Here is a 57671-nt window from a genome sequence, read left to right as displayed (position 1 = left end):
GTGGCCGTTTCGCCACTTCCGACCTGAACGACCTGTACCGCCGCGTAATCAACCGTAACAACCGACTGAAAAGGTTGTTGGAGCTGAACGCCCCGGACATTATCGTGCGCAACGAAAAGCGTATGTTGCAGGAATCCGTGGACGCACTGCTGGACAACGGTCGTCGCGGCCGCGCCATCACTGGCTCCAACAAGCGCCCGCTGAAGTCCCTGGCCGACATGATCAAAGGCAAGCAGGGTCGCTTCCGTCAGAACCTGCTGGGTAAGCGTGTGGACTACTCCGGTCGTTCCGTGATCGTAGTTGGCCCCACCCTGCGTTTGCACCAGTGCGGTCTGCCAAAGCGTATGGCCCTGGAACTGTTCAAGCCGTTTATCTTCGCCAAGCTGGAAGGTCGTGGCCTGGCCACCACCATCAAAGCCTCCAAGAAAATGGTGGAGCGGGAAGAACCGGTGGTTTGGGACATTCTCGACGAAGTGATCCGCGAACACCCGGTACTGCTGAACCGTGCGCCAACATTGCACCGTCTGGGTATCCAGGCGTTTGAGCCGGTACTGATTGAAGGCAAAGCCATCCAGCTGCACCCGCTGGTGTGTGCCGCCTATAACGCCGACTTCGACGGCGACCAGATGGCGGTACACGTACCGCTGACCCTGGAAGCCCAGCTGGAAGCCCGCGCGCTGATGATGTCTACCAACAACATCCTGTCGCCCGCCAACGGTGAGCCCATTATCGTACCGTCGCAAGACGTGGTACTGGGCCTGTACTACATGACTCGCGAGCGCATTAACGCCAAGGGTGAAGGCACTCTGTTCACCGATGTGAAAGAAGTGTCCCGCGCTTTCTACAGCAAGCAGGCTGACCTGCAAGCCCGTGTAAAAGTGCGTATCGACGAAGTGACCTTCGACGAAGACGGCGAGCGCCAGGAGCGCACCTTTGTGGCGGACACCACCGTGGGCCGCGCCCTGCTGTGGGACATCGTGCCCCAAGGACTGCCTTTTGAATTGGTGAACCGGGCGATGGTGAAGAAAGCCATCTCCAGCATCATCAACGAGTGCTACCGTCGTGTCGGCCTGAAAGACACCGTGATCTTTGCCGACCAACTGATGTATACCGGTTTCGACTTCTCCACCAAGTCTGGCGCTTCCATCGGCGTAAACGACTTTATGATTCCCGGCGCCAAGTCTGAAATCATCGGTCGTGCGGAAGACGAAGTGAAAGAGATCGAAGCCCAGTTTGCTTCCGGTCTGGTAACCCAGGGCGAGAAGTACAACAAAGTGGTGGACATCTGGTCTCGCGCCAACGACCTGGTTGCCAAGGCGATGATGGAAGGTATTTCTTCCGAAACCGTCACCAACCGCGATGGCGACGACGAAGATCAGGATTCCTTCAACTCCGTATTTATGATGGCGGACTCCGGTGCTCGTGGCTCCCCCGCACAGATTCGTCAGCTGGCGGGTATGCGTGGCCTGATGGCCCGTCCGGACGGCTCGATTATCGAGACGCCGATTACCGCCAACTTCCGTGAAGGCTTGAACGTACTGCAGTACTTCATCTCCACTCACGGTGCTCGTAAAGGTTTGGCGGATACCGCCCTGAAAACCGCCAACTCCGGTTACCTGACCCGCCGCCTGGTGGATGTGGCTCAGGACGTGGTTGTGGTGGAAGACGACTGCGGCACCAACAAAGGTCTGCTGATGACGCCGGTGATTGAAGGTGGCGACATCATCGAATCTCTGGGTGATCGCATCCTTGGCCGCGTTGTGGCCCAGGACGTGCTCAAGCCCGGCAGCGACGAAATCGCTCTGCCCGCTGGCACCATCATCGACGAGAAATGGGTTGAGCGCATCGAAGCCCTGGGTATTGATGAGGTTCTGGTTCGCTCGCCAATCACCTGTGACACCCGCTACGGCATCTGTGCCGAGTGTTACGGTCGTGACCTGGCCCGTGGCCACAAGGTCAACTCCGGTGAAGCGGTGGGTGTTATCGCCGCCCAGTCCATCGGTGAGCCCGGTACCCAGCTGACCATGCGTACCTTCCACATCGGTGGTGCCGCGTCCCGCGCCTCGGCGGTGGACAGCATTCAGGTTAAGCAGGAAGGTACCGTGCGCCTGGTGAACGCCAAGGTGGTAGAGCGCGAAACCGGCGAGCTGGTTTCCGTATCCCGCTCCGGTGAGCTGGCGCTGGCGGACAAAAACGGTCGTGAGCGCGAGCGTTACAAGCTGCCTTACGGTGCTGTGATCAAGGTAAAAGAGGGGGCATCCGTTGCCGCTGGCGATGTGGTTGCCAACTGGGATCCGCACACCCACCCGATTATTTCCGAGGTGTCCGGTAAGGTGCAGTTCTCCGGTATGGAAGATGGTCTGTCTGTTCGTCGTACCACCGACGACATGACCGGTTTGACCAGTACCGAGGTGCTGGACCCCAACGAGCGCCCGGCGGCAGGTAAAGACCTGAAGCCCTTGGTGACTCTGCTGGACGGCAAAGGCAAAGAGCTGTGCTTCCCCAACTCCACGGTTCCGGCCCACTACGCACTGCCCGCCAAGGCGATTGTGATGTCTACTGACGGTGGCCAGATCGGTGTGGGTGAGGTGATCGCCCGTATTCCGCAGGAGAGTGGCGGTACCAAGGATATCACCGGTGGTCTGCCCCGGGTGGCCGACCTGTTTGAAGCCCGCAAGCCGAAAGACCCGGCTATTCTGGCGGAAATCTCCGGTACTGTTAGCTTCGGTAAAGAGACCAAAGGCAAGAATCGTCTGGTGATCACGCCCACTGACGGCCAGCCTCTGCCCGATGGCAGCACCCATTACGAGGCCCTGATTCCCAAGTGGCGTCAGCTGGGTGTGTTCGAAGGTGAGCATGTGGAGAAGGGCGAGGTGATCTCTGAAGGTCCCGACAACCCCCACGATATTCTGCGCCTGCTGGGTGTAGACGCGCTGGCCAAGTACATTGCCAATGAGGTGCAAGACGTTTACCGCCTGCAAGGTGTGGGCATTAACGACAAGCACATCGAGGTGATTGTGCGCCAGATGCTGCGCAAGGTGGAAATCACCGATATGGGCGACTCTCCGTTCGTGAAAGGCGAGCAGGTGGAGTTCAACCGGGTGATGGAAGTGAACGAGCAGCTGGAGCTGGACGGCAAATTCCCCGCCAAGTTCGAGCGCCTGTTGCTGGGTATCACCAAAGCATCGCTGGCCACTGAATCGTTTATTTCTGCGGCCTCCTTCCAGGAGACCACCCGTGTACTGACCGAAGCCGCCGTAACCGGCAAGCAAGACGGTCTGCGCGGTCTGAAAGAAAACGTGGTTGTGGGTCGCCTGATTCCGGCGGGTACCGGTCTGGCGCACCACAAACAGCGTCGCGCCGAGCGCGAAGCGGAGCAGGCCGAAGGTCTGGCCGTAACTGCCAGCGATGTGGAAGCAGCGCTGAGCGAAGCCCTGAGTTCCAGCGGCGAAGAGTGAGTATAGGTTTGACGTTGGACGTTTGACGTTCGACGAGTGGCTCCGTAGCCAATTTCGTCGAACGTCTAACCTCAAACGTCGAACGATTGTTCGCTTGACGTCCGGTAGCGGTGTCATTAGAATGCCGCTCCCGCATTCAAGTGTGGCGCTTTCGTCGTGCTTGAATGCGCTGAAAAGTTAATTATTTAAGGTTTTGGAGTTTATTTAATGGCAACGATCAACCAGTTGGTTCGTAAGCCGAGAAAACGCAAAGTAGCCAAGAGCGACGTACCGGCCCTGCAGGCCTGCCCGCAGCGCCGCGGTGTGTGCACTCGCGTCTACACCACTACCCCGAAAAAACCAAACTCTGCACTGCGTAAAGTGTGCCGTGTTCGCCTTACCAATGGTTTCGAAGTAACTTCGTACATTGGCGGTGAAGGCCACAACCTGCAGGAGCATAGCGTGGTATTGATTCGCGGTGGTCGTGTGAAAGACTTGCCGGGTGTTCGCTATCACACCGTTCGTGGTGCCCTGGATACCTCCGGTGTCGACGGTCGTCGTCGCGGACGTTCCAAGTACGGTGCCAAGCGTCCTAAGTCTTAAGACTGGGAACTTACATTTGCGTACCTCGCGTACGAATAACTAGTAAGGCCGGGACAGGCAGTACGTTATGTATAAGTTGCCCGGACTAACCTGAAGAGAGCAAAGACATGCCAAGAAGAAGAGTTGTCGCCAAACGCGAAATTCTGCCGGATCCCAAGTTCGGCAACGTTACACTGGCGAAATTTATGAACCACGTAATGGTCAGCGGCAAGAAGTCCCTGGCTGAGCGCATCGTATACGGCGCGCTGGACACCGTGGAAAGCCGTGCCAAGAAAGACCCAATCGAGGTGTTTGAAGAGGCGCTGGAAAACATTGCCCCATCGGTAGAGGTGAAGTCCCGCCGTGTGGGTGGTGCGACCTACCAGGTTCCCGTAGAAGTGCGCCCATCTCGTCGCACGGCACTGGCCATGCGCTGGCTGGTGGACTACGCCCGTAACCGCAGCGAAAAATCCATGGCCCAACGTCTGGCTGGCGAGATTGTAGACGCTTCCCAGAACAAGGGCGCCGCGGTGAAAAAGCGTGAAGACGTGCACCGTATGGCAGAGGCCAACAAAGCCTTCTCCCACTTCCGGTTCTGACGACTGTTATCGAACAGGATTTGGGCTTTTCACAAAAAGGTGGCTATTTAGCTGCCTTTTTGTGGCTTAAGAAATAGAGCTTTTTATAAATTAAACAACGAAAGACGCTGGATTGCTTCGTCGTTCCTCCTCGCAATGACGAACTCCGTCATCGCGAGCGAAGCGCGGCGACCCAGTGACTTAATACTCGGCTTAAAGAGCATTTAAAGTGGCACGTCAAACACCAATCAGTCGGTACCGCAATATCGGTATTTGCGCGCACGTGGATGCGGGCAAAACCACGACGACTGAGCGCGTGTTGTTTTACACCGGCTTGTCTCACAAGATCGGTGAAGTACACGACGGTGCCGCCACCATGGATTGGATGGAGCAGGAGCAAGAGCGGGGTATCACCATTACCTCTGCCGCCACCACCTGTTTCTGGGCTGGCATGCAGCAGCAGTTTGACCAGCACCGTATCAACATTATTGATACCCCGGGGCACGTGGATTTCACCATTGAGGTAGAGCGCTCCCTGCGGGTTCTGGATGGTGCAGTGGTTGTGCTGTGTGGTTCCTCCGGCGTACAGCCGCAGACGGAAACCGTATGGCGCCAGGCCAATAAATATGAAGTGCCGCGCATGGTGTTCGTCAATAAGATGGACCGTGCCGGCGCCGACTTTATGATGGTGGTCGACCAGCTTAAAGAGCGCCTGGGTGCCACCCCCGTGCCATTGCAAATGACTATCGGTGCGGAAGACGAATTTAAAGGTGTCGTTGACCTGATCAAGATGAAAGCCATCTTGTGGAACGAAGACGACATGGGCATGACCTTTGACTATGCGGACGTGCCGGAAGAGCTTGTCAGCCAGTGCGAAGAAATGCGTGAGTATCTGGTGGAGTGCGCCGCTGAGGCCAGCGACGAGCTGATGGACAAGTACCTGGAAGGGGAAGCCCTGACAGAGGAAGAGATCAAATCCGGCATTCGCCAACGCACCTTGGCCAATGAAATTGTGCCGGTACTGGGCGGCTCTGCCTTTAAGAACAAAGGCGTGCAGGCGGTACTGGATGCGGTGATTGAATACCTGCCATCGCCGGAAGAAGTAAAAGCCATTGAAGGCGTGCTGGACGATAAAAACGAGACAGAAGCCACTCGTGAAGCGGATGACAGCGCGCCATTTGCGGCTCTGGCCTTTAAAATCGCCACCGACCCCTTTGTGGGTACGCTGACGTTCTTCCGGGTTTATTCTGGTACTTTGAAGTCCGGCGACACCGTGTACAACCCGGTGAAAGGCAAGAAAGAGCGCATTGGCCGTATGGTGCAGATGCACTCCAACAACCGCGAAGAAATTAAAGAAGTGCTGGCGGGGGATATTGCCGCCGGTATTGGCTTGAAGGACGTGACCACCGGGGATACCCTGTGCACCCCGGAATCGGTGATCACTCTGGAACGTATGGAGTTCCCGGAGCCGGTGATCTCCGTGGCGGTAGAGCCCAGGTCCAAGGCCGATCAGGAAAAAATGGGTATTGCCCTGGGCAAACTGGCTCAGGAAGATCCGTCATTCCGCGTCAAAACCGACGAGGAGACTGGCCAGACCATTATTTCCGGCATGGGCGAATTGCACCTGGATATTCTGGTGGATCGCATGCGCCGGGAATTCAGCGTCGAGGCCAATATCGGTAAGCCGCAAGTGGCCTACCGTGAAATGATTAAGAATACCTGCGAGATTGAAGGCAAGTTTGTGCGTCAATCTGGCGGCCGTGGCCAGTACGGTCACGTATGGGTGAAATTTGAGCCAGGCACCGAAGGTGCCGAAGAGCTGGAGTTCGTCAACGAGATTGTTGGCGGCGTAGTCCCCCGGGAATACATCCCCGCGGTGGAGAAGGGCATCAGCGAACAGATGAAGAACGGCGTACTGGCGGGCTACCCCCTGCTGGGTTTGAAAGCCACTCTGTACGATGGATCCTTTCACGATGTTGACTCCAACGAAATGGCCTTTAAGATCGCTGCATCAATGGCAACCAAGAAGCTGGCCCAGGAAGGTGGTGCTGTGCTGATGGAGCCAATGATGAAAGTGGAAGTCGTTACTCCGGAAGAGAACATGGGCGATGTTGTGGGCGACCTCAACCGCCGCCGTGGTCTGATCCTGGGTATGGACGATGGCACTATGGGCAAAGTAGTAAATGCCGAAGTGCCTCTGGCGGAGATGTTCGGTTACGCGACCGATCTGCGCTCTGCAACTCAGGGTCGTGCGACCTTTACCATGGAGTTTGAGAAGTACGCTGAAGCTCCAAACAATATCGCTGAAGAAGTAATTGCCCGCACCCAGCGCTAGCTGGTCAAGGTAAGCACTTGTGAGGCTGTTTTTTTCAATCCTAAAAATCTGAAGCTAAGAGGATATTACAGTGGCTAAAGAGAAGTTCGAACGGAACAAGCCCCACGTAAACGTGGGCACCATCGGTCACGTTGACCACGGTAAAACCACCCTGACTGCGGCCCTGACTCGCGTTTGTGCTGAAGTATTCGGCGGTGAAATGAAAGACTTCGGCGAGATCGACAACGCGCCGGAAGAACGTGAGCGCGGTATTACCATCGCCACTTCTCACGTTGAGTACGATTCCAACGACCGTCACTACGCACACGTTGACTGCCCAGGACACGCCGACTACGTGAAAAACATGATCACCGGTGCTGCTCAGATGGATGGTGCTATCCTGGTTTGTGGCGCTACTGACGGCCCTATGCCTCAGACTCGCGAGCACATCCTGCTGTCTCGCCAGGTTGGCGTTCCTTACATCGTTGTATTCCTGAATAAAGCTGACCTGCTGGCGGAAGACTGCGGCGGTGTTGACTCTGAAGAATACGCCGAGATGCTGGAACTGGTTGAAATGGAACTGCGCGAGCTGCTGGACACCTACGAGTTCCCAGGCGACGACACTCCGATCATCGCCGGTTCTGCTCTGATGGCTCTGGAAGGCAAAGACGACAACGAGCTGGGCACCACTGCCGTCAAGAAGCTGGTTGAAGCTCTGGACAGCTACATCCCTGAGCCCGAGCGCGCCATCGACCAACCGTTCCTGATGCCTGTGGAAGATGTATTCTCCATCTCTGGTCGTGGTACTGTTGTAACTGGTCGTGTTGAACGCGGTATCGTTACCGTTGGTGACGAAATCGAAATCGTTGGTATCAAAGAAACCACCAAAACCACCTGTACCGGTGTTGAAATGTTCCGCAAGCTGCTGGACGAAGGCCGTGCTGGTGAGAACGTTGGTGTTCTGCTGCGTGGTACCAAGCGTGACGAAGTTGAGCGCGGACAAGTTCTGGCCGTACCTGGCTCCGTAAACCCGCACACCAAGTTCGAAGCGGAAGTTTACGTACTGTCCAAAGACGAAGGCGGCCGTCACACTCCGTTCTTCAAAGGTTACCGCCCTCAGTTCTACTTCCGTACTACTGACGTGACCGGTAACGTTGAACTGCCCGCTGGCACCGAAATGGTAATGCCCGGCGACAATGTTCAAATGACCGTTACTTTGATCGCGCCTATTGCGATGGAAGATGGTCTGCGTTTTGCTATCCGTGAGGGTGGCCGTACTGTAGGTGCTGGCGTTGTTGCTAAAATCATTGAATAATGATTTGAGCAAAACGCCTCAAAAAAGGGTCGCATAGCGGCCCTTTTTCTTTGGATAAGAAAGTGGCCACCAGAAAGGAGATTCGTGACAAATCTGCAGGACAGCAGATTTGAGCGGCCGCAGGCCGACCCGAAGGGTGAAGGACAAGGATGTCCGTAATACAAATCTGCAGGACAGCAGATTTGAGCGGCCGCAGGCGGACCCAAAGGGTGAAGGACAAGGCTGCCACGGAGTAATGTGGCTGCACCGTGGTACTGGTGTTGTTGCAAAGATTATCCAAAGCCGTCATTGCGAGGAGTGCAGCGACGCGGCAATCCAGTGTCTTTTTTAGGAGCCAGTTCTATGGTAATCAAATCAAAAACCCTACATTTACAGATCGCACTTAAATATACCGATCCCGTTATCTGGCGAATCGTTACTGTTCCCGATGGTATCACGTTGGAGCAATTGCACTACGTTATACAATTCGCCATGGGGTGGGATTACAGTCATCTCTACGAATTTGATATTAACGGAGAACGCTATGCTGGCCAGGACCCCTGGAGTAGCAACGCAGATTCCGGGGTTCTCAATAAAAAGCTGATAAATGTGCTGGGAAGCAAGAAAAAATTTCATTACATGTATGATTTTGGCGACTCCTGGCTACATGAATTAACAGTCAAGAAAAGTGTTTCTGTTGATAAAGCCCAAAACCACGCCTTGTGCCTTGAAGGGGAAAATAACTGTCCACCAGAAGATATTGGCGGTGTGCCGGGCTTTGAGTGGTTTGTTGAGGTAATGGCCAATCCGGAACATGGTGACTACAATGAGATGCTGGACTGGTATGGTGAGAGATTTGACTCTGAAAGATTTGATATAGATGCTATCAATAAGCGCCTTAAGGCAATAAAACTGTGATATTAAACCGGCAACCTTATAGGTTGCGTTTAATAATGCGGCACAGGGATGTGCCGCCGCTGGCGCAGCCAGCGCAAGCTCAATAAAATCAAGCACTTCCGCGCAAGTGCGTCACTTTCTTTTATGTGAAAGTTATTGAGCGCGCAATACAAAAGGCAGGACGCCTTTTGTATTACCGGGTTAATAAGTGGCATTCGGTTAAGGGGGCGGTATTGCTGTTTGGTTAAAAAACGGTTGCCATCGCGTAGGGCATTCGACTGTCCGAAACAACCACCCACTCCGTCATTGCGAGCAAAGCGAAGCAACCTCCATCCAGTTAGCACTTCACTTGCGAGGTTCTCTGCCACATTAATGAAGATCGCCGCGCTGTGCTCGCGATGACGGGACGTGACGGTACTCCCGTCATTGCGAGGAGCCGAAGGCGACGTGGCAATCTCCCTTCAGCCATGATGCATTTAACTGAATGCCATTCGGCACTGGTCTACTCGCCCCAAATGGTTTTTACATGTTTGTAATTGAGGATTTTTTTATCTGCCGTCACCAGCGGAGCTGCCAACTTTCGAGCAGTAGCAACAATCATCCGGTCTGCCGGGTCTTTATGGAATTCCCCTGGTAATGTGGTTGAGTGAATGCATATTTCGTTGTCTACGGGTGCAAATCGAACGCCCTCAATTTGAACAACTTCTTCCAGCCAACTGCTTACATCCATACTCAAAATTAGCCGATTCTTTTCCACCAGCATGGCTATTTCCCAGGCAGAAATGGATGAGATGATTACTTCTCCATTATTGGCCAGAGTGTGGTCGATTACTTTTCTTGCGGTAGCTGAAAGTTGCTCAGAATCATTGACCCACCACACAAGCACATGCGTATCAATAATGAGCATTACCCATTTTCCCAGGTGTCGTCATCAACCGGATCCGTTGCTCCCTCATACATAATCACGCTACCTTTTAGCAGCTGCAACGGCGGTGTCTCTTTTTGCCTGAGTTTCCGGATTTCCAAAGTGGGTTTGCCGCGATTCGTTATGACTCTTGGCTTTCCGTTCTTTTCAATATCTCTTAATACTTCCAGAGCGTGGGCTTTAAACTCGGTTTTTGAGATAGGTTCCACAAGCATTACTCCTGATGTAGGCATCAACAGATGTAATGCTAAACCACCAAGTGACTATTGACAATAGTCATTTGGTGGTTTGGTTGGTAGGTGGTGTTTTTGGGGAGTGTGTCAGAGCGTTTTAAAACTGATAAGAAACAGCAACAGACACACTGGTTTCATCAAAATCACCAGGAGTGACTTCTCCACTGCGATCCGTTTGAGTGGCATTCAGGCGTAAAGAAAAATTCTCGGCAATTTGGCGGTTGTAGGCAATTTGAATGCTATTTGAATCGAAACCGGAAAGTGGGGCAGTCGCCGAATCGAAATCGGTATCTCGATAAGTAAAGCTGGCAGACAGGTTAGACGCCCTGGTCAACTGATAGCCCCATCTTATTGAAGCAAGTAGCTGATCATTATCGCTATTGAGGGTGGATTGCTCGCTGTAATCTTCGCTCGACAGGCCGCCGGTTAATGTAACTGTGCAGCGCTTGCAAAGTGATGAGTTGGTCCAGGTGAGCGTGTGAGACTTGCGGTCAAAAGTGCCAGCGATGGTAGTAATACCATTGCCCAGCGACAGTTGGTCTGTACTGCCAAGTAATAACTGATTTTGGTTGCCCCTGGATGGGTCAGTTTGAGCGGCTTCAGACAAAAAACTGAACACATTGGCGCCGCTGTCGTACTGCACAGATATTTCCCAGCGTGGAGAGCTGTCGTCCTCGCCAATATCCGGCTTGCTGACATTGTAGCCGGCGGCAATGGTATAGCTGAGTTGCCGGAGCTGGGTGCTATAACTGAGCAGCGCACTTTGAAGCTGGTAGTCCTGGCCAATCAGATCATCGTATTCAATGTCTTGATGTTGTGCTGTGAGTGTGAGGGTATCTACCTTGCTGATTCTTCGTGCCCACGATAATGAAGCGCCGGTGGTGGTGGTATCAAAAGAAGTCTGTGCAGATTCGTTGCGATCAAAATTAACAATGCTGTAGGTGCCGACAACGGAAAATGTATCTGCTTGGTCTTGGAAGATATTTAAGCGAGGCTCAATTGTCGTGACATCGCGGGTTTGCAGATTGTCTGCAATAGCAGTTTGGCTGGGGTTGCTGAGAACTTGGCGTTTTGAATTATTCAGCGATACGTTGAAGCGGCCTGTTTCACTGCCAAATAAAAAGTCAGCTTGCCCATCCAGTTCCAGGCGATCTTCCTGGGAATCTTTATCAAACAGTAGCTGTGTAGCCCGGTAATTGATATTGGCATTAAGCCAGCTGTTTTGATGACTGATGTCGGTTGACAGAGATAGCCTGTCCTGGCGTTCAGACACATTGCCAGCGCCTATTCGTTGGGCATTGTCGGTATATAGGGATTCCAGATCGACAGAAAAGCTGACATCTGCGGCTATAGGAGTGCTAATAATTGTGGCAATTACTGGCAAGGCAATTCTTTTAGTCATAATAGAGCCTCATTCTCAGTGATGGTGTTAATTGACATGTTCCAGAGGGATCAAAAAGCGTCGTTATTTCGTCCCTTTTGTATCACTCTGAATGCAGCGAAGGATCCCGGTTTTCGATTGGTTGATGAGTTTTTTCGCTGCGCTTAGAATGACAAGAATGCAGATAAAGATTCGTTCAGTGGCTAAGAATCAAGCCCGCAACCTTTTCATTTCCTACGGTTTTTATAGCGTTTTCTATATCACTTTGGGTTGCCTTCTTTGTGGGCAATTCAAGTATCGCCATATCAGCTTTTTCAGCCAATATTGCCGCTTCCGCGTAATGCAATACGGGGGGTGCATGAATAATCACAAAAGCATCGGGCATTGAGCATTTAATGCTATTAACAATAACATCCATTTTGGGGTGGTTGAAATATTCCGCAGCGCTCTCCCGAGTGCCGCCTGTGGGAATAATTTTCAAACGATCGACGCCTGATGGATAGGTAATATCGGCCAGGGAAACGTTGGAACTTGTAAGGTAATCAGTAATACCAAATTGCATGTCGCGAATGGATAATTCTTCGCATTCGTCGGCATAGGGATTGCAGCTAATGAATAGTGCCGTTTTGCTCTCATCCAAAGCCAAGCAGGTAGCAAGATTAAAAGCAGTCAGAACGCTGTGGTCATCTTTTCCGCCCAGCGAAGTGATAACAACAATAGCGCCGCTTCCCTGAGCTTTCTTAATCAACTTGGTGCGAATATCTCTATATGCGTTTATCAGCTCACTTTGTTTCATGCCGGGATAGATAATATTGAGTTGATGACATTGATCTTTGTTCCACAAATTTTTGCGTTCATTGGTGCTGAGCGAGTAGGTCAGGCTGCGAATGACATATTGATTAATTTGATCAATTTTAGAGTCAGAATTGATGCCCACCGCCTTAAGTGCTCTTGGGTGGGGGGTGACAACATTGTTGGAGTTGCTCATCTCAGTTTTCCCTAGCTGATAATCCATATGTAGGCCGTATAGACATAAGCCAATAAAGCCAAGGCACCTATAGCTAACAACAACATATCCGCGCGCGATATTGCACCAGAAGAATCTCTGGTCGTATAGGCGGGTACACTACCTAACAATTCGATGCTTTCTGGTAGTTGTATTCTCAGCGTGTTTTCACTGCGTATTCTTGGGTCGAGAAATACATAAAGTACCAACAGTGCGAGAGGTATTAGCAGGCCGACAACAGGGCCAGCCATAACAAAGTGCAGCGCCCTGAGGCCGGAAGGCGCAGTAGGCACGATAGGCCGTTCCAGTATTTGGTAGATCATCCCCTGGCCTTCCCGATCAATTGATACAGACAAGTCAGCACTTTCCCGTTGCTTTAAAAAGTCCTGATATATGTCGTTGATTGTGTTGTAGTCTCGCGTTAGTTCGGTTAATTCGGCCTCACTTAACGCAATTCTTTTGGCCCGACTTTCTTCGTTTATCAGCAAGCTTTCGGTAGATTTCCGTCTTTGTAACATGCCCTCTAGGCTAACTTCGGCTTCTGATAGCTGACTTCGTAATTCATCAAACAAGGCCACTTCTTCACTGGCATTTTCTCCGCTGTAACTGCCGGGGACAACTGCTTGTAGCTCTGAAATCTGCTGATCAATATCATCAATCTTACTTTTCAAGGAGATGATTTCAGGGTAAGCGTCTTTGTAAGTAAGGCGTAGTTGATCAAGGTTGTCCTGTAGCCCTTTGCGTTGCTCTACAAATATTGCCAGCTTAACTTTTGTTTTTTGGTATTCCTGCTCGTCATTCAGCTTTCGTCTAATAGACCGTACTCTGGTTTTTACTTCGTCGATATCAATTGCCAATACTTCCAGCTGATTGCGCAGGGTGTTAATGCGGCTAACTGCAGCTTGTTCCGTGCCGTCAGTGTTGCGGCTTTGAAACTCTGAAAGCTTACGATCTGCGACTTCCAGCTTACGGCGGTACTCTTGAACTTTTGAATCAATAAACTGGTAAGTTTGTTGGCTATCCAGTTGTTTTTCTTTTGACGAGTTGGCAATAAACACGTCTATCAGAGTGTTCAGCGCAGAGTAAGTATACTCAGGGTCGGTATGTGAAAGCTCTATTTCGAGAACATTGTCTGTTCGTGTACTAATCACAGGTCTGGTGGTAAATAGACCTGAGAAGTTTCCAACTGCTCTATTAACCTCCTCTGGTAGGGTTGAAGATGATATTTCTCCCAAGCCAGTGACAGTTTCAGTAAGAATCAAACGAGTATGAAAAAGTTGTTGTGCTATTCTGGCCGGTGGTGCTTCCTGGACTACGGCCTGGTTTCTTAAAAGGTCGGCGGTGGTACTTTTCCGGTCGGCCTGGATTAGTGCAGTTGCTACATATTTGTCTGGCCAAAACTTTGCAACTCCAAGAAATGTGACAAGGATAACTACAAAAAAAGCAACAAATAGCTTTCGGTACGTTTTAAATTCCTCGTACAGCGCCAAAAGCAACTCGCGAATAAACTGAAAATCCATGTATCTACACTCTCAGGCTTGCTTTAAAAGCGCCTTTCCGGAATTGTGATTTGGTCGGACGGCTGTAGTGGATAATTCTCATCGGTTTTGCCTTTATTAAGCAGACTATCCAAATTAATATCGTAAACTTTAACGCCTTCGGAAGTATTTCTGTATAGCTTGGCTTTTCTCAGTGAGGCAAAATCATTAGGGCCGCCGGCAAGAAGGACCAGGTCGAGAACCGTCATGCCATCTCGATAAGGAATGGATTGTGGGCTGTTAACGGCACCTGTAATTCGTACCCTTCTTTGAAAGTCGGTACTGTCAGCATTGTTAACTATTACGGTGACTTTGGGGTTTTTAAGGACAACATCAAGTGCCTTGGTGATGTTATTTGCTAACTGTTCAGTGGTTAGCCCTGCAGCCTGAATATTGCTTGCCAAAGGAGTCGATACCTTTCCATCGGGTAGTACAGTAACGGCAGCAGATAATTCCGGGCTGCGCCACACATCCACTTGCAATTGGTCGCCAACGCCAATTTTGTATTCTTCCACGACAGGTCGTACAAGATCATTAATTTCTGGGGAGGCTTCCCGTACATTATTGCAGCCCGCCAAAGCAATCATGCTGCCAACTACAAGCAAATGGAAAAAGGCTGCTTTGTACTTCCCAATGCAAAACAATGTCATCTGAATCTCCGATGTGCGTGGCTCGGCAGTTATAACTGTTGGTTCATGCAATAAACTTGCGGTATTGTGCGGCTTTGGTGCGAATCTGTGAGCCAGTTGGCAATTTTAGCCGCTGCGCAGGTGTGATGGAAGCCGACAGAGCTGCGTAGCTGTTGGCCGGTGTATGGATGTGTGCAAACGGCCTGTTTTGGTGATGTGCGGAAGGTCTTTGGATAAATAGAGAATGAAGTAACCATGAATCAACTGAACATCACCGTTTTTGCCTATGGGATAGCGACTGTCGCGATGTTTCTTTTGGCCGCTACCTTTTTGTTGGGCCGGCGGCGTGAGGCTTGGCTCTGTCTTGCTGCCTTGGGTTGTGCAGGCTGGATGTGCGTAACGGGCCTGCTGCACTTTGAAATGCCAGTGCGTTTTTTCCTTCAGGTTGAAGCGGCCCAGTACAGTCTTTGGGTATTGGCCTTAGGCAAGGCGCTAAACGAGGTTACTAATAACCAGGCTACCAAAGGGCAAAAATCGCTACTTCTGGCCTCGATAGCCCTATCTACCTGGGTTTTTCTCGACTTATTTACACCAATTATCTACTCCTCAAGAGTGTTGTTTCTGATATTCCTGCTACAAGCCATTATCGGCCTGTTGTCCGTTGAGCAGCTCTACCGAAACGCCAATGTAAGCCGCTATTTCAAGCTGCTCTGCCTGCTAATGGGGCTTTTCTTCTTTTTTGAGATGATGGCCAACACCCATAGCCTCATTTTCCAAGGCAGAAGTAAAAATGTGATTCAAGCTCGAGCTGCGGTGGTGTTCGCCACTGCTTTTCTGATGATTGTGGGTATCTTGCTGTTTCCCCGTTCAAATGCTCACACCGGCACGCCCAAGATAGCCTTGTCTCGCCCTACTGCACTCTATACGACCTCATTGATCGCCTCTGGAGCATTTATTGTGGTGGCGTCAATTGGGGCGTATTTTATCAACGCTTACGGTGGGAATTGGGGTTGGGTCGCCTTTATTCTGTTTGCATTTTTGGCCAGCGTCGCCCTCTGTTTTGCCTTGTTTTCACGCACTTTTCGCATGAAATTGGCGGTTTTGGTAAACAAGCACCTATATCAGCATAAGTACGATTACCGAGACGAGTGGCTAAAGTTTATCAATCGTCTTTCCCACCCTAAAGACAACCGCAGTGTGCTGCATACGGCTTTCACTGCCATGTCGTCGGTATTTCAAGCTCCGGGTGGGGCAATCTGGCTTAAACGAGGTTACTACTACGCTCCACTTTACCAATCAGGTATGGATGAAAGGGTAGATCTACCCAAAGAGCCAGTAGACACAGATTTTTGCAATATCTTAAAAACCGAGGGATGGGTGTTTATTCCAGGCGCCACCAAGCGGGAGATGCAAAAAAACAACCCGGCAATGCCTCGCTGGTTGGGCGATATACCTAATGCCTGGCTGGTTGTGCCGTTGTTATCAGGGAGTGAGAATCAACTGGTCGGCTTCTTGATGTTAACCAGTCCTGACCATAATGAGCTACCGACTTGGGAGGATCTGGATTTACTCAAGTTAACGGGCAGGGAACTGGCAAACTACCTGAAGCTACACGAGCAGTCGGAACAACTGGCAGAAAATCTGCAATTTGATGCCTATAACAAGCTAACTGCATTTATTATGCACGATATCAACAATGTAATTGCACAGCAGTCGCTGGTGGTGAGTAATGCCGCCAAACATAAGCACAACCCGGAGTTTATTGATGACGCCATAGATACCATCAGTAATTCGGTGGCGCGAATGGACAAATTAATGCGCCGGTTGAAAAGTAGTGATTCTCAAGCTATGGAGCTACTCTCTTTGGCCGATATCATTCAAAGTGTAATTGATGGTTGCTCGGCAAGCAGGCCAGTACCCACCTACACAACGTTGTCCCAAGATGCTTATATCAACGCCGACAGAGACCGCATAGAGCTTGCAATCAGCCACTTGCTCAAAAATGCCCAGGAAGCCACTGACGATAGCGGCACTATCGATGTAGTCTTGAACCGCGATAATGATATGGCGGTTATTGCCATAACTGACAGTGGTGCAGGCATGGACGAATACTTTGTTGAAAATCAACTTTTCAAGCCATTTCAGACCACAAAGTCGGGAAAAGGTATGGGGATAGGAGTTTATCTGACTCGCAGCTATATTAACCAATTGGGCGGTACGCTGGACGTAAATAGCCGCCCAGGGCAAGGAACAACCTTCTCCATACGCCTGAAAATCGCTGCTTCATAGCCTTGACTTGCAATGACGGTGCACAAGGCAGTAGCCCGGGTGCAGCGCAGCGTAACCCGGGAAAATCGTTGGTCGCCTCGCAAACAGAATGTTCCGCGTTGCCTCTGAATAAGCGTCATGCTACCGAACTTATAGACACATAAAAGAACCATACCAAACATATGCCTAAACAAAGTGACAAAGACGTGCTACTGATCGTCGAAGACGATATTGGCCTGCAAAGCCAGCTCAAGTGGCACTTTGAGGAGTACGATGTTGTTATTGCTGCCAATTGTAATGATGCGGTAGCCGCTGTTCGTCTGCACGAGCCAACGGTTATTTTGATGGATCTGGGGCTGCCCCCCGACCCTGAAGGGGTTGAGGAAGGCTTTCGTTGTATTGATGCCGTTGTCGGCCTTTCGCCTTGTAGCAAAATCATTGTAATGACGGGCAAAAATGAAGAAGAAAACGCCCTGCGGGCTGTCGCCAATGGCGCTCATGATTTTTACTATAAGCCCGTTAACGTAGATACGCTGAGCTTGATTGTGGAGCGGGCTTACAAGATGTACCGGCTTGAGCAGCAGAACAAGCGCCTGCAAGAGCAGCAAAAATGCCCATTGGAGGGGGTTATTGCCTCCGACCAGTCTATGCTTAAAGTCTGCCGCATGGTGGAAAAGCTGGCCCCGGCAGATGTTACTTGCACATTATTGGGGGAAAGTGGTACTGGTAAAGAGGTTCTTGCCAAAGCTCTACACGAGCTGAGCGGGCGCAGCGAACGCCGTTTTGTAGCAATCAATTGCGCTGCCGTGCCGGAAAACCTGATGGAAAGCGAACTGTTTGGCTACGAAAAAGGCGCATTTACCGGCGCTAACAAACGCACGGAAGGCAAAATTGAAACTGCCCAAAAAGGTACTCTGTTTCTTGATGAAATAGGCGATATGCCGTTGAACCTGCAAGCCAAGCTGCTGCGATTTTTGCAGGAGCGGGTAATTGAGAGGCTGGGTGGTAGGGAAGAAATACCCGTTGATGTAAGGGTCGTGTGCGCGACTAATAAAAACCTTGAAGCAATGGTGGCTGAGGGTACCTTCCGGGAAGACCTCTATTACCGCATTTGTGAGGTGGTGGTGGATATTCCCCCGTTGCGAGACAGGCAGGGGGACAAAATCCTGCTGGCTCGGCACTTCCTTTCCCTGTATGGACAGAAAAGTGGCAGTAAGATCAAAGGCTTTGACACATCAGCAACCAACGCTATTGAATGTCATCAGTGGCCTGGGAATATTCGAGAGATGGAAAACAAGATCAAGCGGGCAGTGATTATGGCGGAGAGCAGCCAGATTACCGTGGACGACTTGGGGCTGGATGAAGGTGGTAATAAGATTTCATTGAATCTGCGTGAGGTTCGCAAGGATGCAGAAAAAGGAGCGATTGTTCAGGCCTTGTCCATGTCTGATAACAATATCAGCGATGCGGCCAAGTTACTTGGTATTGCCCGAACCAGTTTTTACGACTTAGTGAAAAAATATGATATTTCGGTTGGGCACTGATTGAATGTTGAAAAGGAAAAGCCCTCGCAATACATAATTGCAAGGGCTTTGCTTTGTGCAGCAAAATCAAAGGCTTCAGGATTGAGCTTTTCTGCGGCGGATAAATACTAGGGCGATTAAGCCAAGGCCCAGTAGGGTGATCGAGGCAGGCTCTGGAACTGAAACATACTCAACAGTAACACTTCTGAGTTTAAAGTCGTCGTCCTTCCAGTCTGCAAGAAACCCAAAAGTTGTCCCAGTAAATTGTGGTGAAAAATCATAGGAGGTGGAATAGAAGTCACCGGCTAGCGGGATGTCGTCAAGAGTTTGCACTCCATCTACTAATAGATTGAAATCGTCACTTCCATCTCTGTCAACATAGCTGAATGTGGCAGAAATAATCTTTACAGCATTTCCTAAAAAGTTCAGGAGTGCGTAATCTTTATAGCCATAGCCGTCTATTTCGTGTGAGCTATCGTTGGGGCCATTTTCTATAAACAAACCATAATAGCTTGAAGCTATATTTGTCTGTATGACTGAATAGTCTGGTTTTATCGACCAGCCTGAAGCCTCTAGTGAGTAGTTGCCGTCGGTACTTTCAAAAGTCAACGAGTTGTCACTGGATCTACTGATTCGTTCGCTAAAGTCAAACGTTATGGCTGCAAATGCTGATGATGCCATTGTCATCGCAAGTGTAGCTAAGGTTAGTTTTATTCCTTTCACGATTTAAGCTCCTCTGTATGCTCAAATTACTGTTCCAAGCCTTGCCTCGATCTTAAAGCATATATCGGGCCAAAATTAAATCCCTATGTTTTTCAATTGATTGCGTAATTTTAATGAGAGGGGTGTATTTTTGCTGTAGTTTTTTTCGACATCTAAGAGGCTTGGGATTATGAATAAAAACCCCCTGCAGCTTTCGCTGCAGGGGGTTACGCAAATCGCCTGACGCGAGGTTTTATTAAGAAGTTTGTTTTCTTCGGGCAAAACCAAGTCCAATTAGGCCAAGGCCTAGCAGTGCTAATGTGCCAGGTTCAGGCACGGAGGCCACTTTTACATCGTCAATAAAGTTGCCCAAGGTGCTGTTTGGACTGATGCTGGTGAACGTAATTCTGGTCCGGTCGGAATCGGCGATAAAGTTTGCAGAATACACGAACCACTCACTAACTATGTGGTCACTTAGTGTTGAGTCGAGAAGGGCTACGCCTTCAACGTTCATATCATCTATGCCAGCAACTGTTGCGCGAAAACGTTCATCGGCACTTCTTACTCTGGCTCGATAAGCAAATGTGAAGCTGTACTCTTGGCCTATGTTGGTGGCAATGTCCTGAAATATTGAGAAGGGGGCGGGTTCGCCGTGAGAGTTCAGCTCAATAAACTGATTATTTTTGTAGGCACCAATACCATATGAATTGGTTTCATCCCAAATTTCTATATTGCTGCCATCCCAATCGCCAACATCGCCGGCGTTGTAATAGCGCCAAAAGGAGCCGCCACCAATGCCGCCGCCATCGGATACAACGGGTGTCTCAAAATCGCCATTTACAATAAGATTGGCGTTTGCGGAGTAGGCAAGTGTAAGGCCGCAAAGTGCTAAAAGCACTTGGGAGATACTCTTCTTGATTTTCATGTCTTGTCCTTGATTTTTAATGGTTGATACTTTGCTAACTGTTAGTTGAAAGCATATACCGTGCCATTATTTTTATTGTTTTATTTTCAGTATGTTAGACATCCCTTTAAGGTGATTTTTTATAAGGTGTAGGGTTTTTCGACATGGTTTGGTATTGGAGTGTTACTGTCCATTTAAGCTTTCCAGTAAGCTCCTGGCCTCTGCCAGCTCTGGCTGTTGTGTTTTCTCAAGGAGTAAGGTTGCTTGCTTAAGTGTATTCTTGGCAGATTCCACCATCTCCAGTTCCGCATAAGTCGCTCCCAAGTGATAGCGTATGGAAGCATCTTTGGGGGCATCTTTTGCCGCGCTTTCCAGCAGCCCCAACGCACGTTTGTATTCACCGCGCTGGTAGTATATCCAGCCCAGTGTGTCTCGATAAGAAGGTTTGCTTGAGGAGTTAAATCGTGCGGCAATATTGTAGGCTTCTTCCAGCCTGTGGCTGCCTTTGGGACTATTTTGGCTGAGCAGGAAGGCGAGGTTGTTGGCCGCATCGTCTATGCCGGGGTTGATTTCCAGTACCTTGCGATATGTGTTTTCCGCATCGCTGGCTTGGTCGTTTCGCAGTTGCGCGCTGGCCAGCATCATGTGGAATTTCAGCGTGTCGGCTTCTGACGTGGAATTTGCAATAGCGTTCTGGCAGGTTTGTTGAAGGGCTTGCCAGTTTTTCTGCTGTAGCTGGGATTGTGCGAGTGTGTGATGGCCAAAGCGCCAAGATGGGTTGCTGAGAAGCCTTTGTGATATCAGGTTGTCCAACTCCGTGTATAGCTTGGCTTGCAAGTATTGGTTAGCCAATAGCTCTGCCGCAAATGCGTTTTCAGGGTTATTGTCGATTATAGTCTGGAGTAGAGCATAACTTTCTTTTTCGCGGCCAAGTTGGCGGTTGTTAAAAACGAGCTTGAAGAGAGCTTCTTTTTGGTACTCTGCATTATCCAGCAACTTTTTGAGGCCTTTGTTGCTTTGGGCGTGTTTGCCCTGCGCTTGGAGCGCGGCAGATTCGATTAGTACGGCAAAGTTGAGGTCACCGCTTTCTTGTGACACTTGTTTCGCCAGTACAATAGCCTGCTTTTCTTGTTTGTTTGCCAGGTACAGGCGAGTTAACAGCCTGTTAATCTGGAGTGTTGGCTGGCTGACTTGATTGTGTTTTTCCAGTAGGGTAATGGCCTGTTTGGTTTTGCCCTGGCTTTGTAACACTTGGGCATAAAGTGTGCTGCCTTCGGTATTGGCTGGGTTAATGTTTATGAGGGTCGATAGCTGTTGGCTGGCTTGGTCTATATCCCTTTCGGCAAGGTAGGCTCTGGCCAGTATGAGCAGTGCTGGTTGTGAGTTGGGTGCCATTTGCAGAACTTTTGAAAGGTCTGCGATAGCACCGTTATTTTCGCCTTTCCAAAGTTGAATTAAGCCCTTGTTGAGTAGTGCTTCCGGATCGTTAGGGTTGGCTTCCAGCACAGAGTCAACCAAGGATAGTGAGTCCTCAATGCGCTGATCCCTGATGGCGATTTGAGCCAGCTTGTTTTGGGCCGCCAGGCGGGCAGGGGTGCTCTCGGATTGTTCTACCGATTTGTAAACTTCCGATGCCTTGTCGGTTTGCCCTGTTTTGTTAAATAGTTCGGCTTGTGCCAGTTGTAGGGTAGGCTCTGGTTTGGCGGCAAGGTAAGTATCCAGTAGTTTTAGGGCTTCTTGTTCTTTGGATTCCTGGCTGAGATGGCTGATAAGGGCCAGTTTTGCAGGGGTGCTTTCGGGTAACTCGGTGACTGCCTTTCTGAGTGTTTGTTCTGCTTCTTGTTGGTTCTTCATTCTGGCCAGTAGTGCGGCGAGCGACAGGCGATATTGAAGGTTGTTGGGGGATAGTGCCACCAGTTTGGCAAGGTCTGCCCTGGCGGGCTTGAGTTCGCCTTTAGACATATGGGCCCGGGAACGCAGGTGGTAAGCAGGCTCGTTTTCAGGGTGCTTGGCAAGAACACGTTCAATGCCTTCCATTGCTGGTGGATATAGGCCATCTGAGAGTAGTAGAGAACTGTGAAGCAGAATTGCCTCTGGTGATGAAGTGTCAATTGCCAGGCTTTTGCTCACTTCAGCATAAGCGTTCTCTTTGTCGTTGCGCTTGGCATGGATGGTGCCCTTCATCAGGTGGTATTTGAGCAGCTGCAAGCCTGCTTTTGACGCGGCCTCAAGGTGACTTTCGGCTTTATCCAGTTGATTTAAAGACAGGTACAGCTCGGCAAGCCTTGTGTTGGCTTCAAGGTGCTGGCCATCGTGCAGTACGACCTTTTGCAGTGCGATTTGAAATCCTTGCCAATCTTTTAGCTCAGCTGCCACTTGTGATTGCAGGTAGTGGGCTGCCACCAGGGAGTCTTGATGCTTGGTGGCGTTACGCAACTCGATATCCGCTGCGCGATAGTCGGCTTTGTCGAAATAGGACTGGGCGCTTTCAAGGTACTCTGTGGCTTTTTCTTCGTCGCTTTTGCAGCCGTATAATCCGATGGCTAGGAGAGGCAAAAATATTTTTAATATCAGTGTGTTAGTGCTTTTCATGTCTTTTCCCTGTGAAAGCTGTAATGTGACAGAGCTTAGTCGGCCTGATCAAAAGTTAGTGGCTAAGTATATACTGCAATGTCGCGCGGCCGCTTTAATTCTACGATGCCTGACTCTGTTTCTATTGAAGGTAAGGGATTAGTACTTCAAATGCTTCAAAATGGACTCGGTTAAACTTTCTATGCCAGCACTTTCTGTTTTTAGGTGAATTTCAGGGGCGGATGGGTGCTGATACTCAGAGTCAACGCCCGTAAAGTTGGTAATTATTCCGGCTCGAGCCTTTTTATAAAGACCTTTGGGGTCGCGTTTTTCGCAAACTTCTAGCGGCGTGTCCACAAAGACCTCTATGAACTCCCCTTCAGTAAACAATTCTCTGGCGATATTCCGGTCTTTGGTGAATGGGGAGATGAAGGCGGTCATCACTATAAGCCCGGCTTCGGTCATTAACTTGGCGACTTCAGCAATGCGGCGGATGTTTTCAGTCCTGTCATCATCGCTCATGGTGAGGTCTTTGCACAGACCGTGACGTACATTATCGCCATCCAGCAGAAATGTGTGATAACCACGACTATTAAGTCTTAATTCCAAGGCGTTGGCGATGGTTGATTTTCCCGAGCCAGACAAGCCAGTCAGCCAGATGCATCGACCTGCGTGAGGTTTGATTGCGGTACGCATGTCTGGTGTGACGCTGGTTTTATTCCATACCACATTGGCTTTACTGTCATGCTCTCTAATTTGGTAGGGGCTGTTGATCATGCCAGCACCAACGGTAATGTTGGATAGCCGATCTATGATAATAAAGCTGCCGCTAGATCTGTGTTCGCTATACAGATCGTACGTGACATCTTGCGTCAGTTTTACTCGGCACTGGCCGATGTCATTTATTTCCAGGCTCTCACTGTCGAGATGTTCCAGGGTGTTTATGTCCACTTGCCACTCCACCGCGCTTATCATTCCGCTGGTTTGAGTGGTGGAAAGCTTGATGTCGTAGAGTTTTCCTGGCGTCAGCGGGCTGTTGTGCATCCAGACAATACTCGCATCAAATTCATTGCCAACATTGATATGCTCGCTGGCACTTATAATCACATCGCCTCTTGATATATCGATATCATCTTGCAAAGTGACGGTGACCGACTGGCCTGCATGGGCTGAATCGGTGGTGTTGTCACCGATATAAATTGCTTTAACGGTACTGGAGTTATCGCTTGGCAGAATTTTAATCTTCTGACCCACGCTCAATATGCCGGAGGCTAGCGTTCCGCAGTAACCTCGGAAGTTCAAATTTGGCCTGTTGACGTATTGAATAGCTAGTCTGAGCTCTTGAGTGCTTAACTTTTTGGCAGCGTCTATCGATTCCAGCAAGGGCAAGAAAGCGGAGCCTTCGTACCAGCTCATTTCAGTGCTGTTCGATACAACATTGTCGCCCGTAAGGGCCGATAAAGGAATGAAGTGGATATGCGGCACGTCGAGCTTGCTCGAGAACTGTAAATACTCTTGCTTAATGGCTTCGTAGATGTCTTTGCTGTAGCCCACCAGATCCATTTTATTAATGGCCACGATAAAGTGCTTGATACCCAGTAGAGAGCATATATAACTGTGGCGCCGGGTTTGAGTTTTTACCCCCTGGCGGGCATCGATCAAGATAACCGCGGCTTGAGCGGAGGATGCCCCGGTTGCCATATTGCGGGTGTACTGCTCGTGCCCCGGAGTGTCGGCAATAATGAACTTGCGTTTTTCTGTAGAGAAGAACCGATAGGCTACGTCGATGGTAATGCCCTGTTCCCGCTCTGACTGCAAGCCGTCGACCAATAGCGCCAAATCGGCCTGGTCGCCGGTGGTGCCTACTTTTTTGCTGTCATTTTCGATAGCGGCAAGCTGATCTTCATAGATCATTTTTGAGTCATGCAGCAGCCGACCAATAAGCGTGGATTTGCCATCGTCTACGCTGCCACAGGTAATAAACCGTAAAATGTCCTTTTGTTCGTGGCGTTTCAGGTAGCCAAGAATATCGGTTTTAATAAGTTCTGTTTGGTCGGTCATTTGTTTTGATTCTATATGGTTTGAAATGGAGCTGTTGCTATTGAAGGTGGTATTCGATGTGCTTAGAGCTGGCCGCTTTCGCCATTGCGAGGAGCGTAGCGACGCGGCAATCTCCATGTCCGTAGGGATGGCTAGAAATATCCCTCTCGCTTTTTCTTTTCCATTGAGCCGCTTTGATCTTTATCTATGCTCCGCCCAGACCGCTCTGAGGTTCTTGCAAGCAGCATTTCTTGAATTATGTCTGGCAGGTTATCCGCTTCAGATTCAATCGCGCCAGTTAATGGATAGCAGCCCAGGGTTCTGAAGCGTACAGAGCGATATTCAGGCTGTTCGCCTTCACGCATAGGTAATCGATCATCATCCTTCATTATTAACATGCCATCTCGCTCTACTACTGGACGTTTGGCCGCAAAATACAGAGGAACGAGGTTAATATTCTCCATATATATGTACTGCCAGATGTCCAGTTCTGTCCAATTCGATAGAGGGAACACGCGAATGGATTCGCCCTTATTGTGCTTGCCGTTGTACAGGTTCCATAGCTCTGGGCGTTGATTTTTCGGGTCCCAGCGGTGGTTTTTGTCCCTGAATGAGTAAATTCGCTCTTTGGCCCGAGACTTTTCTTCATCTCTTCTGGCTCCACCGAATGCTGCATCAAACTTGTAGTGGCTTAATGCTTGTTTGAGGGTGTCAGTTTTCATGATATCCGTATATTTGGAACCGTGGTCAAAAGGATTGATATTGGCATCGATTCCTTCTTGATTCTTATGGACAATGAGCTTCATTCCCGACTCTTTGGCGACATTGTCTCGGAATTTGATCATCTCTTGAAACTTCCATGTGGTATCAACGTGTAAGAGGGGGAAGGGCGGCGTGCCGGGGAAGAATGCCTTTTTGGCCAAGTGCAGCATCACTGAAGAATCTTTACCAATGGAGTAGAGCATCACGGGATTGTCGAATTCGGCGACAACTTCACGGATGATGTGAATGGATTCGGCTTCAAGTTGTTTAAGGTGGGTAAAGTTATTTTGATAAGCTGTCATATTATTAGTTGGCCTTACTTCCTGAGTGACCCTATTCTCTTGTCTATATTAGAGATACTTTGGTTTTTGCGAAAAGGCTCTATTGAGGTTGTATAGCCAGATTATAGAAATTACATTCCTTATACTTATTAAGTCCGATTGTTGAATATCAAAAATAGTATTGATGAGTTGGTGAAAATCAGCCAGCTAGATTACTATCGGTATCCGTATTTTACAGTTTGTCAGAGAGGTCATGGGGTATCCTAGGTATTAAAGGGGTCAAGGAAGGCTTTTAACCAGTTTTGGTCCGATTATTCGAGTCAGCCAAACAGGTAGCTTTTGCCAAACCTTAATGGCAAGCTGGTATTTCGGGTTATTTGGGTTAAGTTGAGGAAGTTTCTGGCCTGCGTGTAGCCAGTAATGCCAATGATGCTGTATCGGAACTGCTCCCCACTGCTTTTTGAACCTATAGGTACTAGTGTTCTTACTGGAGCGGCCAAAATCAAAATAACGGTAGCCTTGATCGATAGCCTGGCCGAGTACTTGGCGATAGAGGTACATATTGGCGTTAAGATAGTTATATTTGCGTAAAGTCGATGCCCAAGGTATTTCCAACATGTCTTTAAAGCCGATTAAAAAAGCGCATGAAACTGGCTTCTGTCCGTTATAAACTATCGCTATACTGGATTGCTCAGAAAATTGACGTAGTATTTCGTGAAAGAATCGGCTGCTATAAACTGGCGTGCCTAAATCCCGCATATTTTCGGTGAGAACACTATAAAAGTCTGCTAGTAACTCTGTGCCACCAATTTCACATTCTAGCTTGTTCTTGGTGGCTAGATTAACTTGGGCGCGAAGCTTCGAGCCCAGCTGTTTGTCAAGCAATCCTTGAGAATCTGGTAGTCGCAAAATCATCGATACCTTCTCGTTGCGTTGGGGCCAACCGTTTAGTAGTTGGTTAGTGCGTACTTCTAAGTGTTCCAGTCCAGCGGATTGGCACCGTTCGCTAGCAATATCGAGTAGCTTGCGTGCAATAGAGCTATTTTCTGCCAGTGGCCCACCGTAGTTAAAGTACGGTAATGAAACTGCGAAATTACCAAATAAGCGGCTTTTAAGTAGTGTGAAAGGGAGTACTCCGCAACAGCGACCGTTAGAATCTGATGCTATTAGGTAGTCACTCTGATGACCAAAGGTTCGCTCAATAACTGCTCGCCACTCGTACAGGTGATAGATTGAGGCATTGGTATGGTTCTGCACAAAATCATCCCATTGCTCCCGATGTGCTGTTGTGGCGGGAGAAATAGTGATTTTACTATTAACTGTGTTACTGAGATAATCGGTAAACCGGTCGGGTACGGGGGCTGTTACCGATCTTTTGGGTAAAAAATGGGCAAGCAGGGTGGTTTCTTGGTGTTTTAGGGATGACTCAGCTGCTTTTAGCTTCGTACTAATGTGCTGCATGGCTTGTTTAAGATTGGCTTGCTCCAGCTTTGATAAATTCTCACCACGAAATCTCTTGGAGATTTTCTGCTTGTCTTGTTTTAAAGATTTAATTTGTCGGCGACCGACAATGATCATGTCGTGTAGGTCAAGTATTGCTTTGCTTGACGCGCAAGCAGACATGCAACCCCAATGCTTGATAATGGCGGCATGAATATCGGTAAGTAAAATTTTAATCTCCATTACAGTGCAGCAATATCTTTAATTTCCAGCGTTGTCTGTTCTAACTCATTGATCAAATTTGATATTGTGTCAAAGTCAAAGTCATTCAAGAGTTGTTGTAGGCGACCTTCGCAAGCTCCCAGTTGGTTGTAGTGGCGAAATTTTGCTAACCGGCTAGCATTTTTGATTCGAGGCTGACTTGGATCCACTTCCCAAGGGTGTATGTAGAAGATGCCTGGTTTGTTCCGGGTAGCGTATTTAAAAAGCATTCGGGATAACCAATAAGGGTAGAGCCTGAAGTATCCACCGCCCGCAGCGGGTAATGCCAGCTTGCTGAATCGGGCAGTGGTGAGTGGAATCTCGAGTAAGGATTCGCCAGACCGCCCCTTGATTTGGTAGGCGCAGTCCGGGGTGTTGGGGATGCCGTAGTTATCATGATATATCGGGAAAATACTTGAATCCCAGCGAAATCCCAGATCCAGTAGGATGTCAATAGCCCATAGAGAATTACGTGTAATGGAGTAGCTGGCGGCCCTATATCCATGTACTGGCAGTTGGATCTGCTCTTCTAGAATTTGTTTGGATTTATATGTTTCTTCCTTAAAAGTGTCTGGCCTTTGTTCGTAAATCAGTTGATGGCTGTAACCGTGCGATGCAACTTCATGGCCTTGTGCGCAGATGCGTCTAACTATTTGTGGGTGACGTTCAGCTACCCAGCCAAGAACAAAAAAAGTACCTAGAACGCCATTGTTATCAAGCAGCTGTAATATTTTGTCGGTATTTTGTTCAACTCGTGAGGGCCACTCTTGCCATTGGCTTGGCGAGATTACACCCTTAAATGCGGCGACATGGTAGTAGTCTTCGACATCAATCGAAATGGCATGATTTGGCATGATTTTGCAGGTTCGTTTCAAATGTATAGTAGTGATGCGGTAGATGGTGAATGCTTAACTTATTGCCATGAATGCTATCACATAAACTACAGAAACCTATTTTTCTCGTTAAAGGAAGCTGGATAAAACGACTGGGTCAATAAAACGGGGTCTAAACGGGGCGGCTGAGCGGCCTGATGCGTCAGTAGGCCCCGAAATGTTGGAGTTTGATTCACGGACGGGCTTTTGATGTGAAGTGCACTATGGATAAATCTAATGATCGGAACAAAAAGTGTCTGTGTTAACTCCCAGATAGCTCAGGCTGTGCTATGTTTGGCGTTCCCGATAGCGAACCCGTACCTCCCCCCTTTCGCGGGAAGTACGTTGAAATTATTCTTCGGAATAATTATTGAGACTATGTGAATGTTTGCTCGAGGTTGGGAAAGGATGAGTCAGCTGAATCGCTGACCGATTCGGCTTTCATCCGTAACATTAATTCACTGGCTTTAGCCATTGGAGGGTTCACAATTGATCCAGTGGTTGTACTGGTAAGTTGTATTCGCGCAGGTTTTGAGTCAATTTTTAATAATTTAATTTTGGCTGTCTTGAGCTGAACATTGTCACAGTAATAGTTGGCGTGGATAGTTGTGTAATACTTAGATATTGTCTACATATGCTGCTCGCCTGTGATAAAAATAGATAACACGGGCTCAAGCTCCAAGGGAGTGTGGTATTGGAAGCAAAAAAAAGCAATAGGGTTATGTTTTTGCAGGTATCAACTGCATTGTCAGTTGTGATTGCGGTGATGGTATTTTGGCAAACAATTCAGTCTCTGCATCTTCGCTGGGTTAGATTTGATGAGGCCTACTCTCATGGTTATTTGGTGGTTCTTATAGCGATCTATCTGACTTGGATTAGGCGGCGAAGTTTGAAGGCCATTTCTATACGCCCAATGAAATCAGGACATTATGTAGTATTCCTAGCATCGGTACTCTGGTCCATCGGTTACATCAGCTTTACAGAGGTTCTTCAGCAGTTGGCACTGCCACTGATGCTTTGGGGTGGAATGTTGGCCAGTATGGGGGCGAGAATTGCCAGGTGCTTACTTATTCCTGTAGGCCTTCTGTATTTTGCCGTTCCAATATGGGACGTGCTGGTCTACCCGTTAAGGCTCCTAACCACTTATATTGTCAGTTGGTGGTTGGGCATTCAGGATATTCCTGCATTTATTGATGGTTTTCGTATTTATTTGCCCTCTGGCATTGTTGAGGTTGCTGGAGGTTGCTCTGGTTTGAACTATGTCATGGTTGGTATTTTTGTTGGATTTTGTTACTCGGAGCTAGGCTCTGGGCTAAAGTGCCACGTTGCTTCGGTAATAACTGCTTTGGTTTTATCGGTGCTGGCTAATTGGATTAGGGTTATTAGTCTGGTATTGATTGCCTATTACACAGAAATGCGACACCCTCTGATATCTGAAAGTCACGTTAATTTTGGTTGGTATATCTTTTCAGGAGTGCTACTGATTTTTTTTCTGATTATGCGTTTCTTGTCGGGAAGAGTTCCTAAGCGGGCCACACTGAATACGCAAGTTGTGGAAATAAAGAGTAGTGTGAATGCAGGGTCAGCGAAAGCTACGGGTATCTTAGCTGTTTTAGTGTCTATCGCACTACCAGTTTATGTGATGAATATTGATAACGGCATGGAAACCAAGCATGCAGCAATGGCTTATTCAGGAGGTGAAAAATATAGCGTAGTCGAGGAAGCGATATGGCTGCCCGACTTTTATGGCTATGATCGAGCGCAGCAATGGCGCATGGCAGATTTTACGGTAACTGCATTAACCTATGGCGATCAGCGCCAGGGAAAAGAGTTGATCTATCAAGAGAATAGATTGGCTCATGAGGCTAAAGCACGTAATTATTCTGAAATTGTGCTTCCTGGGGGGCAAATTATGCAAATGTCTGTTGTCGATCTAAATGAGGAAGAAGGATTAATGGTTGCAATATGGACATATAGAATTGGTGACTGGTATACAACATCTCAGATAGGTGCAAAGATGTTGCAGGTGCCAGCCTTTCTGCTGGGTAAAAAGCCTTCTGCTTATCTGGTTTTTTCCATGAAGTGTATGAAGATGTGTGATAGAGAAATTGATAGAATACTTAAATGCCCTCCCTATGAAATTGAAGATTGGCTTGAGCATCTTTCGTGGAGTGAAAGTTTTTAATATCAAACATTTCTAAAAAGGAAATAAAATTGTCTGCAATATTAATTATTTTTCATGTTCCTTCTAATGCTGGATATGCTATGACCCCATTGGAAGATATGTTTTTTTCTGTTGGCTGTGAAGTATTCAAGAGTTCGGAAAATGTTCATTTTTCATTTAAAAGTTTGGAGTCAGGTCACCCCAAAAGTCTCCCTGAGTCGTACAAAAATATTCTAGCATTGGATTTGTATGAATCCAACAAAGACTTGATTGCCGGTGTGTCTATGTATATTTCTGAGCACCATATTGATACGGTTTGGGTGTTTGATGGACAGGTGCGAGCGCCGCTTTATAAAGTCATGAGAAACGCAGGCGTGAAAAAAATTATTTCATACTGGGGAGCGCCGATTAGTGATAAAAATTTTGGGTTCAAATTGCTGCTCAAGCGTTTCGAAGTATCTATATGTAAGAGTGGGCCAGATTTGTACATATTTGAATCTGAAGCGATGCGTGATTTGGCGGTAAATGGGAGAGGGATTTCTGAAAAATCAACTTCAGTGATTCCAACCGGTGTCGACACGGAAAAATATAAACCGGAAAAAAGTGATAGAACTTATTTGCAGCGCGCATTTGGAATAGACAAATCACGTAAGGTGGTTTTTTATTCTGGTCATATGGAGCCGAGAAAGGGTGTTCACGTTCTAATCAAGGCGGCTGTTCACTTAATAGATGTTTTGGGTAAAGAAGATTGGCATTTTTTGATTTGTGGTAACCGGCCGGGCGAAGAAAAACGCTTTCTTGACATGCTCCGGGGAACGAAAGCGAAAGACTACGTAACTTTTGGTGGCTACAGAAATGACTTACCTCAAATTATGGCTGGCAGCTTTGTGGGTGTAATAGCTTCAACAGGGTGGGATTCATTCCCTATGTCGGCATTGGAGATGGCTTCATCGGGTTTGCCATTGTGTGTTTCGGATTTGCAGGGTTTGAAAGAGCAGGTAGTTGATGGAGAAACGGGTTACAAATTTGATCCTGGAAACCATAAGAGTTTAGTTGAGAAATTGCTTGTTTTGGGTGATGACAAGAGCAATTATGGAAAGCTATCGAAATGTGCTAGAGAGAGAATTCTATCTAACTTTTCCTTAGATCGCCAAAAGACAAATCTTTGTTCTGAGATTAAAAAATGTTTAGCACGCTAGCCGATCTATTGCTAAAAAGGCTGAGAATATTTTGATTAAGGATGCTAGTCGAATTGATTTGCCCGCGAAGATATTTATTGTGTATGTTTTGTTGGTGTTTTCGGGTTTGCCGGACTATTTTCCTATAGTGTCGTCCTTAAAATTGGGTAGTCTTTGTGCTCTCTCACTGTTTCTATTTTGGCTTTGTTATGGTGATTGTAAGAGGGAGGTTTACTTTAAAGAGGTGGGATTCTTCATTGCCATCATTTTTCTTAGCGTGCTTTCACTATTTTATGCTGAAAACTCTGGTTCCATTTTCAAATTATTGCAAACAGAAGTAACATATTTCTTTGGCTTTATTCTTGGCGCAATAGTTGCGTTGCGATCGCGAAAAAGCCTGGATGTTTTTCTGAGAATGTGGGCCATCTTGCTGATTGTTGTTCCCCTTCAGGTTGTAGCCAGTGGAGGCCAAGGCCCTGGCACGCTTGGCGATGAAAACGATGTCTCAGTAGTCATGGCGACAATGGTACCCTTTGCTTATTATGGCATGTCTTATTTTAAAGGTGGCTTTAGACTAATTTGTATTGTGGCATTAGTTACACTTTGTTCTGCCGTGATTGTTGCAGGTTCACGTGGCGGGTTTTTAGGGCTAGCTATGGTTTTTATTGCTATTTTTCTTTATTCGAAAAGAAAGTATTGTTTCATATTAATTGGTGGTTCAGTCATGCTGGTGGCTGTTAACATATTGGTGCCTGATGAGTATATTGGTGAAGTTAAGTCAATACAAAATGCCAGCGAAGGGACTGCAGATGAACGCCTTTATTCTTGGGGAATTGGGATGGATATCTTTTTAGATAATCCAATCCTAGGTGTTGGTACCGGGCAATATGCTTGGAATGCATGGAAGTACCAGGAGCAGAGGGGGGATCTGATTGAGGGATGGAATAAAAGGAGGCATCTAGGCGGAAGATCGTCACATTCAACTTATATCGATTATTTGTCGGAGCGTGGGTTGGTAGGTGTTTTCCTTTTTTTTATTGCAGCGAGTAGTCTCCGTCTCCGCTCTATATCACTGAAAAAACACCTAAATGCATCTGTGGAACTTGATGCTATAGCGTATAGTTATAGTGCTATTAGGTGTGGATTTTTAGGATTTGCAGTTTGTTCCGCATTCGTGAGTAGCTTTTATTTTCCAATGATGTGGCTGCTCTTTGGATTGGTATTGGGAACGCATGGCGTGCTTGTTCATGAGGGCTCGCATTCTGAGATATGTGATGAAGGGGCCCTAAAGTGAAAAGAGTTTTGCACGCTATTGAGACAGGAGGTCCGGGAGGTGCTGAAAATTTTATGATCCGCCTAGTGGAAAAATTGGCGGATTTAGGGTGGGAAAATACGGTATTCCTTTTAAAAGAAGGTTGGTTGAGTGAGCAGTTGATAAGTCGAGGAATCGATGTTTTGATTCATCGCGGCTCGCAAAGCGTACCATCCTTGGTCAAAAAAATTGTTACAGTGGCGAAAGAGCTCGATATCGATGTGATTCATTCGCATGAATTTTTAATGAATTCATGCGTAGGGTTGGCCTCTCCGTGGGCTAGAGCAAAGGTCATCACAACTGTGCACGGGAAAAATTATTATGGAGATAAGTTACAGCGTAGATTACTGTATCGGGTTATTTCTCGAGTTACCGATATGGTTGCAGTGTCTGAAGATATAAAATCAGAACTCAATGTTAAACTCGGCATCCCTTTAAATCGTATTAAATACATAGCCAATGGCGTCGATGTCAATAAGTATCGATTAGATAGAGAACGCCGGAACGAAACGCGTTCGATGCTTGGGCTTTCTGAATCTCAAATAATGATTCTTGCTGTAGGTAATTTGTACCCTGTGAAAGGGCACCAATATCTTCTTGAGGCAATTAGTCTTTTGGGAGAAGGGCATGAGGTTCGCGTATTTATTGCCGGGAGAGGGGACTGTGAGGATGCTTTATTATGCCAAATTGAAGATCTTGAGCTAGATGGAAAAGTTACCTTACTTGGTTTTCGGGAGGATGTTAGTCGATTATTGGAGGCTAGTGATGTATTCTGCATGCCCTCGGTATCTGAGGGTATGCCGTTATCAATTCTTGAGGCGATGGCTGCTTCTAAACCCGTGATATCTACTAATGTTGGTGGTGTCGGAGAAGTTATTGATGATGGTGTTACAGGTTTTTTGGTGCCTCCCAAATCATCAGTTGAGCTGGCTGAAGCGATTAAAAAACTGGTCAATTTTTCAGATAAGCAGGATGATTTCGGGAAGAGAGGTTTTTTGAAAATAAAACAGGAATTCGATATCAAATTGATGCTGGATAAGTATATAAAGCTATATTGTTACAAATAGTGCTTTTTTGATTAAAAGTTTTATTTTTTAAAATAAATATTTCGGAAGTTAGTTGTTCTCATTACTTGATATAGGTGCAAATAGTGGTTGTTTTGTTTATGACCTGGATTTGGTTAATGCATTGCAAGGCAATAAATGAACACCGAAATTTGTGCTTGATTCATTGGATGAGATTATGATTTATCCGGGTTCTAAAGACTTTGCTTTCACAATTCTGGATGACACAGATGGGGGCAATTTAGGTAATATTTATCCTATTTATAAGCATCTTGATTCAATAGGGCTAATTACAACAAAGACTGTTTGGCCGCTTAAATACGATGATCATCTAAACTCGCCATATATGCATTCATCGACATTGAGTGACACAGAGTATCTCGATTTTATTCTCTGGTTACGTGATAGAGGATTTGAGGTTACCTGGCACGGCCCGACTATGGAAAGTTCTGTGCGAACAGAAGTCATAAAAGCGTTAAAAACTTTCAAAAAAAAGCTAGGCTATTTTCCTTCATTACATGTTAACCATGCTTCGAATCGTGACAACCTTTATTGGGGTAGAGCGCGATTCGACTCTCAACTTCTGAAGTTAGGGTTTAAATTTCTGAGTCATAATAGCCAATATTACTCTGGCGAAAAAGAAGGATCCGACTTTTACTGGGGAGACTACGCTGAAAAATATATCAAATATTGCCGAGCATTTACTTTCAAGGAGCTCAATTGTTTGAAATTTAATCCATCTATGCCTTTTCAAGATCCTGCCCGAAGCTTGGTTAATTACTGGTTTTCGAGCTCTTCAGTAGATAATGTAGTGGAGTTTGAGCGGTACGTAACAAAAGAAACAATAGATAACTTAGTTGCCGATAAAGGGATTTGCATTCTTTCAACACACTTAGCAAAAGGTTTTTGCCGGAATGGGATGCTTAGAGACTCAGTAAAGAGAATATTGGATTATATCGCGTCCAAGAATGGCTGGTTTGTGCCGGTATCTGAAATCCTCGATTGGCGTCTATCATGCGGATATGGATACGAAATGACCAAATTTGAACGGAGGTCGCAAGAGTTTCGTTGGTTGGCTGAAAATCTGTCCTCTCGAATTTTTCAAAGTAAAAAATCTCGTCATAGATGGTGGAAGCACTGAAATTGTGACTTTTTTAACATATAGTGCAGCAAACTGGCAGCTGACAATAGTTAGAATAAATATTCTATGCGCATAGCTAAAAATTCATTAAATCAGACGGCAATTTACTCGGTAGCAACAATTTTTCAACATGCTACGAGCATTATTATGCTGCCGATCTATACGCGCTATTTGACGCCTGAGGATTACGGTATTGCTGACTTGCTTTCTATGAGTGTTGAAATGGTCGGGCTTGTTGTTGGAGTTGTAGGTTCTGAAGCCGTATTTCGATTTTATTCCGAGTGTAAAGAAGAAAGCGATAAAAGAAAAGTTATTTTCACAATTTTTTTAACAGCGCTATTTGTTAATTTATTAGGTTACTCGTTTATTGTATTTACTCGGGATTATTCTGCTACTTATCTATTTGAGAATGTAGATGTTTCCGACGGAGCTGTTTTGATATTGTTGTACGGAGCAACGATGGTTTTTCAAACCATGTCGGCAATTCCCATGGCCTACATTCGCGCGCAGCAAAAGCCGACTCTATTTGTATTATTATCGATTCTCCGCTTGGTGCTAGCGGTAATTTGTAATTTGTATTTCGTTGTTTATAAAGAACTACATATTACTGGGGTTGTATATGCTGTTTTTTCATTTACTTTTGTTCACAGCTTGATACTTGCTTTATATCTTTTATTCAAAACAAAGATTAAATTTTCATTTGAAATTTCCAAGAAGTCAATGTCATTTTCTTGGCCTTTGATGTTTTCTTCTATAGCGCTATTTTTGACAACGTATGGTGACCGTCTTTTTATAAAGCACTACATAAGTATTTCTGAGGTCGGTTTGTATTCTCTTGCTTATAAGTTTGGCTTTATTTTGGTTTCATTTGCGTGGACTCCATTTGCTCAAATGTGGGATTCCAAAAGATACGAAATAGTTCAAAAGCCTGATGCCGTAGAGAAATTTCGTTCGGTTTTTAGAATGACACAAGCGTTTGTTATTTTTTGTGCATTAGGGTTGTCAATTTTTTCACAAGATATATTAAGGGTAATGGCCGATCCGTTATTTCATAAAGCTTACCTGATTACAGGTATTATCGTATTTGCTTATGTTTTTCATATTTGGTCGTATTTTTGCATGTTTGGAATTTTGTATTCTAAAAAAACGATTTGGAAAGCAAGAATTGACTGGATAGCTTTCCCTGCAACTATCTTACTGTATTATTTTCTGGTGCCTGATTATGGAGCAATGGGAGCTGCGTGGGCAACTATAATTAGTATGGGGTTGCGTTTTTTTGCTCTTAACTGGATATCTACAAAACTATACAATATGAAACTCCAATGGGGGCGTATTGGATCTTCCGTTACTGTGGCACTGATTCTCTATATCTTTAGTTTGTACATCCAGTTGCCAGTAGTCTATTCCATCATCCTTAATGTATTTTTGATGTTTGTTTTTGTGGCGTACTTATGGTTCGGATTTTATTTGACCAGGGAGGATAGAAGTCAAATGCAGCGCCTATTGAATAAAGGAATTCAGCATTTTCGGTTAAATACAAGATAATAATGGATGTGCTGAATCACTGCTAAAGTGGCATTATATTTGGAGTTTTCCTATGCCAAGAATATTGATGGTGTCGTTTCACTTTCCTCCGAGCAATGCTGTAGCCGTTCAGCGAAGTTTGGCATTTGCCTACCACCTAGCAGAATTAGGCTGGGATGTGAGAATCTTGACTGTAAACAAATCATGTTATGGTGGAGAGGTCGACTACAGTTTATTTTATCCAGAGTCTTTAAAAAGTAAGACATATCGACTTCCAGCTATAAACTCAAAAAAAATTGGTTTTAGAGGAAAGTATATAGATTGGCTGGCAATTCCTGATGAGTGGGGGAGTTGGCTGTTATTTTCAATTCCAAAAGCTATATACTTAGTTAAAAAATTTAAACCTGATGTTATATGGTCAACATGCCCTCCATTTGTCTCACATATAGTAGCTGGTTTCGTATCAAAGATTACAAAAGTCCCTTGGGTTGCTGATTATCGAGATCCTGTTCAATTAGATTTTATTGGTGAGCAGGTAAAGGGCAAGCGATGGGCCATTTCTCTGGTAGATCGATTTACTGTCAAAAATGCTTCTGGGATTGTATTTGTAACAAAGCATAGCTGTTCTCTATATCAGAAAAATTATCCCATTGAATACCATAAAAAATTTTCATGTATTGAAAATGGATTCCATGACCTGCCAGGTTTAAACAGAAAGAAGCTTTTAAATATACGGGAACAGAAACAAAATAAAAAATTTAAAATACTATACAGTGGATCTATTTATGGTGGACGGAAACTTGACGTTTTTTTTGAGGCTTTGTGTAATCTTTTAAAATCAGGACGAATAGAAAAAGATGAAATTGAATTTGCGTTTCAAGGCTTTATTGATCAGAGGGTTCTGGCTAATGATGTTAAAAAATATAAGTTAAAAGGCGTTGTATCTGTATTGCCTTTTGTTGGATTTGAAGATTCCGTTAAAGAAATGTATGCGGCTGATGCTCTATTGCTTGTTCAAAATAAACAATTCAATCCACAAATTCCCGCTAAAGCATACGAATATATTGCAACTGGACGCCCTATACTGGGGTTTTGCCACAAAGAGGGTGCAACTGCCGAGTTAATCGGTGGGTTGAAGAATTCATATGTTTTTGATTCAGTTGAAGGTGCTCTAGCGGCGTTATCAGAGGTTATTGAAGCTGTTCAAAGATCTAATATATCCGATATTGATAAATATTCCCGTAAGGCAAAAACGGATGAGTTGGATCAAGTTTTGCACCAAATTATACGGTGTAACTAAGGCTCCTTTTTCTTAAAAATAGCAAAAGGACGATCTTTGAGTTGATGATTGCAAGTTTACTGTTATGCAAGTTAGGTATATCCTCGTGTTAGTGTTTGAAAAAATTTTGAGTGCAATAAAGTATCTTATAAAGAGCTTTGTGGTTTTGTTTGCTGCGTGTGTTGATCGATACAGGTCGAATCAACTCCTTATTCTTGCTTATCATAGGATATTGCCCAGCGATGATGCCAGATATATTAATGAGCAGCCGTCTATGTGTGTCACTCCAGAGACGTTTGAAAAAAACATACTATGGCTTAAAGAAAGATACATAATTACATCATTAGCAGAATGGGTTGAAGGAAGCTACTTCAGAGGTGATAGCAATGGTGATAGATACTGCGCAATTACATTCGACGATGGTTGGTTGGATAATCTAGAGTTTGCTTTACCAATCATAAAAAAACATAAAATACCGGCTACAGTGTTTTGTGTGGCGGATATGGTTGGTAAGAATAATTTTTGGCCAGGAAGATTGCAGCAACTTCTCCTTCATTGTACGAATAAAGGCGTAAAAGATTATCAAAGATCGACCTCTATGCAGTGGCTTGTAGATGCTTGTTCAAAACGTGCTCGTTTCTTTGATTGGGAGATGCTGACTGTTGAAGAAATTGACTGCTTAATTGAAGAGGCAAAGCAATATAAAGATTGTGAAATAAATAGTTATATAAATATTGCTAAGGAGACACTTTGCTTAAATTATGTTGAGGAAAGGTGTTTGATGAATTCTGCCGAAATTAAGTGTATGCAAAAAAGTGGATTAGTCGATATTGGTAGCCACACGATGAATCACACAAGGTTAACTGATTCAACATGCTCACCTGTCTTGCAACAAGAAATTGTTCAATCAAAAATTAAATTGCAGGAAATTACCGGAACAAAAATAGATATATTTTGCTATCCAAATGGATATGCTCCAAGTCAGGCGATCGAGTTAGTGTCTAAAACCTATCGTGCAGGTTGTGCTTTATATGGTTCTTGGAACTCGCGGAAATCAGATATGGCTCGACTGGCAAGAGTTGGAATTCAAGAGTCAATAGCAAAAAATAAGGTTGACTTTTTTTCTCGGCTGTCAGGCTGGATAAGATAATCTTGTTTGTATTAAGGAAAGAATTTGATGGAAAAACATAAATTGATTGGGGTGATTGACGAAGATCCTTTCGATCACAGTACATGGTCTGGAAGTAGCCATTATTTTTTTAGAGAGCTAGATAAGGTGGGAGTTTTGGAGAAAGCTTATAGCGCCGAACCGGGTTTTTTTGCCAAGAATCTTTCGAAACTTAGAAATGTCGATCCAGATATTAAAAAATGGAAATTCAAGTATCATTTGGATCATTCTTTGTTTAAATCAATGAGTAAAGTTGCCAGGAAAAAAATTCAATACGATAATGTTGAGTTCGATGTCGTTTGCCAGATTGGTGCTTGGTACGATTTATCACGAAATGACAAAGTTAATGTTTCTTATCATGATGGAAATTTGGCAACATTGCTTTCTAGCCCATACAAGTCTCCTGCGATCTCACGTTCAATAATTAATAGAGCCTTGAATTGGGAGAAAAAACTATACGAAAAAATGGATAGAATTTTTCCCATGAGTTCCTGGTTGGCAAAGTCATTTGTTAATGACTTTGGCGTCAGTGAGAGCAAAGTTATGCCTGTTGGCGCGGGAATAAACCTTTCAAGAATTGCTGATTCTAAGGGTCGTTCGTATAACAACCCTACTATTTTAATGGTTGGGAAAGATTTTGAAAGGAAGGGAGGGAAGTATCTGCTTGAAGCATTTAGAATGATTAAGAAAGAAATTCCTGATGCTACATTGAGATTGGTCGGCCCCAAATTGAATAATCTTCCCGACGGTGTGGAATCCGTTGGCTTTATTCAAAAAAATACAGAATCAGGGTTAAAAAGATTACTTGACGAATATATGAATGCATCGCTGTTTGTGCTTCCCTCTCTATATGAGCCTTTTGGAATTTCGTTTGCGGAAGCAATGGCTCATAGGTTGCCATGTGTCGGGACTAATATCTGTGCTATGCCGGAGATAATTTCCAATGGTAATAGTGGTTATGTTGTAACTCCGGGTGACTCCAGAGCTCTGGCCAAGGTAATAATTGAAATTCTCAAAGATACTAAGCAATGCAAGGAGATGGGTGAAAAGGGGTATTTGGAGTACAAGCAATCTTACAATTGGCCAGCAGTAGTTCAAAAAATACTTGATAATTTGCCGTAATGAATTTAATCGTGTCATTGGTTTTCATAAATATGAGAATGCGTTTTGGATATAAATAGAAAGAAGATTCTGTGGTTGTCTCATTTTATTCCCTATCCGCCAAAAGGTGGCAGCTTGCTGAGAAGCTACAATTTGATAAATCAGGTGGCGAAATATCACGATGTGTACTTACTGTCATTTGTGCAGTCTGAGCTTTTGAAGACAATGTTCGAAAATGAATCTATAGGGAAAAAAGAAGCTTTTGAAAAACTCGGTGAAATATGTGATTTTGTGAAATTTATCGATATTCCTTGTGAAAAAACTGCTTTTAGTAAATACGCTCTGGCCTTTCTCAGTCTCTTCTCCAAAAAGCCTTACAGTGTCTTATGGCTAAAATCAAAAGCTATGGACGCGGCAGTTCTTAATATCCTGAAATCGGTAAAATTTGATGTTATTCACTTCGATACAATCAGCCTTGTTCCCTACAGCGAACTATTTCCTCCTGTAAGTGCTGTCTTGAATCATCATAATATTGAGTCACATATGATGTTGAGGCGAGCAGAAAGAGAAAAAAATATTTTAAAGAAATACTATTACTATATCGAAGGTATAAAGCTTGAAAAATATGAAAAAAATAATTGTAGTATTTTTAATAAAAACTTGACATGTTCGGAATTGGATACAAGCCGCCTTAAAAAATTAGATAGCCGTCTCGATGTAGATGAAGTTTGTAATGGTGTTGATGTTGACTATTTTACACCTGATAGAGTCAATGTGACGGATAAAAGTATTCTCTTTGTGGGGGGGATGAATTGGTATCCCAACAAGTCGGCAGTTCTTTTTTTTATAAATAAAGTATGGCCGCTTCTAGTAGAAGAATGCCCAGATGTGACTGCCCACTTTGTTGGCCAATCTCCACCTGAACAACTTTTGAAGCTGGCTGAATTAGACCCGCGAATTTTCGTTCATGGGTTTGTGGACGATGTGAGACCTTATATGAACTCGGCTTCAGTGTATGCTTGCCCAATAAATGACGGTGGTGGAACTAAGTTGAAAATTCTAGATGCCTTGGCGATGTCTTTACCAATAGTCGCTAATCCCATTGCTTGTGAAGGTATATCCGTTATTAACAACGAAAGTGTATTCTATGCAGAAACGGAACAGGAATATATTGACACAATATTAATGTTATTTTCCGATAAGACAAAATGCGTGAAAGCTGGAGAGGAAGGAAGAAAACTTATAATGGATAAATATACCTACAAGAAAATCGGTAAAAAACTGACTAACCTATATCAATCTCTTTAAGGCTGTATAAATTTTTTTCAAAAGAATTACAAAGTTTGGAAGTTGTTAAGAGATATGCTTTTTAGGGAGTTTTATGAGTTCAAAATATGAAAAGCTATACGCATCTATGCCGATTTTTTTGCAGACACTCATGCTTAACATGTATAGCGTAAAATTAGATAGAGAAAGGTATAGTAAAGAATTTAAATCTTTTAGAGAAGAGCTTCTTGCCAATGAATTTTTTGGAGAGAATATTCTTTTAGATCAGCAAGAAAAAATGTTGTCCAGAATTATCAAACATGCATACCAGACGGTACCATATTACAATAAGCTTTTTAAAGATAATAAATTACAGCCTGATGACATTAAGTCCCTGGAAGATTTACCTAAAATTCCAGTCTTAACAAAAGACATAATTAAAAAAAATTTCAACGAGCTTTGGTCTAGAGATTTCCATAGAAAATCCCTGGTCGATGGTCATACCAGTGGTACCACAGGAACACCTCTAGAAGTTCTTTATGATAAACGTATGATGGGGATGACCTATGCGGCCATGGATAGGCAGTATCGTTGGGCTGGTGTTAACTTCAATAGATTTGGAGATAGGATTGCAACCCTGAGGGGTAATATTATAGTTCCACTTTCTCAAAAAAAACCGCCATACTGGAGATTAAACGCTGTTCATAACCAGCTTTATTTGTCAAATTTTCATCTATCTCCAGAAACCTTGCCGCACTACCTGAAAAAATTAAACCGTTTTAAGCCTAAAGTAATTGATGGTTACCCGTCATCACTTTATGTACTGGCAAAGTATATGCTCAATCAAAATGAAACATTGCCTATCGATGCAATTCTAACATCTTCTGAAACACTCTACGATTTTCAAAGATGTGCAATAGAAAAAGCTTTTTCATGTAAAGTGTTTGACTATTATGGACACGCTGAAAGGGTGATATTTGCAGGTGAATGTGAATATCATTCCGGGCATCACATATTCCCCGAGTATGGCATTGCCGAAATTGTTGATCGCGATAACTTTCCAGTAGGTCCAGGTGAAGAGGGCATGATGATCGGAACGACCTTGCAAAACTTCGGAATGCCTCTAATCCGTTATGTCACCAACGATAGAACTGGGATAAAGGTCGAAGATTGTGCTTGCGGTCGCTCGTTTCCGTTAATGAACGAGGTTGCCACCAAAGCTGAAGACTTACTTAAATTAAAAGATGGTAGATTTATTTCTCCTAGTGTATTAACACACCCGTTCAAGCCATTAAACTCAATCAGTGGCTCGCAGATAATTCAGACTGACTTAGATCGAATCTGCGTAAAATTGATTCCAGGAGAAAATTTTGAAAATAGTCACCGCAGTCAATTGGTTCATGACCTTAAAGAGAGGCTGGGCGAATCTATAAACATAGAAATTGAGTTGGTTGATGCACTCCCGAGAACAAAATCTGGGAAGTTCAAATGGGTAGTAAGTAATGTAGATCTAGGGCTATAAACTTATGTGCGGTATTGTTGGATTTTTTCAAAAAGATAAATCATGTTTTACAGCTGACTTGCTAGTTAAAATGCGTGACATCATAACTCATCGTGGCCCGGATGAGAGTGGCTCATATACTGAAGGCCCTGTAGGCTTGGGGCATCGAAGGCTGAGTATAATTGATATCGCAAATGGCCATCAGCCAATGCAAACAGAGGATGGACGTTTTACGATAGTGTTTAATGGAGAAGTATATAACTACTTAGAAATAAAGCACTTGTTAGTGAAAGAAGGTGTTGGCTTTACATCTTCATCCGACACGGAAGTGGTGTTGAAATTATTTTCAGCGAAAGGACTTGAGGCTATAAAACTTTTAAACGGAATGTTTGCTTTTGCTATTTGGGACTCTGTAGAAGAAAAGCTCACATTGGCAAGAGATCGCGCCGGAATTAAACCACTCTATTATGCAGAAAATAATGGTTTATTCTCTTTTTCGTCCGAAATAAAAGCTTTAACCGATAGTGGAATAGTAACGCCTAGAGTAAATGAAGAAAAAATCCCTGAATACTTTTTATTCCATCAAGTAGCTGGTGAGGATAACCTTTTTTCAGATATTAAAACATTGCTGCCGGGGCATAGTTTAACTGTAAGTGCAAAAAGGACTTGCGTTACTGATTATTTGGGGGAAGGAGCTGCAGAAGGCGAAAGTTTTGGTGGTAGTTTTAAAGATGCGTTGTTGGCTTTTGATGAAGTTTTATCAAAGGCCATAAAAAGCCAAATGATGAGTGATGTACCTTTGGGAACATTTTGCAGTGGCGGAATAGATTCCAGTCTCGTTACAGCAATCGCAGCTTCATCAACGAAAGATCGCCTTAATACATTTTCAGTTGGTTTTCATGAGGCCGAATATGATGAATCGGAACACGCACTGTTGGTCGCAAAAAAATATAATACAAATCATCACACGATTAAGTTAAATTCTCGTGAGTACGTTGAGTTATTACCAAAGTTGATTTGGCATTCAGATTTGCCTTTAAATTTTACAAACTCAGTTCATATTTACGCTATTAGCAAACTTGCAAAAGAGAGGGTAACTGTGGTTCTGACGGGAGAGGGGGCTGATGAATTATTCGGTGGATACCCGCGATATTACATACCGCGCATTATTGAAAACCTGAGAAAAATGCCGCGAGCCCTTCGAACTACGCTGTCGCTGTTATTCAATGCGATACCAGATCATCGTTTCAAAAAATTATCGACATATTGCACACAAAGCCTCGAGAACGCCATCCTTTTTAACTCTACACACTCCAATATAAAAATGCTTCGGGAGTGTTATAAGCAAAATTTTAATTGTGAATTTCGGTACAGAAACAACATTTTAGACCAAGGGTGTTCATTAGACACAACAACGCGCACGGCGTATTTGGATTTGCATACCTACTTGATATCAATATTAAACAGGCAAGACAAGATGAGTATGGCTGCCAGTGTAGAGGCGAGAGTCCCTTTTTTGGACAATAATGTTATATCATTTGCACAAAGCTTGCCTCTACAATATAAACAAACCATGCGCCACAGAAAGCTAATTTTGAAAACAATGGCTCGACAGTATCTTCCAAGCAGTGTGATTGATCGCAGAAAGAGTGGTTTTGGTGTGCCCATAGGTCAGTGGATGAAGCGAGGTGCGGCCCTTTCCAGCCATGTGAAGGCTTTAGAAGCTGACAGTTTGTTAACTGAATATTTTGATAAAAAAGCAATACAAAGGATGGTAATGGAACATCAGGCTGACCAAAAAGATCACTCAGATTTTTTATGGTCGGCGGTCAATTTTGTGACCTGGAGGAGGGTCTTTGGAGCTTAAAGTATATGCTGCTGCTGAACTCTCATGTTGAAAACTTAGTGAGGGGGAGCTCCGCTGTGCGATTAAAGAAGCCGAATGGTCAAATACCTGCCCATAGTAAAGCTGTTTGATGGTTGTCAGTTTTGTGAGTTCGCTCACGTAGAAAGGGCTTGAGCCAGCGTATTATTCACTGGCTTGGCAGAACGGTGTCTTTGGCTATGTTTGAAGGGCAATTCTAGTTAATTAAGATATGAGCGATCTCAAAGAGAAGCTCCGGGTGGCTATCATGTATCAAAAGTTTCTTTGTATTCTGGCAGTTTATGCTGTTTTTTCAACAACTTCAGCTGTGTATGCTGAAACCTATTGGGTTTCACTGGAAGGTGATGATGCCGGCCCTTGTTCATCTTCCCAGCCATGCAGAACAATTCAGCAAGGTATAACCAAGTTGGCCGCAGGTGATACCCTTAATGTTAAAGCTGGAACCTACCGCGAAACAAACTCGGCAGGGAAGAATTTCTTCCAAATTCCGATATCCATGTATATAGATAAAAGTGGAACGCGCGAACAGCCGATTACCATACAGGCAGCCCCTGGGGATGAAGACGAGGTTGTTATTGATCTCCAGCAATCCTATCTGGGCTTTTATTTGGCAGGCCATCAAGATTACATTCATATTAAAAATTTTGTAATTCGTAATGCTTTAGCGAGTGCCATTGTGACATCGGACGCTGGCCCTTCAGCCAGCTGCAATAACCCATCTGATTGGTCCTATGGCGTGGTTATCGAAGGCAATAAAATTTATAACACTCATGGGTATATTGCCGGAGGAAACAATGCGGCCATTCGTATGTATGGTGCCCGAGAGTGGATTGTACGGAATAACTTGATTGACAAAGTAACTACTGAAAATGGGCAATCTTTGGGCAGTCATAACGAAGGTATTCTTTCATACAGTACCCATCAGGTTATTATCGAAAATAATGAAATAACCAACGTAAATAATGCTGTTTATTGGAAGGCAAGTGCTTTGGATTGTCCAGCTTCTGAATATCAGGCGATTGTGAGGCGCAATTATATACATAATGTAGGGAGTGGTTTTGTCTCTCAAGCTGATGAACGCGGCAGTGGTGGCTGGAATATTGTCTCAAACAATATTTTTGACAAATACAATATTGGGGTGAGCATCACGGGAACTGTCAACTCAGGGAAAAGTAATATAGAACATAATTTTTTTAATACTAATGGTGGCCTGACTATCTCAACCCCAGTCGATATAGTTATCTATCACTTTACCGTTAGTCATGAAATGTCTTTGTTGGGAAATATTTTTTACGGAAACTCTAATAAACATTTAGATCTTAGGGATTATCAGCAATCAATAAGCCGTAGCGATTACAATGTATTTGCTGTTAACCCTCAAGTGGAACTGTTTAGGTATCAAGATGGTGGTAAGCAATTTACAACTTTAAGTGAATGGCAAGCTGCAAGAGATTCCACTCTTCCTTCGAGTCCCGGGGCTAACTCTGCAGTTCTTGAGGGGAATGCATTGGCTCGAAACATCGCAGTAGGGGACTATTCGCTTCCTGAGGGTTCTCCGGCTATCGATTTTGTTGAAGGTTCGGCGAATGTCGGTCCCTATCAAAATGGAAACGAAATCATAGGTGTTTTTGACCGTGGTACAGCTGCTGTACCTAATTCGTCTCCCCGCACTCCAGAAGGCTTCTTCATCAGAGTTAATTAGTCCATTTCTTATTTAAGAAATTCCGGACTGGGTTTTCTACAGTATAGAACGAAAAAACTCCTGTGATAATGGCCAGTAATAGCCACCCTAAAGATGTTAAAAAGTCTATAGATGCACCTTTTATGCAGTATTGATAAAACGGCTGTTGCCACAAGTAGATAGAAAATGACCAAATTCCGAGTTTTTTAAGTATGGGGTTGGATAATATATGGATGCCTATTTTAGGGAGAAAGTTTAGGTGATTTACGGTAAATGCTAAAAGGAATGGAGAAAAAAGCCATGACGAATACCAGGGTGTCATTTTTGTGTAGCAAAGAACAGCTAATAAAAAAGTTAGGATTGGTATAAAGGGATGTACTGTGATCTGATTTTTTTTGAGAAATAAGAAATACGCAGAAGATAGTAACAAGTGGCTTGCTGTAATTTCGGAGTTTGTAATATAACTTCCATCACTTAATTCGGGAAACTTTATATAAATGGCATGCAAGCTGGTAGAGACTAGTCCTAAAGCACCAAGCAGAAGGTATTCTTTTCCTCGAAAGAAGCGTATGAGCGTAACCAAACTTAGTAAAATATAACAGTGTTCTTCTACATGAAGGGACCATAAATGGCCTATAGGTAACTCAGTGTCCCAGATGCCAGGTTGCGTTGGTAAATATGTTCTAAGAAAAGTTAGCGTATATATTATATTTTTATGTTCCAGAGATGAATTGTTGATTGCACTAGCTACATAAACTGTAGTAACAAAAATAAAAAAAATTGGTACAATTCTACTAAATCTTCGCTTATAAAATATTCCTAGTGGGGTTTTTTTGACAAATAGTATATTTGCCATTAGCAAGCCTGATAGTACGAAGAAAATGTCTACGCCAAGCCTGCCAAAATTAACAAAAGGAAATTGAGTAAAGTGTGATACAAGTACAAATGTGATGGCAACTCCTCTCCAACCATCCAGATATCCAACTTTACTCGTGATTTCCAAGCCCCCTGGTACTTTATGGAATTCCGCTATTTTCATTTTAAGTCCTTGCTTGATGTTCCCTTAAAAATTGGGCTTAAAAGTAGCTGAGTGCCTTGTAGGCCTAAGTGGTTGTCATCAAAGTAGAGAATCTTTGAGTGTAATGCGGCAGGACAGTAATCTACGCTGCAAATAGTTTTGAGAGGTGCAATAGCAATAAGTTTTTCGTTATACGGTAGCGAGCTGAGTTTTTCTAGTATATATGAATTCCTATTGCGATAGTACTCTACAGAGATAGCTTTTTCCAAGTTTGGAATTGCTGTTTGGCTGGAGAATACTGAGAAAGGCGAAGTGGCTTTATCTATGTGTGTTGGTAATTCCGGAAACGGATAAACTATATAAACAGTTTTATTGGAAGCAATTAACCTTTCGATAATTTCCACAAAATCTTTCCATAAAAGCTCTCTTAGGTCTTCTTTGGGAGGAGCTGCAAAATTAAAGGCAGGTGAAGTATTGGGTAAATCTGGATATGAGTTTTTTTGGTCGCCAAAAAAATAATAGCTAAATCTAAAGGCGACAATTACGTTATTTATAGATGAATCATTTTCCAAATACTCCAGCGACTCATTTAGCCATTCGCTGCAACCTATATTTTTTGTTTTGTAGTTAATTATAGGTGGGCAGCCGCTAAAGCTAAGATGGCGAAGCCCTTCATTTTTAGGCTCAATTATTTTTGCTAAAGAGTAAGCTAGCTCGATGACGTGGCTATCCCCGAGGGCAGCCCACCTTACATTGTCTCCGAAGTAAGTGCAGCCATTCTGAGGTTTCAGGTAGTTCTGCCCCTTTGTTGTACACTCAGCCCTTTTGGGACTCGGGTTGGCTCTATTGTTATACAGAGATTTTTCATATCTAGAAGGGAGGCCTTCGCTCCAATATCCTATCAATCCGATAGCTATAAAAACGCATAAAGAAGAGCCTGAGTAGAGAAAAATTGTTCGCTTAGAAAACTTCGACTTCGATCTAAAGGGGATTTCAATATACTTCCAGCTAAGATAGGCTATTATAGCAATAATAATTATTGCTATAAAAAACAGCTTAGTTTCTGGCATACCGATTGACTTAATACGAAGGAATGCAAAAAATGGTTGGTGCCAAAGATAGAGCGAATAGGATAGCAGTCCTGTAAATACTATGGGTTTTATCGATAGTAACTTTTTAATTGTTGTTCCCTCTGTAGCGAATAAAATCAACATTAAAGTTCCAAGTACAGGGACAAGGGTAAAAACACTTGGATATGGTGTATATTTATTGAACGCTACAATCGAAAAGAATATAAATATAAGACCCAAAAGACTGAGTGATTCTTTGATTAAAGGCGCTGCCTCTATTTTTTTATACCAGAAAAATGCAGCTATTGAACCAAAAAACAACTCCCAAGCCCTACTAAATATAAGATAGAAGTTTGCATATGCTTGATTCCCCGTTGCCAGAGTCTGTGCCAAAGCGAGGGATGCTACCGCGGTAACGGCCAGTATGGAAACAACCCATTTTTTTCCTAAAGGCCAGAGTAAAAAAATTACGATTGGAAAAAATAAGTAGTATTGCTCTTCGACGGATAGACTCCAAGTGTGCAATAGTGGGTTTTCTTCGGATGCTGGAGAAAAGTAATCGCTGCTTCGATAAAAATGCACGTTAGACAAAAAAGTCGCAACTGATATAAGGCTTTTAGAATATTCCTCTAATAGGGGGGGGGGCATCAAAACTAATGAAGATAGTGATGTCACAAGAAGGCATGCGCTCAAAGCGGGTAATATTCTACGTGCTCTTCGTTCATAAAAATTATTTATAGAAAATTTATTTTTCTCTATTTCGGCTATTATTATAGAGGTGATTAGATAGCCGCTTATAACAAAAAAGATATCTACTCCAACAAAGCCGCCGCCAAAATATTCAAACCCAGCGTGAAAAAAAATAACGGGTACGACAGCAAGCGCACGTAATCCATCTATTTCGGGTCTATATTGCATAAGTTTACTCTAATTTGAAGTTTTTCTTAAATCTAGAGAAGGTGTAAATGCCTGAATAAGTAAATCAGAAGTTCAAAAATAATTTTTATTGATGCTCTTTAAATTTTATTGTGAGAAAGCTCTAAAATTGAAAGTAAATAAAGGGCGTAGTATCCCGTGGTGAAAATAACAAAATGGCCATTAATGCTGCCAAAATGCAGCTTATGCCAATATAGCCAGTAACAAAATTAAAACTTGGCGATGGAAATTTAAGCAGTGGCTTCCACCTTATCGCGTACGAAATATGCCAAAACAAGGCTAGAGTAATTAATACGCAGCACTTCGTGCTGGCCCAGAATATGCCATCGTTTCCCATAAAAAGGCCGTGGATAAAGCTTCTTGTGGCTGAAAAATTTTCAGCTCTAAATGGTACCCATAATAAAGCGATGGTGATAAATGTCAGGCTCCAGGCGGCTAATTTATAAGGGGCTTTGTTTTTAATAGATAAATTACATGTGTGCTTCGCCCAAAATTTATGAATGGCGAGAGCAAAGCCGTGACCTGCACCCCAAAGAACGAAATTCCAGCTGGCTCCATGCCATAACCCGCCTAATATCATGGTGATGCACAGATTACAGTAAGTGGCTACTTCACCCTTTCGGCTACCCCCTAGCGATATATAGAGATAATCTTTAAGCCAGGAAGAAAGTGAAATATGCCAGCGAGTCCAAAGCTCGGTTACGGAGCGCGATAAATAAGGCATGTTAAAATTAGGGGGTAATCTAAACCCTATTGTTCGCGCAATTCCTATAGCCATCAATGAGTATCCGGAAAAATCACAAAATATTTGTAGGGCATAACTCAGTAGTGACAGCCAAAGTGTTGCGGTTGAATAGAGTTCAGGGGTTGAAAATACAGGGTCTACAAATGTACTCAAATTGTCAGCAAAGAGTACTTTTTGTATGGCGCCGCCGAGAAATATTTGCCCACCTATTAATATATCGTCTCGATTGAAGCGAATTTTTTTATTGAGTTGCGGTAAAAAATTTGATGCTCTTACGATTGGTCCGGCAACCAGCTGAGGGAAAAATGCTACAAAGAGCATAAATTTTTTCAAACTATGGCAGGGCTCAATATTCCCTCTGTATAAATCGATGGTATAGCTCATCGTCTGAAATGTGAAAAAAGAAATTCCCACGGGCAAAAGAATGTCAAAACTATCATTTCTCTCTCTGTCAAAAGCAAGATATAAATTATTTATTATAAAATCAGCATACTTAAAAAAAGCTAACACTGACAGGCTGAGAAAAAGGCTTGTAATCAAGCAGATTTTTTTCTTGGTCATGCTGTCAGATCTTGTCATCAACAAGCCGAGCCCCCACCCCCAAATGCTACTGGCAGCAATAAGCAATAAATAGGTTGCGTTCCACCAAGCATAAAAGATATAGCTGAATATCAGTAGAACATTAAGCCGACTATTTGTGGATTTAAATACGACTAGAAATAAGCTCAATATGCTAAAGAATACCAAAAATGTAAGGGAGGTAAATATCATCTAACTAACTCAACATTGCTAATAATGTATTCTGAAACAATACGGTGCCCATAATGATTTAAGTGGCCTTCGCCTCCTACTTGTGTATTGTGAAAGCCAAAAGCGGCTTTTCCTGTTGATCGGTAGTTTTTTATGAAAACAGGCGATAGATTATGGAATTCAATCTTTGTTGAGTTTGTAGATTTTTTGATGATGGATAATTCGTTTTTAGAGAATTCACTGATATAAGCTTTCCCATATGGAGAATAAATAACGGTGGGAATATAGAAAACTTTGGTTGGTAATTCTGTATTCAGCGACTTTAAAATAAAGCTCAAACGGTTGATCTTTTCTTCTCTGGCTGCGTGTGTATCTGTTGATAGGGCAGCATTGTCGTCAACTTTTTCGGGACAATTGAATATACAGGGGTTATTAACGAAACCAATAATATTTTTTAACTCCCGATGATATCTGCGCATTATATACGTAGCTAATGCCGAATGGTGGAGAACCACTCTGAACTTGTCTTTTAATTGGTCTTTGCTGTGGCTCGTGGGTTTAAGGTCAAGAATTTTGTTTTTATGGCTGCGTATTATTTGGCTCGGCGATGACAATAGCGCACCTATGTCCCCGGCTGAAATAAAAAGTAAATTGCTTGCCGGGCGAATATGCTGTTGTAATCTGCTTAATACAATGGGTTGGTGTATTGGGGTGAAGTCGCCGCGACCGCTATTGATAAAGTCTATGTCGGGGTGCGAGCTGTCCAAAAGGCTCACAAAGTTTCTGTCGCGACTCACTTCTAACGCCTCTACAAATGAATCACCTGAAACCAGTATTTTGTGTGAGTTGGTTTTTGCGTGGAGGGGGCCGTCATTCATCCCAAGTTCATTCAGCCGATGAAAAGCGTAGCCTTCGCCGCTATGGACGAGTGTGCTGTTTGGAATGTAGCGCCAACCTATTTCTGAGTCAAAAAGTTGGCGAGACGGGGCGGTAACGAATAGCCTAAGCCCCAGTTCTGCGATAATGATGATGGCTATAGAACAAATGCTTATACGCAAGGTGAGCGTCTTGATATTGAAGCCGTCATCGTGGGTGGCGGCAGCTTTTCCCCCTCGGTTTACATGTGATTCAGGCATTTTGCTAGTTCGATTCTTTCTGATACTGCGTCAATGGAGTTTTCAATCAAGCTGAAGCACCGCTCAAAGGCAGAGTTCTCTGCTCCGTATGGGTCAGGTATATAGGCTGGCTGATTGGCCCATAGAGCTAAATAGGACTCTTGACCTGGAACTTTTCCTATCAATTGGGCGAGCTGGTATTTATGGGCAGGCTCCATATGCAGGATTAAGTCGCCCTTTGTTAAAGTGAGTGCGTCAGGTTGTTTGGTGCTATGGCTGGCCAGGCTAAGCCCTCTTTTTTTCGCGATACAGATGGCTCGGTTATTGGCTGCCTTTCCTGGGGTTGTTTCTACCCCAAAAGAGTCTATCTTTACGTATTCGCTCAGTTTTGTGTTGGTCGCATAGGCGTGTGCATAGGCACTACGGCAAATATTGCCTTTGCACACAAAAATGATTCTCTCGACTTCCTCCCAGCCTATTGCTCTGGAGTTTTTATAGTAACCAAGTCGCCATCTAATAGCGTCAAAAATCCAAAAAAGTAGCTTTTTTTTGCCGCCATAGCGATGTAAAACTGAAGGCATTCGCTCTATTTCCCCTGTAACTGCCTTGCTCAACTCCCCAGTATCGCAAATATCTGCACTAAATGTAGAGGGGCCTTTCAACCATCCAGCAGAGTTTGGCTGGTACTCTAAACTATGTCTGTGGTTTCAGAGTGTATTATGGCCGCCTCTAAAAATTTACATGCCTGGTTGAATCTGTCGGTGTTGCGCCTTTTTTTGACAGCTAATAAGCAATATTTAGAGGTGCTTATAGTGCCAATTTTGCGTAAAAGAACCCTTATGTACAAGTGAGGGCGAGCCGTACACGATCAATGGTACATTTGGGTGTTGATTTGGCAGCGCAGTAATCGTAGGGGGTATGTAGGTATGCCAACGGCTTCTTTGTTAAGTGCCAAGGGGATTGAGACGTTGAGTATCGATGTGTTTCAGAGCGTAGTTGATACGATTAATAAAGGCGGGATTATGTTATGGAACATCTGATTAATTGACGAAGCGCCCCTGTTTCAGGGCTTGAGCAATTTCAGACACTCAATTTTCTCCAATTTGGCGCAAATAACGCGTTATTTGCGCGTATATTTACCTCTTCGGGACCTATACCCCGATTTTTAGGCGCACTTCGCCTGCACCTGCATCGGTTGCTTCAACAAATGCCCCTTCGCCACCACCAGGTTCGTCAGCGCACAGGTAACAAATAAATGGTGGGCATTTTTATCAATGCCTTTATAACGGGTTTTGGTAAAACCAAACCGGCCTTTCATAATGCCGAACAAGTGTTCAACTCTGGCTCGGGTCTTGGATTTGTATCGGTTTGCTAAGCGCTCTTTATCTGTCAGCTTCCGATTGCGGCTACCTTTCTTCTGGGTAAGGTCCTTAGCCTTTGGTGCTACTGCATTTATGACTGACGTTTTGCCAGAGTATGCTGAATCACCCCAAACACGGGTTTCCTCACCGTGAAGCAAATCACCGATCACTGTTGAGTCGTGGACATTGGCTGAAGTCGCGACAACCGAGTGAATCAACTTGCTCTGGCTATCCACACCGATATGGGCCTTCATGCCAAAATACCACTGGTTACCTTTACGGGTTTGGCGCATATCCGGGTCGCGTTCTTTCTTCTTGTTCTTGGTAGAGCTCGGCGCATTGATAATGGTGGCATCAACGATGGTACCTCGGCTGACCTTCATGCCATTTTCCTGAAGGTATTCGTTCACCAGATGGAAGAATTGATCTCCCAGATTATGGCGTTCCATCAGGTGGCGAAACTTGCAGATGGTGGTCTCATCCGGCGCCGGTTCATTGCCCAGGTCGATACCCACAAACTGCCGCATGGCTCGTGAGTCGTAAATGGCTTCTTCTGCCGCCGGGTCTGACAAGTTGAACCAGTGTTGAAGGAAGTAAATCCTCAGCATTCGTTCGATACCAATAGGGCGGCGGCCTGCACCTTTGGGTTTGGGGTAGAATGGCTCAACCGCACCAACCAAGCCTTCCCAGGGAATAATGGTATTCATGTCTTCCAGAAAACGCTCTTTGCGGGTTTTCTTGCGGTGTTTTTCAAAACCATCTGTCAGGGATTGTTGGCGCATTGGTATCTCGAGCTGGTGAATATATTGCTATTATCGCTCAGTTAGTGAATTAATCAGAGTTGCCTTATTGATTCCGTTTTTTACAGAGTTGTCAAGTCAGCAGCGGGTACGGGATAGTTGAACCTATCTGGAGGCTGTTGGAGCGAATGTGCTAGTCGTTACGGTTTCAAGGCCTTTTAAGTGAAAAATTACCCATTGATAAATGTGGAATTGTGCTTTTGAGGCGCCCAATCGCCCACTTGTATACACCTTTTGCAAGAAAAATGGTTAGGCGTGGTATTATCCTCGCGGGTTCCGGCGGTATTCAGGAAAATGAAGCGTTTCGCAATAGCGATCCATCTCAACTGATCAAAAATAGCTGGTTAATACATTCTTATGGCAAAAGCACTTGTCCTTGATGCTAATCAAAGAGCATCTTTAGCAATTACTCGATCCCTGGGTGCCCAGGGAGTTGAGGTTCATACTGCTGATTCAGCATCTAAGGCGCTTTCTGGTCAATCTCGCTACTCCGCAGGCTATTTGCAGTACCCTGATTTTAGTGATTCCAGTGCTAGTAGTGTCGCTATAAGAGGCTACATGAAAAAGTATGAAATCGATACTTTATTCCCAGTTACAGATCTATCAAATCAGTACATCATTAAGCGGCGGGCTGATTTTGATGATTTAAAGGTTCCTCTGAATCCAAATGAAAGTATCTTTCAACTAGCAGATAAGGGTGCTTTAGAGTCGCTTGCACGGCGTCTTGATATTCCATTTCCAGAAACATGGAAAGTTGGGTCGGTATTTGATTTAAGGTTGATACTTAATGAGTTGCGGTATCCGTTAGTTGTTAAGCCCGCAATGTCGCGGACCATTATTGGTGAAAGAGTGATAGCCCCGCCGATTAGCTATGCTAATTCTGAAGAAGAGTTACTTAATCTGTTTAGAATCATCCCTGAATACTCCGAAATTGATGTGTTGCTTCAGGAGTATATCCAGGGGGAAGGACATGGGGTATTCTTGCTGACCCAGGCAGGGAAGATGAAAGCTATATTCGCTCACCGGCGGCTACGGGAGCGGCCACCTTCAGGCGGTGTTAGCGTTCTGAGTGAAAGTATTTCTGCAAATTTGACGAGTGTGGAATACGCCAAACGCTTGCTGAATGAAGTCTCATGGAATGGTGTGGCAATGGTTGAATTTAAACTGACCGCCAGTGGGAAGCCCTACTTAATCGAAGTGAATACAAGGTTCTGGGGGTCGTTACAATTAGCAATTGATTCTGGTGTTGATTTTCCTTTTTTGGTATATCAGATTTTACAGGGTAAAAAAGTAGATCCTGAGTTATGTGCATACCAAACTGGTAGAAAATTACGTTGGCTACTAGGCGATTTAGACTATTTGTATTTGCTTTTATGCAGAAAAAGTTCTTGTATTAGAAATACAGGACGGTGTGCTGCAATTCTAAAGTTTTTAAAGTTTTATGAACCTCAGATGCGTTATGAAGTAAATCGTCTGAGTGATATGGCTCCTTTTTGGTTTGAATTAAAGAGATATTTGAAAAGAGCTTAATTTCAATGAAGCATTGGTGTAAAAAAATTTTCCGTAATTTAGTGATTTCATCTATTGCTTGCATTGTACTTGTTGGGATGTTTCTTGGGTTTGTATATTGGCCTGAAAGTCGTAAGAATTATGAATTTCCAAATGGTGCGCAATTTGCAGTAGCTATTTGTGACGACACCGATGGTGCTACGTTAGAAAATATAAAACCGGTTTACGATTTCTTAAAACTTAAGGGTGTAATATCTACAAAAACGGTCTGGCCGTTAAGCGCTTCTGAAAGTGCTCATGGCTTTACTGTTGGAGAGAGCTTAGAGTCTGTAGAGTACCGAAATTACATAATTCAGCTCCAATCCGCAGGTTATGAAATAGCACTACATGGTGTGAGTGGAGGAAGTACAAAGCGTAATCAAATTTCGTCAGGCCTGGAAGCTTATTACAAAGCATTAAATGTTTATCCGAAAATACACATTAATCATAGGATTAACAAAGATAACCTATATTGGGGGAGTAAGCGTTTAAGCTTTGCGCCACTGCAGTGGTTGTACGAAAAATTTATCTCTAGTGAAGGGTTTTCAGGCGAAGTTCCAGGAAGTGAGTACTACTGGCTCGATATGGCAAGGCGGCATATCGAATATTCAAGAGATTTTAGTTTTTATGAATTGAATCTCGCTCGTTTACCTGGTGTAGAGCCTTTCTATGATGGGTTGAAACCTGGTATTAAACGCTGGTTCCATACTAGTGATGGCAATGATGTATTAGCGTTTAATCGACTATTAAATCCAGATTCAGTAGATCGATTACAAGCTGAACGAGGCTATACAATTATATACACGCATTTTGGCAAGGGTTTCGTGAATGAGAGAGGCCAATTAAATACAAATTTTAAAGATCGAATAGAAGATTTAGTGGATAGGCCAGTATGGATTACGACAACAGGGAAATTGCTGGCGCTCTTAGAAAGTCAAAATGGCAGAATAACTAAAAGTAAACTTGAGCTATTTCGGTTGCAGGTAAGGTGGGTCATCGAGAAGTTGATTTATGGACGGTCTTGATCGTTAAAATCTTAAAGATAGCGAATTTCTAGAGATGTAATAAATTATTTTTTTAAAGAGAGCTAATGTCGATCTTTGCAAATATTGAAAGCGTGAGTGATATAATTATTCACATATCTGGAGATGTTTTATGATAAAGGCGGTAGTAAGGAAGGCCTTGGTGAGCGCCGCGAAGAATAGCTTGAGTAATGCTGTGATGGATCCATACCGCTGTAAAAACGTACCAATTTTCATGTTGCACCGTATGCAAGACTCTGACCGTGGGGTTTCCGGACATAGCACTCAGTCATTACGAAATGCGCTGCAATATCTAAAAGAATACAAATATTCAGTTATATCCTTGGATTATCTGATTAAAGGCCTAGATGGACATGTTAAGATTCCGAAGAAATCAGTAGTTTTTACTATTGATGACGGTTTTTTAGATCAGGCCCTAATGGCAGTGCCTATATTTGAAGAATTTGGATATCCAGTAACAATTTTTTTATTGAGTAATTTTTCGTCACGAGTAAGTTGGCCTTGGGATTACCAAGTCGAATACGTAATTGAAAAAACCGCAAAGGATTATGTTGATTTTTGCAATGCTTCTTTACTTGTCAAA

The 57671-nt window shown here is 44.4% G+C and carries 42 protein-coding genes and 1 pseudogene (2 of these 43 running past the window's edge); 24 read left to right on the top strand and 19 right to left on the bottom strand.

What is annotated here, in order from left to right; genetic code table 11:
* The 6 genes from rpoC to ACVBEJ_RS11285 all read left to right on the top strand — a co-directional run.
* Window positions 1–3458, top strand: partial view of a DNA-directed RNA polymerase subunit beta' gene (rpoC, locus tag ACVBEJ_RS11310; protein ID WP_447129740.1) — the 3' portion only. It extends 769 nt beyond the left edge of the window; only the last 3458 of its 4227 coding nucleotides appear in the window; the start codon falls outside the window, past its left edge; its stop codon occupies window positions 3456–3458.
* A 207-nt stretch (window positions 3459–3665) separates the two neighbouring features.
* Window positions 3666–4040 (top strand): 30S ribosomal protein S12, encoded by a 375-nt coding sequence (rpsL, locus tag ACVBEJ_RS11305; RefSeq protein WP_447129739.1) that lies wholly within the window; start codon window positions 3666–3668, stop codon window positions 4038–4040.
* Between the two features lie 107 nt (window positions 4041–4147).
* A complete protein-coding gene (rpsG, locus tag ACVBEJ_RS11300) occupies window positions 4148–4618 on the top strand; it encodes a 30S ribosomal protein S7 (protein ID WP_447129738.1) in 471 nt (156 codons plus the stop codon).
* 208 nt (window positions 4619–4826) lie between these two features.
* Entirely contained in the window at window positions 4827–6932 is a 2106-nt protein-coding gene (gene fusA, locus ACVBEJ_RS11295; protein ID WP_447129737.1) for an elongation factor G, read from the top strand.
* Window positions 6933–7002: 70 nt separating this feature from the next.
* Window positions 7003–8226: an elongation factor Tu gene (tuf, locus tag ACVBEJ_RS11290; protein WP_289152343.1), complete on the top strand. Its 1224-nt coding sequence runs from the start codon at window positions 7003–7005 to the stop codon at window positions 8224–8226.
* Window positions 8227–8568: 342 nt separating this feature from the next.
* Window positions 8569–9123 (top strand): plasmid pRiA4b ORF-3 family protein, encoded by a 555-nt coding sequence (locus ACVBEJ_RS11285; RefSeq protein WP_447129736.1) that lies wholly within the window; start codon window positions 8569–8571, stop codon window positions 9121–9123.
* 481 nt (window positions 9124–9604) lie between these two features.
* Here ACVBEJ_RS11285 and ACVBEJ_RS11280 read toward each other — a convergent pair whose 3' ends face one another.
* The 6 genes from ACVBEJ_RS11280 to ACVBEJ_RS11255 all read right to left on the bottom strand — a co-directional run bounded on the left by ACVBEJ_RS11280 (window position 9605) and on the right by ACVBEJ_RS11255 (window position 14835).
* A complete protein-coding gene (locus ACVBEJ_RS11280; RefSeq protein ID WP_447129735.1) occupies window positions 9605–10009 on the bottom strand; it encodes a type II toxin-antitoxin system VapC family toxin in 405 nt (134 codons plus the stop codon).
* Window positions 10009–10236, bottom strand: a complete 228-nt coding sequence (locus ACVBEJ_RS11275; RefSeq protein WP_447129734.1) for a type II toxin-antitoxin system Phd/YefM family antitoxin — start codon at window positions 10234–10236, stop codon at window positions 10009–10011. Before ACVBEJ_RS11275 ends, ACVBEJ_RS11280 begins: the two co-directional genes overlap by 1 nt.
* Window positions 10237–10357: 121 nt before the next feature.
* Window positions 10358–11662 carry a hypothetical protein gene (locus ACVBEJ_RS11270; RefSeq protein ID WP_447129733.1) on the bottom strand — a complete coding sequence of 435 codons (1305 nt, stop codon included), beginning with the start codon at window positions 11660–11662 and terminating at the stop codon, window positions 10358–10360.
* A 175-nt stretch (window positions 11663–11837) separates the two neighbouring features.
* Window positions 11838–12629: a hypothetical protein gene (locus ACVBEJ_RS11265; protein WP_447129732.1), complete on the bottom strand. Its 792-nt coding sequence runs from the start codon at window positions 12627–12629 to the stop codon at window positions 11838–11840.
* Window positions 12630–12640: 11 nt separating this feature from the next.
* Window positions 12641–14167, bottom strand: coding sequence for a hypothetical protein (locus ACVBEJ_RS11260; protein ID WP_447129731.1), 1527 nt, complete (start codon window positions 14165–14167; stop codon window positions 12641–12643).
* Between the two features lie 23 nt (window positions 14168–14190).
* Window positions 14191–14835, bottom strand: coding sequence for an XrtA/PEP-CTERM system exopolysaccharide export protein (locus ACVBEJ_RS11255; protein ID WP_447129730.1), 645 nt, complete (start codon window positions 14833–14835; stop codon window positions 14191–14193).
* Between the two features lie 234 nt (window positions 14836–15069).
* Here ACVBEJ_RS11255 and prsK point away from each other — a divergent pair, with 234 nt between their 5' ends.
* A complete protein-coding gene (prsK, locus tag ACVBEJ_RS11250) occupies window positions 15070–17103 on the top strand; it encodes an XrtA/PEP-CTERM system histidine kinase PrsK (protein ID WP_447129729.1) in 2034 nt (677 codons plus the stop codon).
* 161 nt (window positions 17104–17264) lie between these two features.
* Complete coding sequence (gene prsR / locus ACVBEJ_RS11245; protein ID WP_447129728.1) at window positions 17265–18626, top strand: PEP-CTERM-box response regulator transcription factor; 1362 nt, start codon at window positions 17265–17267, stop codon at window positions 18624–18626.
* Between the two features lie 75 nt (window positions 18627–18701).
* On the opposite strand, the gene ACVBEJ_RS11240 is transcribed toward prsR, so the two are convergent.
* The 7 genes and pseudogenes from ACVBEJ_RS11240 to ACVBEJ_RS11210 all read right to left on the bottom strand — a co-directional run bounded on the left by ACVBEJ_RS11240 (window position 18702) and on the right by ACVBEJ_RS11210 (window position 28420).
* The gene (locus ACVBEJ_RS11240; RefSeq protein ID WP_447129727.1) at window positions 18702–19328 is read right to left on the bottom strand and encodes a PEP-CTERM sorting domain-containing protein; all 627 of its coding nucleotides are present in this window, start codon (window positions 19326–19328) and stop codon (window positions 18702–18704) included.
* Window positions 19329–19563: 235 nt separating this feature from the next.
* Window positions 19564–20232: a PEP-CTERM sorting domain-containing protein gene (locus ACVBEJ_RS11235; protein WP_447129726.1), complete on the bottom strand. Its 669-nt coding sequence runs from the start codon at window positions 20230–20232 to the stop codon at window positions 19564–19566.
* 162 nt (window positions 20233–20394) lie between these two features.
* Entirely contained in the window at window positions 20395–22803 is a 2409-nt protein-coding gene (locus tag ACVBEJ_RS11230; protein ID WP_447129725.1) for a tetratricopeptide repeat protein, read from the bottom strand.
* A gap of 138 nt (window positions 22804–22941) precedes the next feature.
* Window positions 22942–24843, bottom strand: a complete 1902-nt coding sequence (cysN, locus tag ACVBEJ_RS11225; RefSeq protein WP_447129724.1) for a sulfate adenylyltransferase subunit CysN — start codon at window positions 24841–24843, stop codon at window positions 22942–22944.
* Window positions 24844–24974: 131 nt separating this feature from the next.
* Window positions 24975–25898 (bottom strand): annotated as a pseudogene (gene cysD / locus ACVBEJ_RS11220) (sulfate adenylyltransferase subunit CysD); the annotation flags it as partial.
* A 246-nt stretch (window positions 25899–26144) separates the two neighbouring features.
* The gene (locus ACVBEJ_RS11215) at window positions 26145–27548 is read right to left on the bottom strand and encodes a FemAB family XrtA/PEP-CTERM system-associated protein (protein ID WP_447129723.1); all 1404 of its coding nucleotides are present in this window, start codon (window positions 27546–27548) and stop codon (window positions 26145–26147) included.
* Window positions 27548–28420: an XrtA system polysaccharide deacetylase gene (locus ACVBEJ_RS11210; protein ID WP_447129722.1), complete on the bottom strand. Its 873-nt coding sequence runs from the start codon at window positions 28418–28420 to the stop codon at window positions 27548–27550. Before ACVBEJ_RS11210 ends, ACVBEJ_RS11215 begins: the two co-directional genes overlap by 1 nt.
* Before the next feature lie 712 nt (window positions 28421–29132).
* Here ACVBEJ_RS11210 and ACVBEJ_RS11205 point away from each other — a divergent pair.
* The 13 genes from ACVBEJ_RS11205 (at window position 29133) to ACVBEJ_RS11145 (ending at window position 46723) form a co-directional block, all read left to right on the top strand.
* Window positions 29133–30623, top strand: coding sequence for an exosortase/archaeosortase family protein (locus tag ACVBEJ_RS11205; protein ID WP_447129721.1), 1491 nt, complete (start codon window positions 29133–29135; stop codon window positions 30621–30623).
* A 29-nt stretch (window positions 30624–30652) separates the two neighbouring features.
* A complete protein-coding gene (locus tag ACVBEJ_RS11200; RefSeq protein WP_447129720.1) occupies window positions 30653–31801 on the top strand; it encodes a glycosyltransferase family 4 protein in 1149 nt (382 codons plus the stop codon).
* A gap of 31 nt (window positions 31802–31832) precedes the next feature.
* On the top strand, window positions 31833–33074 hold the full coding sequence (locus ACVBEJ_RS11195) for an O-antigen ligase family protein (RefSeq protein WP_447129719.1): 1242 nt from the start codon (window positions 31833–31835) through the stop codon (window positions 33072–33074).
* Window positions 33071–34159, top strand: coding sequence for a glycosyltransferase (locus ACVBEJ_RS11190; protein ID WP_447129718.1), 1089 nt, complete (start codon window positions 33071–33073; stop codon window positions 34157–34159). The genes ACVBEJ_RS11195 and ACVBEJ_RS11190 overlap by 4 nt, the downstream gene beginning before the upstream one ends.
* A 175-nt stretch (window positions 34160–34334) precedes the next feature.
* Window positions 34335–35297: a hypothetical protein gene (locus ACVBEJ_RS11185; protein ID WP_447129717.1), complete on the top strand. Its 963-nt coding sequence runs from the start codon at window positions 34335–34337 to the stop codon at window positions 35295–35297.
* A 66-nt stretch (window positions 35298–35363) separates the two neighbouring features.
* Window positions 35364–36842 carry a lipopolysaccharide biosynthesis protein gene (locus ACVBEJ_RS11180; protein WP_447129716.1) on the top strand — a complete coding sequence of 493 codons (1479 nt, stop codon included), beginning with the start codon at window positions 35364–35366 and terminating at the stop codon, window positions 36840–36842.
* A gap of 52 nt (window positions 36843–36894) precedes the next feature.
* Complete coding sequence (locus ACVBEJ_RS11175; protein ID WP_447129715.1) at window positions 36895–38121, top strand: glycosyltransferase; 1227 nt, start codon at window positions 36895–36897, stop codon at window positions 38119–38121.
* A gap of 85 nt (window positions 38122–38206) precedes the next feature.
* Window positions 38207–39250, top strand: a complete 1044-nt coding sequence (locus ACVBEJ_RS11170; RefSeq protein WP_447129714.1) for a polysaccharide deacetylase family protein — start codon at window positions 38207–38209, stop codon at window positions 39248–39250.
* 27 nt (window positions 39251–39277) lie between these two features.
* Window positions 39278–40390 carry a glycosyltransferase family 4 protein gene (locus tag ACVBEJ_RS11165; RefSeq protein WP_447129713.1) on the top strand — a complete coding sequence of 371 codons (1113 nt, stop codon included), beginning with the start codon at window positions 39278–39280 and terminating at the stop codon, window positions 40388–40390.
* A gap of 45 nt (window positions 40391–40435) precedes the next feature.
* Window positions 40436–41677, top strand: a complete 1242-nt coding sequence (locus ACVBEJ_RS11160; protein WP_447129712.1) for a glycosyltransferase family 4 protein — start codon at window positions 40436–40438, stop codon at window positions 41675–41677.
* Window positions 41678–41750: 73 nt separating this feature from the next.
* The gene (locus tag ACVBEJ_RS11155) at window positions 41751–43157 is read left to right on the top strand and encodes a phenylacetate--CoA ligase family protein (protein ID WP_447129711.1); all 1407 of its coding nucleotides are present in this window, start codon (window positions 41751–41753) and stop codon (window positions 43155–43157) included.
* Window positions 43158–43161: 4 nt separating this feature from the next.
* Complete coding sequence (gene asnB / locus ACVBEJ_RS11150) at window positions 43162–45003, top strand: asparagine synthase (glutamine-hydrolyzing) (RefSeq protein WP_447129710.1); 1842 nt, start codon at window positions 43162–43164, stop codon at window positions 45001–45003.
* 229 nt (window positions 45004–45232) lie between these two features.
* Window positions 45233–46723 (top strand): hypothetical protein, encoded by a 1491-nt coding sequence (locus ACVBEJ_RS11145; protein WP_447129709.1) that lies wholly within the window; start codon window positions 45233–45235, stop codon window positions 46721–46723.
* Here the strand turns inward: ACVBEJ_RS11145 and ACVBEJ_RS11140 are convergent.
* From ACVBEJ_RS11140 to ACVBEJ_RS11115, 6 genes are all read right to left on the bottom strand, one after another.
* The gene (locus ACVBEJ_RS11140; protein WP_447129708.1) at window positions 46716–47741 is read right to left on the bottom strand and encodes an acyltransferase family protein; all 1026 of its coding nucleotides are present in this window, start codon (window positions 47739–47741) and stop codon (window positions 46716–46718) included. The genes ACVBEJ_RS11145 and ACVBEJ_RS11140 overlap by 8 nt on opposite strands.
* On the bottom strand, window positions 47738–49708 hold the full coding sequence (locus ACVBEJ_RS11135) for an acyltransferase family protein (RefSeq protein ID WP_447129707.1): 1971 nt from the start codon (window positions 49706–49708) through the stop codon (window positions 47738–47740). Before ACVBEJ_RS11135 ends, ACVBEJ_RS11140 begins: the two co-directional genes overlap by 4 nt.
* Window positions 49709–49829: 121 nt before the next feature.
* A complete protein-coding gene (locus tag ACVBEJ_RS11130; protein WP_447129706.1) occupies window positions 49830–51032 on the bottom strand; it encodes an MBOAT family O-acyltransferase in 1203 nt (400 codons plus the stop codon).
* A gap of 206 nt (window positions 51033–51238) precedes the next feature.
* Window positions 51239–52357, bottom strand: a complete 1119-nt coding sequence (locus ACVBEJ_RS11125; RefSeq protein ID WP_447129705.1) for a hypothetical protein — start codon at window positions 52355–52357, stop codon at window positions 51239–51241.
* Window positions 52339–52917, bottom strand: a complete 579-nt coding sequence (locus ACVBEJ_RS11120) for an arsenate-mycothiol transferase ArsC (RefSeq protein WP_447129704.1) — start codon at window positions 52915–52917, stop codon at window positions 52339–52341. The genes ACVBEJ_RS11125 and ACVBEJ_RS11120 overlap by 19 nt, the downstream gene beginning before the upstream one ends.
* Window positions 52918–53501: 584 nt before the next feature.
* On the bottom strand, window positions 53502–54479 hold the full coding sequence (locus ACVBEJ_RS11115; RefSeq protein ID WP_447129703.1) for an IS5 family transposase: 978 nt from the start codon (window positions 54477–54479) through the stop codon (window positions 53502–53504).
* A gap of 375 nt (window positions 54480–54854) precedes the next feature.
* Between ACVBEJ_RS11115 and ACVBEJ_RS11110 the strand changes: the two genes are divergently transcribed.
* The 3 genes from ACVBEJ_RS11110 to ACVBEJ_RS11100 form a co-directional block, all read left to right on the top strand.
* A complete protein-coding gene (locus tag ACVBEJ_RS11110; protein ID WP_447129702.1) occupies window positions 54855–56027 on the top strand; it encodes a carboxylate--amine ligase in 1173 nt (390 codons plus the stop codon).
* Between the two features lie 5 nt (window positions 56028–56032).
* Window positions 56033–57070: a hypothetical protein gene (locus ACVBEJ_RS11105; protein WP_447129701.1), complete on the top strand. Its 1038-nt coding sequence runs from the start codon at window positions 56033–56035 to the stop codon at window positions 57068–57070.
* A gap of 130 nt (window positions 57071–57200) precedes the next feature.
* Window positions 57201–57671, top strand: the 5' end (the start) of a protein-coding gene (locus tag ACVBEJ_RS11100) for a polysaccharide deacetylase family protein (RefSeq protein ID WP_447129700.1). It continues 570 nt past the right edge of the window; only the first 471 of its 1041 coding nucleotides appear in the window; the start codon lies at window positions 57201–57203; its stop codon lies off the right edge, out of view.

This window comes from Porticoccus sp. GXU_MW_L64, assembly GCF_052983295.1.
Note: the sequence above shows the minus strand (reverse complement) of the source record. Positions and strands in the feature narration are given on the sequence as shown.

What these genes read in the sequence shown, in the direction of transcription:
- rpsL (WP_447129739.1), top strand. Translation starts at nt 3,666, where the DNA reads ATGGCAACGATCAACCAGTTGGTTCGTAAGCCGAGAAAACGCAAAGTA.
- rpsG (WP_447129738.1), top strand. Translation starts at nt 4,148, where the DNA reads ATGCCAAGAAGAAGAGTTGTCGCCAAACGCGAAATTCTGCCGGATCCC.
- ACVBEJ_RS11285 (WP_447129736.1), top strand. Translation starts at nt 8,569, where the DNA reads ATGGTAATCAAATCAAAAACCCTACATTTACAGATCGCACTTAAATAT.
- ACVBEJ_RS11280 (WP_447129735.1), bottom strand. Translation starts at nt 10,009, where the DNA reads ATGCTCATTATTGATACGCATGTGCTTGTGTGGTGGGTCAATGATTCT.
- ACVBEJ_RS11270 (WP_447129733.1), bottom strand. Translation starts at nt 11,662, where the DNA reads ATGACTAAAAGAATTGCCTTGCCAGTAATTGCCACAATTATTAGCACT.
- ACVBEJ_RS11265 (WP_447129732.1), bottom strand. Translation starts at nt 12,629, where the DNA reads ATGAGCAACTCCAACAATGTTGTCACCCCCCACCCAAGAGCACTTAAG.
- ACVBEJ_RS11260 (WP_447129731.1), bottom strand. Translation starts at nt 14,167, where the DNA reads ATGGATTTTCAGTTTATTCGCGAGTTGCTTTTGGCGCTGTACGAGGAA.
- ACVBEJ_RS11255 (WP_447129730.1), bottom strand. Translation starts at nt 14,835, where the DNA reads ATGACATTGTTTTGCATTGGGAAGTACAAAGCAGCCTTTTTCCATTTG.
- prsK (WP_447129729.1), top strand. Translation starts at nt 15,070, where the DNA reads ATGAATCAACTGAACATCACCGTTTTTGCCTATGGGATAGCGACTGTC.
- prsR (WP_447129728.1), top strand. Translation starts at nt 17,265, where the DNA reads ATGCCTAAACAAAGTGACAAAGACGTGCTACTGATCGTCGAAGACGAT.
- ACVBEJ_RS11235 (WP_447129726.1), bottom strand. Translation starts at nt 20,232, where the DNA reads ATGAAAATCAAGAAGAGTATCTCCCAAGTGCTTTTAGCACTTTGCGGC.
- ACVBEJ_RS11230 (WP_447129725.1), bottom strand. Translation starts at nt 22,803, where the DNA reads ATGAAAAGCACTAACACACTGATATTAAAAATATTTTTGCCTCTCCTA.
- cysN (WP_447129724.1), bottom strand. Translation starts at nt 24,843, where the DNA reads ATGACCGACCAAACAGAACTTATTAAAACCGATATTCTTGGCTACCTG.
- ACVBEJ_RS11215 (WP_447129723.1), bottom strand. Translation starts at nt 27,548, where the DNA reads ATGGAGATTAAAATTTTACTTACCGATATTCATGCCGCCATTATCAAG.
- ACVBEJ_RS11210 (WP_447129722.1), bottom strand. Translation starts at nt 28,420, where the DNA reads ATGCCAAATCATGCCATTTCGATTGATGTCGAAGACTACTACCATGTC.
- ACVBEJ_RS11185 (WP_447129717.1), top strand. Translation starts at nt 34,335, where the DNA reads ATGATTTATCCGGGTTCTAAAGACTTTGCTTTCACAATTCTGGATGAC.
- ACVBEJ_RS11180 (WP_447129716.1), top strand. Translation starts at nt 35,364, where the DNA reads ATGCGCATAGCTAAAAATTCATTAAATCAGACGGCAATTTACTCGGTA.
- ACVBEJ_RS11175 (WP_447129715.1), top strand. Translation starts at nt 36,895, where the DNA reads ATGCCAAGAATATTGATGGTGTCGTTTCACTTTCCTCCGAGCAATGCT.
- ACVBEJ_RS11165 (WP_447129713.1), top strand. Translation starts at nt 39,278, where the DNA reads ATGGAAAAACATAAATTGATTGGGGTGATTGACGAAGATCCTTTCGAT.
- ACVBEJ_RS11155 (WP_447129711.1), top strand. Translation starts at nt 41,751, where the DNA reads ATGAGTTCAAAATATGAAAAGCTATACGCATCTATGCCGATTTTTTTG.
- asnB (WP_447129710.1), top strand. Translation starts at nt 43,162, where the DNA reads ATGTGCGGTATTGTTGGATTTTTTCAAAAAGATAAATCATGTTTTACA.
- ACVBEJ_RS11145 (WP_447129709.1), top strand. Translation starts at nt 45,233, where the DNA reads ATGAGCGATCTCAAAGAGAAGCTCCGGGTGGCTATCATGTATCAAAAG.
- ACVBEJ_RS11140 (WP_447129708.1), bottom strand. Translation starts at nt 47,741, where the DNA reads ATGAAAATAGCGGAATTCCATAAAGTACCAGGGGGCTTGGAAATCACG.
- ACVBEJ_RS11135 (WP_447129707.1), bottom strand. Translation starts at nt 49,708, where the DNA reads ATGCAATATAGACCCGAAATAGATGGATTACGTGCGCTTGCTGTCGTA.
- ACVBEJ_RS11130 (WP_447129706.1), bottom strand. Translation starts at nt 51,032, where the DNA reads ATGACCAAGAAAAAAATCTGCTTGATTACAAGCCTTTTTCTCAGCCTG.
- ACVBEJ_RS11125 (WP_447129705.1), bottom strand. Translation starts at nt 52,357, where the DNA reads ATGCCTGAATCACATGTAAACCGAGGGGGAAAAGCTGCCGCCACCCAC.
- ACVBEJ_RS11120 (WP_447129704.1), bottom strand. Translation starts at nt 52,917, where the DNA reads ATGCCTTCAGTTTTACATCGCTATGGCGGCAAAAAAAAGCTACTTTTT.
- ACVBEJ_RS11115 (WP_447129703.1), bottom strand. Translation starts at nt 54,479, where the DNA reads ATGCGCCAACAATCCCTGACAGATGGTTTTGAAAAACACCGCAAGAAA.
- ACVBEJ_RS11110 (WP_447129702.1), top strand. Translation starts at nt 54,855, where the DNA reads ATGGCAAAAGCACTTGTCCTTGATGCTAATCAAAGAGCATCTTTAGCA.
- ACVBEJ_RS11105 (WP_447129701.1), top strand. Translation starts at nt 56,033, where the DNA reads ATGAAGCATTGGTGTAAAAAAATTTTCCGTAATTTAGTGATTTCATCT.